Source organism: Candidatus Paceibacterota bacterium, from assembly GCA_035530615.1.
GTDB lineage: Bacteria > Actinomycetota > Actinomycetes > Nanopelagicales > Nanopelagicaceae > QYPT01.
In genome coordinates this window covers 403,701-461,371 of the sequence record DATKUL010000002.1, presented here as the reverse complement: position 1 = coordinate 461,371, position 57,671 = coordinate 403,701, and the positions used below count along the sequence as shown (strand labels likewise).

The following is a 57,671-nucleotide window of genomic DNA, read 5'->3' as shown; positions in this document are numbered from 1 at the left end:
TCATCGTGAAGAGGGGCTTATGGGAAATTGAACGGCGGCGCTGCAATTCATGGAGAAAGCCCACGACTGTCGGTGCCAGAGAGAAGGGTGCTGATATTAAGATTCGGGATCTTTCATTCTCTCGTGCGTGTGGGCCCGAGAGCTCAGTCTGCGAAGGAATTCGTTCTTCGCGACGGGCCGTTTCAAGACCCGCCAAGAGCGAAGTGGCCTCCCGGGAATTTGTTTCGAGGCTTATGTATCGGTAGTAGGGAGGGAATTTCAATTCCTCGCGATCTTGTAACTCTTTGCGAACCATGGCGGTTGCATCCCAACGGGTCAGAGAGGCAACCATCGGATGTCCTTGATCAAGGGCGAGAAAGATGATTCCAGACTCTGAAACTAGACTCGCGGTTTCAAAAAAATGCTCCCGTGCAGTTTCTGCGGATCGAAGATCCGTATGACCGAGAAATCTTGTGCCCTCCAACAGGGCCACCGCTGAATAGCCTGCCGGTGTGGAAGGTTGCGACCCGGGTGTCGCAACGACAAGCGCGGGTTGATGAGGGATGTGATCCACAATGTGATCACCAGAGGAATTGATAATCTGATTATTCGGGAAAGCGGTCCCGATCTCTTCGGCGAATCTATCTATCCCGCGGGAGGCGATATATATCAAAGTGTCCTGGCACCATGCACAGTGCCAGGATGGGAACTGTTTCTGACAGAGAACACATTGAGGATCCCGTCCGGCGGCCTTCTGTTCAAGTCGTCCGCCACACTCGCAGAGTGAGATATTGCGGCACTTATTACACAGAACCGCATTCCCATAACCTTTTCGCGGAACCAGAAAAAGTACTGGTCCCGATATAAGTGCGTTTCGAACTATCGGGAAAACTTTGCTGGGAAGAAGTTCACCATGCGTTTGGGATGCTGCGGTTACCGCGCGGCGCCGCTTTGAAGAGATATGCGTGATCCATCCAGTTTCAATGAGCCTTGCCAGTTCGAGCGACGGCGAAAAGCCCAGAAAAATCAGGCTCTCCTTGCTCTCGTTTGCCCGCATGAGTGCTACATCGCGCACGTTCCAACCAGGAGTTCGTGGTTCATAGAGGAGTTCCGACGTCTCCCCTAAGACAATAATTGTCGAGCCCGGTTGTAAAGGTGCGAATATCGAGCCGCGCAGTCCGAGTGCGACTCTCGAACTTCCGCTCACTACTTTCAAATAGTTGCGGTAGCGATCAGCTCGTGAAAGGTGACCATCAAGGCGGACCACCGACTCTCTTGGCAAAAGAAGAAGTAGGTCGACTTCAATTCGGATGAGCTGGCGCTCATCCGGGGCAACGACAAGTACTTGTCCGTGCGCAACTCGGTTGACTATCAGCCGTGAAAGCAATTGGGAAACATTGAGAGAAGGGGGAAGCGACCAGAAGGCCCTTACCTCTTTCGCGAAGAGTTCAAGCGGGATATCGCCTCGCTCGACCGCTGGCAATGCAAATTCTTGCGGTAAAGAAATCGGTTCTTTATCTACGGAGGCGACTCTGGGCGGAATAGCACTTCGTACTACGTCATATGGCATACCAGCCCAGCGACGAGCGACTAGTGAGATCAGCGATAGGGAATCCGACGTAGCGACCGGGTGCGGAGAAAGAACTTTCAATAATGCTTTTAGATTGCCCGCGCTTGGCGAACTCTCGATTCTCTCCACAATGATTGCTTCATGGATTGAGTTTCCAAATTCGACCTGGACTCGAACTCCCGGCAGAGCAACGCTCGAAAGAGTCTCGGGTACCCAGTAATCGAAGGGCGAATCCAAATGGAAGACGCCACTATCAACCCAGACCCGAGCGACCGGAAGTTTAATCGCGACCGTGGGTTTACCTGAGGTACCCACTTGGGATTTCAGACGGAGTGGTCGAGGTGCAACCACGATGATCAGCTACTGTGCGGCAGCGCGTAATGCCGCTACGCGATCAGTCGCTTCCCATGTGAATTCCGGCAACTCGCGGCCAAAATGACCGTATGCGCTCGTTAAAGAGTAAATCGGACGCAATAACTGCAGGTCTCTGATAATCGCTGCGGGGCGTAAATCAAAAGTAGCGAGAACGGCATCTTGAATTTTTGAGACCGAAACATTTTCGGTTCCGAAGGTTTCGATGAAAAATCCTACGGGCTGTGCCTTCCCGATTGCATATGCCACCTGCACTTCACAGCGCCGGGCCAGACCGGCTGCCACGACATTCTTTGCCACCCAACGCATGGCATAAGCCGCTGAACGATCAACTTTTGAAGGGTCTTTTCCGCTGAAGGCGCCTCCCCCATGTCGGGCCATGCCTCCATACGTGTCAACGATAATTTTGCGTCCAGTAAGCCCGGCATCGCCCATGGGGCCACCGATAACGAATCGTCCCGTGGGATTGATAAGAATGCGCAGGTCCTTACGCGAAAGCTCTACACCCGCGAGAATTGGGTCGATGACACTCTTGATGACATCAGGAGTCATGGTCTTGAGAAGGTCAACATCAGGTGAATGCTGACTGGAAATTACGATGGTGTTTAGCGCTACTGCTTTATTACCTTCGTACTCAATTGTTACTTGAGTTTTTCCGTCCGGGCGCAAGTAGCTAAGTTCGCCGCTCTTTCGCACACGTGATAATTGTTGAGCCAATCTGTGCGCTAGGGAGATCGGAAGAGGCATAAATTCAGGGGTGTCATCACATGCATAGCCGAACATCAGACCTTGATCCCCTGCTCCTTGTAGATCTAAAGGATCTACGGAAGAGGAGACGCGATTCTCGTATGCGTCATCCACGCCTTGGGCAATGTCTTGTGACTGTTGACCAATAGAGATGGAAACACCGCAAGTATTTCCATCGAACCCCTTGTCGGAAGAGTCATACCCAATCCCAAGTACGGTATCGCGGACGATGCCCATCACATCGGCGTATCCATCTGTGGTGACTTCTCCCGCAACGTGGACTTGTCCAGTCGTGATGAGTGTTTCCACGGCAACCCGACTCTTTTTGTCCTGCCCGAGTAGTGAATCTAAAATGGCATCAGAAATTTGATCGGCAATCTTGTCGGGGTGGCCTTCGGTTACGGATTCGGAGGTAAATAAGCGCTTAGACATTGGGCAAACTTAGCCGATTTTGCACCTGGTCGAGTAATACGTGGGCCAGTGTCTCCTTACGCCCTTCAGATACTGTTATGACGGTCCCATCCTTTGATATGACCGTGCCTCTTGTGTGGTCGCTTCCGAAAATAGCGCCGCCTGAGACGTCATTCACGTACAGTAAATCGACACCCTTTTCCCGCAATTTTTTCGCAGCACTTGCCAAGTGGTCCTGCGTCTCGGCTGCAAACCCGACAATTACTTGACCAGGTCTGCGTTTACTCGTTGCCTTGGCGAGAAGGTCCGGGGTGGTTTCTAATTCAATTGAGGTAAGCGCTCCTTTCTTGATCTTCTCATTGTCTCGATGCACGGGTCTCGCATCTGCCACCGCGGCGCACATGACGAGAACATCGCACCAATCGAAATGTTCATCAATAGCGGCTTCAAGTTCGGATGCAGTCTCAACTCGGGTGATTGCAACTCCTGCAATATCTGGAAGATCACAGTTAGCGGCAATCAAATGAACTTTTGCTCCACGTGCCGCCGCGGCCTGTGCAATTGCATAACCTTGCTTTCCAGAAGAACGGTTGCCGATATATCGGACTGGGTCGATCGGTTCGCGGGTGCCACCGGCAGTGACCAAAACTTTGCGGCCCAGGAAATCCGCGTTCTCTCCGACCATTTGATGGAATTCGTCGAGGATTCGCCCTGTTTCGGGAAAACGACCTGGTCCGATCTCTGAACCCGTAAGGCGTCCAACGTCTGGATCAATGACGATATAACCCCGTGAGCGAAGTATCGAAACATTCTCCACGGTCGAGGCATTGAGCCACATATCGGGATGCATGGCGGGAACAATCATCTTTGGCGCACTCGATGCGAGAAGAACATTGGTGAGGAGATCATCTGCTCGACCCTGTGCAACGCGAGCAATTAAATCTGCGGTTGCTGGGGCAATCAGAATGAAATCTGCATTATGGGCCAACGCAATATGGGCGACTCCCGGCACGTCTTCCCACACTTGCGTTTGCACAGGTCTGCCGGAAAGAGCTTCCCATGTCGCAGTCCCGACGAAATTTAAGGAGGCGGGGGTGGGCACTACCGTAACGAGAAAGCCATGGTCTTGTAGCCGTCGCACAAGATCACACGCCTTATACGCAGCAATGCCACCGCCAACTCCGAGAATAACCTCTCGGCCAGACGATGACATGTGCGTTCTATCAAAGACTAAGCGGTTGGTTCGAGATTCTCGATCGTCAAAAGACCTTCGTTGATCTCGCGCAGAGCAATGGAGAGAGGCTTTTCATGAACGTGTGTCTCAACCAGCGGACCAACATATTCAAGCAGGCCTTCGCCCAACTGAGAGTAATAAGCGTTGATCTGGCGGGCGCGTTTTGCTGCATAGAGCACCAGGCTGTACTTCGAGCCACTCTTATCCAGAAGTTCGTCAATCGGTGGATTTGTAATGCCGTCCATGCAAGCCCCTTTTACGCTAGACCTTCGACAACCCGTGCGGGCACTCCAAAGGTAGTAAACCTAAATGTGAATCGTGGTTAGGAGGCTAAGGCTACCAGTGCCTCGACTACTTTCTCGACCTGGTCATTTACGATCACAACGTCGAATTCCTTAGATAGGGCCAGTTCGTACTGCGCCAGTTCGAGGCGATGAGCCCGTCTCTCAGGTGAATCAGAGCCGCGTCCCACTAGTCTGGCCACCAGGTGCTCCCAGCTCGGAGGTTCGAGGAAGACCAGAATTGCCTCCTTGCTATGAGCCCGCACTTGGCGCGCACCCTCAATTTCAATCTCGAGCAGGACATTGCGTCCCTGTGCAAGGGCCCTTTCGACACCCTCCCGAGGGGTCCCATATCGTGCGCCCGCAAACTCTGCCCACTCGAGAAATTTATCGTTGGAGACCTCTCGATCGAATTCTTCCTCGGTGAGAAAGAAATAATCCACACCGTTCTCTTCGGAGATTCTGGAGGCGCGAGTTGTTGCAGAGACGCTTACCCAGAAATCTGATACTTCTCGGAGCCGCATGGCGACAGTACTTTTCCCGACCCCTCCAGGACCCGAGAGAACGATTAACCGACCTCTCTGGCTGGCAAGCCCTGGTTCTGACGGATGAAATTCATCCAACAGGTCCTGTCTCTGATGTTTGCCTAATCCTTGTATTCGCCTGGTTGGAGAAATGGTCAGTCGTTCCATAATCAACTTGGCGCGGATCTTCCCCACCCCGGGTAGAGATTCCAACAACTCACTTACACGCATTTTCCCTACAGCTTGATCGTCTTTTGCAAAATTTAAGACGTCTCCAACACTCAACTCACCGTTCTTTACCTTTAACTTTATGGCAGCTCGGGAACGGCGGGCGGCAGTTGCCTTTAATAAGGCAGTGGCTCGCTGCTCCGGCGTCAAAATTGGTGGAACCGGCATGCTGGAAATCTACCTTGTCCGTATGAATTCACTGAGTTCGTTCGCTAAAGCCGCGGTTCGCTCGCGCATGGCCTGAAAACCCTGAGACCAGTATTGAGTGATGGGTCGCCCGATAACCAAATAACTAGCTCCGGCCACTATGGCGCTCTTAGGATCCATGGTTCGCTGTTGGTCGTCGCGAGTCTCAGTAGCTAGACGTACCCCTGGCGTAATAATCGTCATATGTGGACCGATTGCCGCACGTATCGCGGAAATCTCCTGCGGAGAGCAGACGATTGCCGTGGCTCCTGCTTCCTTTGCAAGTTTCGCAAGTCGGACCGCACTCACGACTGGATCTTCCTTGAAGCCGATTTCCTTCAAATCCTCACTCCCTAAGGAGGTGAGGATTGTGACTGCCGTTATCTCGATATTTGGCGCGGCTGCAACTGCCGCCGCGATCATCGCTCGACCACCCGATGCATGGATTGTAAGAAAACGCGGATTGAGATCCACGATCTGCTTCGTCGCCGAAGCAACTGTATTGGGAATGTCATGAAATTTTAAGTCGAGAAAAAGTTCGGCATCGGTCGCATCCTGCAATGTGCGGACACCTTCTTTGCCGAATTTCGTGAAGAACTCAAGCCCCAATTTGTAACCTGAGACATAGCCATGTGAAACTTCGATCCATGACTTGGCAATATCCAAATCGGGGGTGTCAATTGCAAGGATGATTGGTGCTTGCGTAGTCATCTCTTCTTCTCCCTTGTCCAAGTCCGCTTTGAGTTGCCCATTGCGTTTCTATTCTCGCTGTGCATAACCAATTGCCTCACGTAATGAGGCAAAGCCTTTGTTCATGAGTAAGCCACGCAATTCATTCTGTACATTGATGACGGCCCTTGGATTAGAGAATGTGGCGGTGCCAACGCTGACCCCACTGGCTCCCGCCAATATGAACTCGAGTGCATCTCGTCCTGATCGCACTCCTCCCATTCCAAGAATTGGAATTTTGGGAAGTGCTTGATGAACTTGATAGATTGCACGAACTGCGACAGGACGAATAGCTGGCCCGGATAATCCCCCGGTCTTTCCGGCTAGGTGCGGGCGCATAGTTTCTGTATTGATGACCATGCCCAACAATGTGTTGATAAGTGAGAGTGCATCTGCACCTGCGCTCACCACCCCTCGAGCTATCTCGGTAATGTCTGTAACGTCGGGCGAAAGTTTCACGATGATGGGCAATTCTCCGCCAAGGGTACGTCGTACTCCATCGACGACTGCTCGCGAAGCTTCTGGATCACAAGCAAAAACCAGCCCACGATTTTCCACGTTCGGACAAGAAATATTTACTTCAACGGCTGCTATTCCGGGAACAGAGCGAAGTCGGCGAGCCAGGATTGAATACTCTTCAACGTTCTCTCCGGCAATCGAAATGATGATTCGTGCATTCTGCGAGATAAGCCAAGGCACATCGTTTTCGAGAAATGCGTCAATGCCAGGACCCTGCAATCCGATCGAGTTAAGCATTCCGCTGGGGGTTTCGGCCATTCGCGGTGTGGGTCGTCCGGGGCGCGCCTTGAGCATGATCGACTTGGTGACGACTGCTCCAATCTCACGCAATGGAAAGAATTGCGCCAATTCGCGCCCAGAACTTGCGCATCCGCTGGCAGTAAAGAGCGGCGTGGGAAACCATGCAGGACCAAGTGTGGTTGAAAAATCAAATTCAGTAGACATTTAGTTGGTCACCTTCCCGACTAAATCCCAACGAACCGCTGCGCCATCCATGACCGGACCATCAATACATGATCTGAGCATCGAAATACTCTCATCACTATTTTCGATGGGAAGCACGCAGGTCATGCACACTCCGATTCCGCAGGCCATGGACTCCTCGACGGCGCACTGATGAACGACATCTGAGTTTGCGGCAATCCCTGAAATAGCCGAGAGCATTCCCATTGGACCGCAAGAATATATAACGTCGACTACACCTTCATTAATCAAATTCTCAAGTGGGTCGGTTACTTTGCCGAGAATCCCGGCACTTCCATCTTCTGTATATATCTTGAGTGAATTTACCGAACGTTTTCCCTCGGTGGGCGCATAAATCTTGGCCGCCGAACTCGCACCTAAAATCATATCAACGCGGCAGCCACGAGATTTCAGTACTTCGGCCAATCCGAAAAGGGGGGCTGATCCGTAGCCTCCCCCAATGAGTAAGGCTTGAACCGGCTCGGTTGGGATACCAAATGCGCTTCCCAACGGCGCGATAATTTCCAATTCGACACCTTCGGTCTGTTCGCAGAGCCAACGACTTCCCGCGCCACGAGGGGCAATGATTAATTCCATTGTTCCGCCGTAGTCTCCCCTATGAGATATTCGGGATATTGCAAATGCTCTGCGCAGAATCAGTCCTGAGTTTTCTCCGCCCACTGCGATGGCGACAAAATTGCCGGGTCGGCAGTGTGTGACTAACTCCCCGACATTGAGCAGGATTTGGTGGTACTGCCCAATCCGTTTATTGCCCATAACAGTGGCATTAACTGCCTTTGCATGCCTATTTATGCGACTCATAGCTAAGCCAACCACTCTTGCAGGGAGCGGATGCTGAACTCGCCTTGTTGAAGGGATTGTATGCCCGCTACTGCTGCACTAAATCCTGCTGTTGTTGTTATGCAGGGAATCGAGTTCTGAACCGCTGCGGTCCTGATGAGCCATCCATCTTGCCTGGTCCCTCGTCCCACCGGAGTGTTGATGACTAGATCAATCGTTCCGGAGGCAATGAGATCAACCGCCGTTCTTTCGCCAAATAGTCCAGGACCTTCAGAATTCTTCCGGACAGTTGAGGTGGTGATGCCATTATCGGCGAAGAATTTTGCGGTGCCGTCCGTAGCAATGAGAGCAAATCCCATCTCCGATAGTGCTCGGGCTGGCATCAATCCTTCCGGTTTGTCTTTATCAGCGAGGGAAATGAATACCTTGCCCGATTTTGGAAGTGGTCCAAAAGAACTTATCTGGCTCTTTGAATAGCTTTCACCAAATGAATCAGAAATTCCCATTACTTCGCCCGTTGAACGCATCTCGGGACCCAGGACGGCGTCTACACCTCGCCCGTCGCTCCTTCTAAAGCGGTTCCAAGGCAGGACGGCTTCTTTGACAGAGATGCCGCGTGCCTCTCCATCACCTTGAGTAGGCAGTAGTCCTTCGTCCCGAAGTGTTTGAATCGAAGCGCCAAGTGCGATGCGAGCTGCTGCTTTCGCTAGAGGTACTCGTGTCGCTTTGCTCACGAAAGGAACTGTGCGAGATGCACGTGGATTTGCTTCCAGGACATAAAGGACCTCGCTAGCCAACGCGAATTGAATATTGATTAGACCAAGCACACCTACACCGCGGGCGATTTTTTCGGTCGCAATGCGGATCTCGTCATGTTGAGCCGCCGTCACAGTCATCGCGGGGATTACGCATGCGCTATCACCTGAGTGAATGCCGGCCTCTTCGATATGTTCCATCACTCCGCCGAGAAAGAGTTCGTCTCCATCAAAGAGCGCATCAACATCAATCTCTATCGCCGAATCCAAGAAGCGGTCGACTAGCACTGGATGGTCGGGAGTAATGTCAGTTGCCCGCGAGATGAATCCACCCAGAGAAATATCGTCATAGACGATCTCCATTCCGCGCCCTCCCAGGACAAAAGAAGGACGAACCAGCACGGGATATTCGATCCGGTGTGCAATTTCCAGCGCCTCTTGGTGAGAGGAGGCCATGCCAAATTGTGGGGCCGTCAGACCTTGCTCATGGAGCAGGGCACCAAATGCCCCACGCTCTTCAGCCAGATTAATGGCTTCCGGGCTTGTGCCAAGAATTTGAACTCCGGCATTTTTGAGAGCGGCAGCCAACCCAAGCGGCGTCTGCCCACCTAATTGGGTAATGACGCCCAGAACAGGTCCAGCTTGTGTCTCAGCATAAACAATCTCCAAAACATCTTCCAGGGTGAGCGGCTCGAAGTAGAGTCGATCACTCGTGTCGTAATCTGTCGAGACCGTCTCCGGATTGCAGTTGATCATAATCGTCTCGTAATCCTGTTTACCCAGTTCGAATGAGGCATGAACACAGGAGTAATCGAATTCGATTCCTTGACCAATCCGGTTTGGCCCGCTGCCGAGAATAATCACCGCCGGCCTGGTTCGTGAGCGAACCTCGGTCTCTTCCTCATAGCTGGAATAATGGTAGGGAGTAAATGCCTCGAACTCGGCGGCACAAGTATCAACTGTCTTGTACACCGGTCTTATATTGAGGTGTTGTCTCTGACGGCGGATATCTTCTTCCGGAGCGCCGCGCAACTGTGCAATTTGTAAATCAGAGAAGCCCATTTGCTTGGCCGTGCGCAAAAGATCTGAGGTGAGCTCACCTGGAGCAGCGATCTCAGAAGCCTGCCAATTAATGAGTTCAATTTCAGTCAGATACCACCTGTCGATCTTGGTGGCTGCGTACACCTCGTCAATAGTTGCCCCAAACCAGAGTGCCTGTTGGACTTCCTTGAGTCGGTATTCAGTGGGCACTTGCATCGAGGATAAAAGAGCTGATTTCGCACTCTCAGGTCGCTCAACCGGCCACGCAAAAGGCGCCTCTTTTCGCTCTAAGGAACGCAGGGCCTTTTGCAGTGCTTCTGGGAAGGATCGACCAATCGCCATGGCCTCCCCGACGCTCTTCATGGTTGTGGTGAGACGTGGGTCTGCATCCGGAAATTTCTCAAACGCGAAGCGCGGAACTTTGACTACAACATAATCCAGGGTTGGTTCGAAAGATGCCGGGGTAACTTTTGTGATGTCATTTTCGATCTCATCGAGGGTGTAACCGATAGCCAACTTAGTCGCGATTTTCGCGATTGGAAACCCCGTTGCTTTCGATGCCAAGGCACTCGAGCGAGAGACTCGAGGATTCATTTCGATCACGATAATTCGCCCGGTATCCGGATTGACAGCAAATTGAATGTTGCACCCTCCAGTGTCCACTCCCACTTCACGAATAATTCTTAAAGATAGGTCACGGAGCTTCTGGAATTCGACATCGGTTAATGTCATAGGCGGTGCTACGGTTATCGAATCTCCTGTATGTACACCCATAGGATCGAGATTTTCAATACTGCAGACGATCACCACGTTGTCGTTGCGATCACGCATAACCTCAAGTTCGTACTCTTTCCATCCGAGAATTGATTCCTCGAGCAAAACTTCTGTTGTCGGACTGTGTCGCAAACCTGCGCCCACGATGCGTTCTAACTCCGTTGCATCGAAGGCAATTCCTGAACCTAAACCGCCCATGGTAAAGGACGGTCGGACGACTACGGGATAGTTAAGCAAATCAGCTGCCGTGAAAGCATCTTCTAACGTGTGACAGATTATCGATTGCGAAGACTCTCCACCAACCTTCTCAACGATATCTCGGAAAAGTTCGCGATTTTCTCCACGTTGAATTGCATCAACGTCCGCGCCAATTAGTCTGACACCAAACTTCGCGAGAGTCCCCCGCTCGTGAAGCGCCATCGCTGCATTGAGGGCCGTCTGTCCCCCTAAGGTCGCAAGAAGAGCGTCAGGTGCTTCCTTCTCGATTATTCGTTCGAGGTACTCCGGAGTGATTGGCTCAATATACGTCGCATCGGCAAATTCCGGGTCAGTCATGATGGTTGCCGGATTGGAGTTCACGAGAATGACTCGTATTCCCTCAGCTTGCAATACTCGACACGCTTGAGTTCCGGAATAATCAAACTCGCACGCCTGGCCGATGACTATGGGACCACTGCCGATCACTAGAACACTTTTGATGGATATATCTAATGGCATCAGGCACCGGCTCGTTTCGTAGACATCATTTCAATAAAGCGATCGAAGAGATAAGCCGCATCATGTGGCCCTGCTGCCGCCTCGGGGTGGTACTGAACACTAAATGCCGGCGATTCCAACATGCGAATACCCTCAACAACTCCATCATTCAAACTTATGTGACTCACTTCGCCCGGTCCGTATACGGTCGTAAAAATGTCATCTGTTGGCGCCTGTAGAGCGAAGCCGTGATTATGGGCAGTGATTTCAACTTTACTTGTCGTCTTGTCCATGACTGGTTGGTTGATACCACGATGCCCAAATTGAAGTTTGTAGGTACTAAAACCCAAGGCACGTCCGAGGATTTGGTGACCGAAACAGATTCCAAAAAGGGGAATCTCTGCATTCAAGATCAAACGGACAGTTTCGACGACATCGTTCATGGTTGCAGGATCGCCCGGTCCATTCGAAAGAAAGACGCCATCGGGAGCCATTAATTGAATCTGCGCGAATGTTGTGTCGTGTGGCAATACATGAACTTCAACACCGCGCTCCGCGAGAAGTCGAGGGGTAGATGACTTAATTCCAAGATCGATTGCGGCAACGGTAAACCGCTTTTCACCTTGAGCCGGTATTACATATGGTTTCTTGGTCGAAACATCACCGGTGAGATGTGCACCCATCATGGAGGCACTTTTACGAACTTCAATAACCATTTCTTCGCGACTCAAATTCAGGTCTGAGAAGATTCCAACCCGCATTGCTCCACGATCGCGCAGGTGTCGAGTAATAGCCCGCGTATCAATCCCTTGAATGCAGACGACACCTTGTGTGACTAATTCATCTTCTAAATTTCCATGACTGCGCCAGTTACTTCGTATGGTTGAAGGGTTTCGAACTGCGAACCCAGCGACCCAAATCTTTTGAGATTCATTGTCCTCGGTATTGACACCTGTGTTACCGATGTGGGGCGCAGTCATGACAACTATCTGCTTGTGGTAGGAAGGATCGGTCAATGTTTCCTGATACCCAGTCATACCCGTGGCGAAAACCGCCTCACCAAAAGTTTTTCCGGTAGAGCCCCAGGACTTTCCTTCAAAAATACGCCCATCATCGAGGACAAGAAATGCCTTAGACGTCATTCTTGGCCTTACTTGTTACGAGTTGGGAATTGAGCACAGTTGGTTGGCCCCGAAAAAAAGTGGCCACAACTGATCCGGGAAACTCCATTCCATGAAAGGGAGTGTTGCGACTACGGGAGACCACGAGATCTCGATCCACTTTCCATGACAGCGTCGGGTTGATAACCGCTAGGTGCGCATTTGAACCGGCAAGCAACTCTTGGCCGTGCCCGGCGTAACCTGCGATTCGAGCTGGCGCGTAAGACATTCGATCGGCCAGGTCGTTCCAACTCATAAGAGAAGTCTCCACCATCGTGGCTTGCACAATGGACAGCGCGCTTTCCAGACCGATCATGCCAAATGAGGCGACTTGCCACTCGCACTCCTTGCTCTCCGCCGGATGAGGAGCGTGATCGGTTGCAACAACATCTATCGTCCCGTCAGCGAGTCCTTCCCGCAGGGCCATAACATCGCTCTTGGTTCTTAGCGGTGGATTGACTTTAAAGATTGGGTCGTATGAAGTGGCGTAGTCATCTGTTAGAAGCAAGTGATGCGGAGTTACTTCTGCCGTGACCTGGATACCGCGCGCCTTGGCCCATCGGATGATTTCCACACCGCCCGCAGTTGTGACGTGACAGACATGTAGGCGCGATTTCACATGATCGGCCAAAAGAATGTCGCGGGCAATAATCGCCTCTTCTGCGACAGCCGGCCATCCTTTGAGTCCTAACCGCGAGGAAACCACGCCTTCATTCATCTGAGAATCTTTGGTCATCTGCGGATCTTGTGCATGTTGCGCAATTATTCCGTTAAATTTCTTAACATATTCAAGTGCTCTCCGCATAACAATCGGATCAAAAACACAGTTGCCATCATCGCTAAATACACGAACGCGCGCTTCCGAGTCCGCCATCGCACCGAGTTCGGCGAGAGCTTTGCCGGCTAATCCTTGCGTAACAGCACCGATAGGAAAGACATCGCAGTAGCCACTCTCCTGCCCCAGTCGATAAACCTGCTCTACTACTCCTGCAGTATCTGCAACCGGAAATGTGTTTGCCATGGCCGAAACTGCGGTGAAGCCGCCCTTGGACGCTGCTCTGGTACCCGATGCAACAGTCTCAGACTCTTCTCGACCGGGCTCACGCAAGTGGGTATGGAGATCAACAAGTCCCGGAAGCACGATGCACCCGGCGACATTTATTTGCTTCGCCGACGCTGCGCCCGAGTCGGTAATTGACGCCGCAACTTGGACGATCACTCCATCCGCAATATAGATATCCGATCTCTCTCCATTTGGAAGCGTGCCACCTTCCAGGATATAACTTGTCATTAAATCACAACCCCATCTTCGTCGGGAGAACCAGCGAGAAGCAAATAGAGAACCGCCATGCGAACGCTCACGCCATTAGCAACTTGTTCCACAATGACGGAGCGTGCGCTATCTGCGGATTCCGCAGTAATTTCTAAACCACGGTTCATTGGACCTGGGTGCATGATGATCGAAGAACTCTTCATGAGTTTAAGGCGATTGTTGTTGAGTCCGTAGTAATGGGAATATTCTCGAGCAGTGGGGAAAAATAAATCATCCATCCGTTCTCGCTGAATTCGAAGCATCATAACCGCGTCGACAAGTGGCAAGGTCGCGTCAAGATCGTATGAAACTTGCGCTGGCCATGTTTCGACACCGAGCGGAAGCAGCGTGGGAGGGGCTACGAGAATGACGTGTGCGCCGAGAGTTGAAAGCAAAATAACATTGGAGCGAGCTACCCGAGAATGAAGAATATCTCCCACAATTGCAATTGTGAGACCCCGCAGATCTCCAACTCCTGCTCTTAAATGCTTGCGGATTGTGAATGCGTCAAGAAGTCCTTGTGTTGGATGTTCATGTGTTCCATCCCCGGCATTGATCACGCTTCCACTCGTCCATTGGGATTCGGCCAATCGATGAGCGGCGCCAGAGGCTGGGTGCCTAAGGACGACGGCATCCGCCCCCATTGCTTGGAGCGTCAAGGCTGTATCTTTCAGCGACTCACCTTTGCTAATACTTGAACCCTTGGCAGAGAAATTGATGACATCTGCTGACAATCTCTTGGCCGCGGCTTCGAAGGAAATTCTGGTTCGAGTTGAATCTTCATAAAAAAGGTTAACGATGGTTCTGCCACGCAACGTGGGAAGTTTCTTGACCGGTCCTTCGGAAACCCGCGCCATTTCCTGCGCTGTGTCGAGAATGGAGAGAGTTTGGATGTAAGAGAGGTCGGAGGCAGAAAGAAGATGGCGCATTAGTTTGTCTCCATATTCTCAAGCAGAACTTCGTCGATCCCGTCGATTTCACTCAAGTGCACTTTTACTGCTTGCTGGCGTGAAGTCGGTAGATTTTTGCCGACAAAATCCGCCCTGATCGGAAGTTCACGATGACCGCGATCCACAAGTACCGCCAATTGCACAGTATGCGGGCGACCGATTTCACCGAGGGCATCCAGGGCCGCCCTGATCGTGCGACCAGAAAAGAGAACGTCGTCGACTAAAATCACGTCTTTTCCCTCGACCCCACCCATGGGAGTCATGGTCGGCACTAACGCTCTGAGAGGACGCATCCTCAAATCATCGCGATGCAGGGTGATATCAACGGTTCCAACGGAGGCATCCTTGCCTTCTATGGCAGAAATCATTTTCGCCAGACGTTGGGCTAGAAATGCGCCACGTGTCGGGATTCCCATCAGCACGATGGACTCTGAACCGTTGTTTCGTTCGAGAATCTCGTGAGAAATACGAGTAAGAACGCGGGTTATATCCACCGCGGGCATAGCAACGCTCATAGACGCTCCTTCCCCGCCTCGCAGGACGGGTCGTTAAAGGATCTGCGGGGCTGAGCCTACCACGGCAATAAACAGAGTACCTGTGGGAAGTTGTGGAGAGGGGTCGTGGGCGTTTCTCCAGATTTTCTACACTCTCTCATGACTATACGACCCACGCAGGAGAGCATCGCAGTTCGAATCCGAAAGATCCGCAAAGACCGCGGGTGGAGTCTTGCCGATGTTGAAAAACGTTCGAAGGGCAAATTTAAAGCCGTAGTCCTCGGTTCCTACGAACGCGGGGATAGAACCATGAGTATCAAGCGTGCCATTGACTTGGCCAATCTCTATGGAGTTCCCCTTCATTACCTAGTGCAAGAAGAACAAATCCCCATCATGGTCCGAAGAAATCCGCTCATTCTTGATCTGCGTCGCCTGAACTCAAGGGTAGGCAGCAACGAGAAAACTCGCCTACTTTCAACTTTCGTTGCCTGGATTTCACAGCAGAGAAACGATTGGAACGGAGAGGTGATGAGTCTGCGCGAGGGTGATCTCTCACTTCTCGGGCTACTTCTTTTCTCGAGCCAAGTCGAAGTGGAAGATTGGTTAAAAGCAGAGAATTTTCTCTTTACAGGGCCAAGTCAGTCTTGATACTTGAAATTCTGCCCAAGACTCCATGAATATATCCGGCAGACTCGTCGGTAGATAAAAGTTTAGCCAACGTGAGTGCTTCATCAATGGCTACGGCATCGGGAATATCTTCGCGCCAAAGAAGTTCGTAGATCGCAATTCGAAGTACGTTGCGATCCACTGCGGGTAGGCGATCCATATCCCAACCTTGCGCGTACGTTGAAATCAACTCATCAATCTTCCTTTGATGCTCAACGACGCCGTTCACCAACTCCTGGGCGTACTCTCGCACGGGGCGCGCGTCAGGACCTGCGAGATCGGCCAGCCTTGTCGAAAGGAGTTCGACGGGTGAAGAGTTGCGTATGTCGCTTTCGAAGAGAATGTCTAATGCCTGTTTTCGAGCCTTACCACGGGCGGTCACTAGTTTGCGCGCCCCAAATATGATCCGTCACGAGTATCCACGAGGACTTTCTCATCTTGCTTTATAAATAGGGGAACTTGAATCTCAATTCCGGTCTCGAGGGTCGCAGGCTTCGTCCCACCGGATGAGCGATCGCCTTGTAGACCTGGTTCTGTGTATGTAATCATCAAAGGCACAGAGGCAGCCAGTTCAATATAAAGCGGGTTGCCCTCATGTACGGCGACAATGGCATCGGTATTTTCCAGCATGTAGTTCGCTGCATCCCCCACGGTCTTGGCCGGTATTGAGGTTTGATCGTAAGTCTTTGTGTCCATAAATACGAAGTCATCGCCGTCGCGGTACAAGTACTGCATTTCGCGCTTCTCCAAGATCGCAATTTCAATCTTTACGCCAGCATTAAAGGTTCTGTCTATGACCTTGCCACTCATGACGGATTTCAATTTGGTCCGCACGAACGCTGGACCCTTACCCGGCTTAACATGCTGAAATTCGACGACATTCCAGAGTTGTCCGTCGATATCGAGCGTCATACCGTTTTTTAGGTCGTTAGTTGATGCCACAATCCATCCCATCCCTGAACGCGTATTTCACGTCAAAGGAGAAGGATACCCGCTAACAAGAGGTTACTTTTGCACCAGATTCGCCATGGCCTCAAGCGCAAGTCGGTACGAATTCGGACCAAAACCCGCAATTGTTCCCTGTGCAATCCCTGATATCACCGAAGTGTGGCGAAATTCCTCCCGTGAAAGTGGATTCGAGAGGTGCACTTCGATGAGAGGAGCTTTGAGCATTTCTGCTGCGTCTCGAATTGCATATGAGTAATGGGTAAAGGCAGCAGGATTGAGAATGACTGGCATTTTCAAATCGGCCGCTTCGTGAAGCCACTCAATGATTTGGGACTCCTCATTGCTCTGACGAACGTCAGCTTCAAAACCAAGTTTTTGTGCGCCCTCTTCAATGAAGGAAACCAACTTTGCGTAGGTTATGTCTCCGTAAATGGAAGAATCTCGAATATCTAAGCGTGCCAGATTCGGACCGTTCAAGACCATAATTTTCATGAACTTAGCCTCTCATACGCCATCTCTAAATCCTCTCTATCGACATCCTCCAGTCGCAGGGACTTGCCGACTTCCGATATCGCTACAAATCGCAGGGACTTGCCGCGCGACTTCTTGTCGAGGGCCAGCAGCACAAAAAGTTCAGACCATGCATTCTTTGGATAGGATGTTGGTAGACCTAAGTCCGAGAGCAATTTTCTGTGCAGCTCCAACAATTTCGCAGGCATGATGCCTCGTAGAACCGAGAGTTCAGCAATAAAAATCATCCCAATGGCCACGGCTTCGCCGTGGCGTAATTCATATTTACTGTGCAATTCAACCGCGTGGCCCATGGTGTGCCCGTAATTGAGTATTTCCCGAGCAAAACTCTCTTTGAAGTCTTCGCCAACAACCTTCGCTTTCACTTGAAGCGAACGGGCTATCAATTCTTCGGTGAGTTCGACCGAATCCCTGACTTGCGCAACAGTCTTGCCCGCGAGTTTTTCGAGAATTTCCTCATCAGCAATAAAGCCAGTTTTAACGACTTCCGCTAAACCCGCCGCAAAATCTCGATCAGTAAGAGTTGACAGCCAACTTAAGTCCACCAAGACCGCAGTAGGTGAGTGGAAAGCACCGATGAGATTCTTTCCAAATTCACTGTTCATGCCAGTCTTGCCACCTACAGAGGCGTCGACCATTCCTGCCAGGGTGGTGGGAATTGCGATCCAATCAATTCCCCGCAGCCACGTAGCCGCGGCGAATCCTGCAATATCTGTTGTCGCTCCCCCGCCGATGGCAATTATGAGGTCACTCCGAGTAAATCCGGCCCTGCCCAATCTCTCCCAGAGGGATTCAAGAGTTTGAGCGCTCTTTCCGTTTTCACCATCAGCGATCTCGAAGACCTGTATAGAAACTCCCGGAAGCGCAATTGCTCCGAAATGAATAAGCATTTCTGATGAAATCACAATGGCGACGCGTGAGCGTTCCTCGAGAAATGGAAGCAGAGCTGCACGCCAATCACACCCGATGGTGACCTCGTAAGCTCGATCGGCGCTGACCTTGATCGTTTTCACGCCGACACCTTTGGGAGAAGTTCCTTAACTATTTGATTGACCGTTTGATCTCCAACATCAAAAATCAACGTTGCCAGGCCCTCATAGACTGGACGTCGAGCATCCATAAGAATCTGCCATTGTTGTCGAGGGTTGTTGAGAAGTAAGGGTCGATCTCGGTTAAAGCCAATTCGAGGCGCCGCGACTTTGAGTGAAACATCCAGGAAAATTACCTCAGCGCCACAATTTTGTATCGCGTCATGCACGCTCTTTGTGAGTACGGCCCCACCGCCTAAAGATAGAACACCGCTTTCATTAAGTAGGGCATCCAGGCAGATCCGCTCCTCGATCTGACGAAATGCCGGCTCTCCATCATCGATAAACATTTGCGAAATAGGTTTGCTTTGATCCGCTTCAATGAGACTATCGGTGTCGGCAAAGGCGATGTGGAGTGATCGGGCGAGGGAGCGACCAATGCTGGTTTTCCCGGCTCCGGGAGGCCCGATAAGGATTATTCGCGGTGTCATCTGATTACTTGTAGCGCAAATTGGACATGTATGAATCAAAGTTACGTCGAGTCTCCGCGACGCTATCGCCACCAAATTTCTCCAGAACAGCCTCGGCTAGGACAAGTGCGACCATCGCTTCGGCGACTATTCCCGCCGCTGGAACCGCGCAAACATCAGATCGTTGATTTATCGCCCTGGCGCTTTCGCCAGTTGAAACATCCACGGTATCTAAAGCCTTAGGCACCGTAGAGATTGGTTTCATCGCCGCTCGCACTCGCAATATTTCCCCGTTGGACATTCCACCTTCAGTCCCGCCCGCTCGATCTGTGCGCCGTCGTAAAAGACCGTTTACATCTTTTTCAATTTCATCGTGCGCGACCGAACCTCTACGTCTTGCGGAGGTGAAACCATCGCCAATTTCGACGCCTTTTATGGCTTGAATCCCCATCACGGCAGCCGCAAGACGAGCATCCAAGCGACGGTCCCAGTGGACATAAGAACCCAAACCAGGTGGAAGGTTGAACGCTAGAACTTCAACAACCCCGCCGAGAGTGTCTGCCTCAACTCTTGCCGCCTCGATTTCTGCAATCATTGCCGCACTCGTCTCCGGATCAGCGCATCGAACCAGGTCAGCATCAATCCGTGACAGATCTGCGTACGTGGGCAACGGTCGCGAATCGGGAACTTCAACTGTGCCAATCGAAAGAACGTGACTAATCAGCGTCACGCCGACGCTCTGTTCCAAGAATCTTCGTGCGACCGCACCTAGGGCGACGCGTGCTGCAGTTTCGCGTGCGCTTGCTCGTTCAAGAACCGGTCGTGCGTCATCAAAATCGTACTTCTGCATACCAGCTAAATCTGCATGTCCTGGCCGAGGTCTGGTGAGCGGTGCATTTCGACCCAATCCCTCAATTTCGCCAGAGTCCAATGGATCAGCCGACATGACCTTCTCCCACTTGGGCCATTCGGAATTGCCTACTTGAATGGCGATGGGACCACCTTGTGTCAATCCCAATCTCACACCGCCCAGAATTGTGACTTTATCTGTTTCAAAATTCTGTCGTGCTCCTCGCCCAAAACCCAACCGGCGTCGACTCAATTGAAGATCAATCTCATCAGTCGTGATCTCAACTCCCGCAGGAATACCTTCAACAATTGCAGAGAGTGCTTGACCGTGTGATTCTCCAGCAGTTAACCAACGCATAGACGTATTGTGGCAGAGAATTCATTTCCCGCGGAATTCATTTAGTTGCACGGCGCGCAACAATTATCGCAGAAGTGCCTTCAGCCCCGTGTCTCGAAGTATGGGCGCTAACACCATTGGATCCACTGCTTTTTGGGTCATGAGCGCTACCTGTTCAATAGCTTGATAAACCAGTAGATCCAACCCGTCTATTGCCTCTCCTTCCACGCTTCGCCAATGAGCCAATAATTTGGTGGGCCAAGGGTTGTATAGGGCTTCAAAATACACTCCCGATGGCCTCGATTTGATCTGAGAAACGAAATGGTCGGCTACTCCCGAAGGGGTGGTATTGATCATGAGATCTACGGCAGGAAGAGGAGTTTCCCAGGAGAGAAATTCGATAGAAGAATTAGGTGCAGCCTTTGACATCGCTGATTGACGCAGAGGGCTGCGGTGCAGAACTTTAATCACCCGATCTTTCTCATCACAGGCTGATGCAGCCGCTCTCGCTGTAGCACCTGAACCGATAATCAAGACGGTGTGAAAATCACTCACCTCATGCGCATGGAGAGCATCCTGAAAGCCTTGCACATCCGTCGTCAATGCTCGCCAACCGCTCTTTGCCCTGACTAAAGTGTTTGCAGATTGGATTCGTCGGGCTAAGTCATCCACCTCGTCGGCAAGTGAGAGTACTTCTTCCTTTAACGGCATAGTTAGAGAGAACCCTGTCCAAGAGTTGTCACACGAAAAGAGAAATTTCTGGAGTTCATCCGCTTTCACTTCCACCGCCGTGTACTCCCCCTCAATTCCAAGGAATTCGTATGCGGCACCATGGAGCGCAGGAGAAAGCGAATGGGAAATCGGCGAGCCAAGTACGGCGGCGCGGATCACTGCTTTTTACCAAACGCGCCGTCTTTCAAGTTCTTTTCATATTCTGATTTCCAGGTAAGGAATTCGTTATGTGATTTAGTGAAACGAGTATCCCCTGGCGCCACGGTGATGAAGAAGAGCCAATCTCCCGCCACCGGATGAAGTGCGGCATCCATTGCTGCCCGACCCGGGTTGCCAATTGGACCCGGCGGCAGTCCGTAATGCAAATAGGTGTTGTATGGAGAGACAGTTTTCGTTTCGTCCGTACTAAGGAATACCTGACCGCGCGTATGAGTAATGTAATGGACTGTAGTGTCAAACTGAAGTGGCATCCCAATGCTAAGTCGATTCCGAACCACTTGGGATATTTTCCCAAAGTCCTGCAAATCTCCCTCGGCTTGGATCAACGAAGCGATCGTTAGTAATTGCATAGGATTAAAACCTGAAGTGCCAGCCAGCAGGCCCGATGCCGCCGCTTCGGAGGTGAATCGGTCAACCATGGCTTGCAATGCGCCTACTGCGGTTACATCTGAACCAAAACTATATTGAGCTGGGAAAAGAATCCCTTCGTTGCCAGTGATTCCTGCTGGTCGAATCAAATTCTTAAATGCATCTTTTAGTTCCGTTCTTTTAAATCCTCTCTCGATAAGTTGAATAATTACTTCATCGGTCCAGGCACCCTCTGCCACCTTGATGAGGTTCGGTATGCGGGCTGGATCGAGTAATTCGTCGAGAGCCTGACTTGCCGGGATGTGGGTATGAAGGCGATGCATTCCCGGTGCAATTGAAGATGACCGCATATCCCCAACGGCAATGCCGAAGAACGCGCCAAATGACTCCACAACCTTCTTGGCCACCAGAATTTTTGCGATTTCCGACCCACTAGCGCCAACGGGAACATCAATAAGTACTTCGATCGAGGCTGTTCCTTTTGGGAAGTCTGGGTTCGTTGGCACCCCGGGTCGGAGTAGGTAAAGACCCGAACCGACGAGAATCAAGAAGGCGGATACGCCAACCAAGAAATAGAGAGACTTCCTACTCATTATTTTTGCGTTTCTCTCGCCCTTTAGCGGTCTCCAGGGCTAACTCCAAAATTCCAACCGCGGCGGCTTGATCAATGGCGCTCTTTGTTTCGCGCGTTGATAGACCTGCATCTTTCAATTGCCGTTGAGCTGAAACGGTCGAGAGTCTTTCGTCAACGAGGGAAACATCTAAACCAAAACGCTCATGAATTTCTTTGGCGAATAATTCTGATTTTGCGGTTGAATCACTCTCGTGGCCCGCGAGGTGAATCGGTCTTCCGACAAAGACTTCGACTGGCTCATAATCAGAAAATAATTGAAATATTTGATCCCACAGATCTTGGGACTTGGTTTCAAGTGTGGCCACCGGTGTCGCCAGAATGGAGTCGGGATCGCTCACGGCCACGCCAATTCGGGCATCCCCAAAATCAAAAGCGATTCTTCTACCTCTCTCCACCGTTATTCACCCGCAAGAGCGTGCACAATGGCAACGAGTGCCTCATCTACCTTCAATCCGTCCACTCCTCCGCCTTGGGCGAAATCGTCCTTTCCACCGCCACCGCCACCGAGAATCTTGGATCCGATCTTTACCAACGCGCCTGCTTTTATGCCAGAAGCACGGGCCTGGTCGCTCACGGCGACTACGAGAACTGGTTTTCCATCAACGATACTGATGAGGGCAATCACAGAGTTTGAAGTCCGGTTTTTAAGGTCAAGGGCGATCTTGCGCAGGTCATCTCCGGAAATACCATCCGAGAGTTTCGAGGCAATCACGGAACAGCCATTGACGTCCTTCGCACTTGCAGCAATTGCCAATACCTGACTTAGCGCTTGAGCGGATCGCAAGCTGGCAAGTTCTTTCTCCACATCTCGCAATTTGTTGAGAAGATCAGAAACACGCTCGGGCAATTCCTCCGGGCGGGCGCCCTTAATAATGTCCGTCAGGGAATCAATGAGTAGGTGTTCGCGTGCTAAGAAGCGATACGCATCCGCACCGACAAGTGCTTCAACTCGCCTAACTCCAGCACCTATCGAAGATTCACTAAGAAGTTTGACAACTCCAAGTTCGCCTGCGCGACTGACGTGCGTACCGCCACAGAGCTCGCGCGCCCAGTCTCCAACACTGACAACTCGGACGACATCGCCGTACTTTTCGCCAAAAAGGGCCATTGCGCCAGTTTTTTTCGCCTCCTCTTGAGACATTGTTTGCGCAGTTACTTCCCAATTCTCCAGCAGCAACGAATTTACTCGGGCTTCGACATCATTTAGAACACTCTTAGGCACTGCTCCGGTGGAAGGGAAATCAAAACGGAATCTTCCGGGTGAGTTTTCCGATCCCGCCTGAGTAGCTGTCTCGCCAAGAATCTCTCGAAATGCTTTGTGAACCATGTGAGTCGCCGTGTGCGCACGCGAGATCGCATCTCTACGCTCCATATCAATTTGAGCTAATGCGTTCACGCCCACTTCTATCGAACCCACGATAACCCTGCCGCGGTGGACCGAAAGTCCCGGGACAGGCGTTTGGACATCATCAATCTCTACGCGCGTGCCGTTCTCGAGAACGATGAAACCGCCATCGGCGAGTTGACCACCGCCTTCCGCGTAGAAGGGGGTGCGTGTCAGGACAATCTCTACATCGTCATCAACGTTCGCCGAACTCACCGCTATTCCATCTATCAAAATCGCGGCGATTTTCGATTCTGATTCAACGTGGGTGTATCCAACAAAATCCGTACGTCCAGTCGAATCCGCGATCTTCCGATATTCGGTCAGGTCGGTATGCCCACTCTTCTTGATCCGCGCATCGGTCTTTGCTCGTTCTCGTTGTTCTTTCATCAAGCGGCGGAAGCCTTCTTCATCGACTTTGAGACCCTGTTCTTGCGCCATCTCCAAGGTGAGATCAAAAGGGAAGCCGTAAGTGTCATGCAATTTAAAGACTGCGTCTCCTGAAAGAACTGTTCCTTTTGACTTCCTCAATGCGGCACTCGACACATCGAAAATTTGCGTGCCACTCTTGAGTGTTTGCAAGAAGGTCTCTTCTTCGGAGACGCAGACACTGAGGATTCGCTTACCTTCAACACTCAATTCTGGATACTGCGGACTCATTGCCACGATGGATGCCGTAATGAGCTCGGACATCACTGGATCATGGGAGCCAAGGAGTCGCATATTACGAATCGCGCGTCGCATCATTCGGCGCAGGACATATCCTCTTCCTTCGTTGCCGGGCGTGACTCCGTCTCCGATCAGCATCGCAGATGTTCTTGCATGGTCAGCGATAACACGGAGCAAAACATCAGATCTAGTATCTTTCCCATAGGAAACACCAGTCAGACGTGAGGCCACATCGAGAATCTGCTTAGTCGTGTCAATCTCGTAAATATTCTCAACACCTTGCAGAAGTGCCGCCATGCGCTCAAGACCTAAACCGGTATCAATGCTTTTGGCGGGTAGCTCGCCCACGATCGGGAAGTCGTCTTTCCCGCCACCCGCGCCACGCTCGTTCTGCATAAAGACGAGGTTCCAGACTTCCATATACCGCTCTTCATCGGCGATCGGACCGCCTTCTTTCCCGTAGGCGGGACCTCGGTCGTAATAAATCTCCGAGCACGGACCGCAAGGTCCAGGAACGCCCATAGACCAGAAATTATCAGCCATGCCGCGTCGCTGAATTCGTTCTTTGGGAATTCCAATTTTATTATGCCAAATATCTGCGGCTTCATCGTCATTGAGATAAACGGTGACCCAAAGGCGCTCCTCCGCAAACCCATAGCCACCATCACTTATCGGCTTGGTGAGAAGTTCCCAAGCCAGAGCAATCGCACCCTCCTTGAAGTAATCGCCGAAGGAAAAATTTCCACACATCTGGAAAAAAGAAGCATGCCGCGTGGTCTTGCCGACTTCGTCGATATCCAATGTACGCACACATTTTTGAACGGATGTCGCTCGCTTGAAGGGCGGTGTGACTTCTCCAAGAAAGTATGGTTTGAAGGGAACCATGCCGGCATTGACTAAGAGCAAATTTGGATCATCGGCAATGAGAGAGGCTGAAGGTACGACGGTATGAGTTAAGCCTTGTCGGTTCTCCGACTCAAAAAAACGCAACCATCGAGAACGTATTTCCGCAGATTCCACAGTCCGAGATCACTCAGCCTTTTTTCTTGTAGCTACGTGACTTCTTCATTTGTGCTGCGCTTACGAGCAACCCAAGTGCCTTCACAGCCGGGCCGCCCTTCACCAAGAAAGACGAGGCAGTCTCGGTCAGCTTGCTACTTACCTCTTCGACATTCTTAGTGATCCGATTGACACTCTCAAGGGGGCCATTCACCAGCTGGACCGTGGTTGTCACTTCCTCAATCAGTGGCTTGGTTTCATCCGTGATGGTCTTCAACGAGATTTTCGCTTCATCAATCAGACGACCAATACGAACTACTGCGTAACTAATTGCCACGGCAATAACCAAGAGCGAGCAAGCGGCGATGATTGTTGCAATACCTCCAGGGCCCATCTCAATATCCTCCCAATCATTCGCTCAGTTACGCGATAAGGAAACTCTACCCGAATTGCGCACTGATGTAGGAGGGATTAAGGCTTACCAGTAGTGACGGCGCCCGCCAATTGGCCGGCCTACGCCACCGAGTAGGGCAAGAACCACGCCGATCACGATTAATAGAACCCCAAGACTTTGGAGTGCTCCAATATGGGCAAAAATACTAAGGACGATCAGTACTATTCCGAGGGTAATCATCAAAACTCCTTATTTTTTAGAGGGAACTAAATCAATGCGCCAGGTGATGGAATTTCTATTACTTGGCTCTTGGCGCGTTCGCTTGCAAGTTCTCCGCTCAGTCGCTCGAAATCTGCCCGAACCGATGCGGTTTCGGCTTGAGACTTCTTCAATTCACGTTGCAGTTCCCGCGAGGCAACTCTCCTAGAGAAGGCTCCCCGCAAAATGGACAACCCCAGTGCGATAACCAAACCGACTATCACGCCGAAGAGGAAGAGTCGACCGGTGGTCAATCCCGTCAGATGCTGACCAAAAAGCGCGAAATCTCCCTCAAACGGGTGATTGGTGTTGACGATAAACCCCATTGCCGCGAGTAATGCCGATATAGAAAGAATAACTAGACCGATAATAACGATCATGTGGAACCTCCTGAGGTCTCTGCCAGTGAAGACCTATGCAAGGGGGAAGTCAATCCGCAAGAACTAAATAGGGCTCAAAAAGGAGAAAAGAACGATTAATTAACTCTTTTCACAGAGTCCGCGTCGATTCCGCTCTCTTTTCGCTGCGCAGGAGTAATTGGCGTAGGTGCTCCGGTAAGTGGGTCACCACCGCTTGCGGTTTTCGGAAAAGCGATTACCTCACGGATTGAGTCCGAATTCGTCAGCAAGGCGCAGACGCGATCCAGACCCAGAGCAATTCCACCATGCGGTGGCGGGCCATAGTTGAATGCCTCAAGAAGGAATCCAAATTTGCTGTTGGCCTCTTCATCGCTGAGTCCGATTACTTGAAAGACCTTCTTCTGCATCTCGCGGTCGTGAATACGAATGGATCCGCCGCCCAGTTCTGTTCCATTCAGAACAATGTCATAGGCATAGGCCAACGCCTGGCCCGGATTTTCCAGAAAAGATTGGGCAAATTCCGGCTTCGGTCCGGTAAAAGGATGGTGCACCGCTGTCCAACCACCATTATCGGTCCGCTCAAACATAGGCGCATCCAAGACCCAGAGAAACTCCCACTTTCCCTCAGGTATCAGGTCGCAACGTTTTCCGATTTCCAAACGGACCGCACCTAGTAAATTCTGCGAGGATGATTTTTCCCCTGCTGCGAAAAATATTGCATCTCCAGGGTTTGCACCGGCAGATTGCGCAACGCCGGCCAACTCTTCTTCAGATAAATTCTTTGCGACTGGTCCCCCCAGAGTTCCATCTTCATTTACCAATATGTAAGCAAGACCCTTTGCACCACGAGTCTTTGCCCACTCTTGCCAAGCATCCAGCTCTCGACGCGGCGAACTCGCTCCCCCAGGCATGACAACCGCACCCACATACGGCGCTTGAAAGACGCGGAATTGCGTTGCAGCAAAGAAGGATGTGAGTTCGCGAATCTGCTGCCCAAAGCGAAGATCTGGCTTGTCCGAACCATAGTCTTTCATCGCATCTGCATAAGTCATTCGGCGAATTGGAAGTGGAATCTCGAAATCAATTACCTCTTTCCAGACTTTGACAAGCAACTTCTCCGCGACTTCGAGAATGTCCTCTTGGTCGATGAAGGACATCTCAATATCAAGCTGCGTGAATTCTGGCTGGCGGTCTGCTCGGAAATCTTCGTCACGGAAACAGCGCGCGATCTGATAATACTTCTCCATTCCCGCAACCATGAGCAACTGCTTAAACAATTGCGGCGATTGAGGCAACGCATACCAATTGCCTGGTTGGAGTCGAACCGGTACTAAAAAGTCACGTGCGCCCTCGGGAGTTGAGCGGGTGAGGTAGGGAGTCTCGATATCCAGGAACCCCTGATCGTCCATCACTCTACGAATAGAAGATGTGACCTTGGATCGAAGGCGAATGTTTCGAGCGGGATTCTCGCGTCGCAAATCCAGATAGCGATATCGCAGACGTACCTCTTCATTAATTTCCGATTCGTCCCCACTGTCAATGGGGAAAGGGAGAGGTGCTGATTCGCTCAAAATCGTAACGCTATCCCCCATGACTTCAATCTCACCGGTAGGGATCCCCGAATTTTCATTTCCCATGGGACGTTCAAGGACTTCGCCCACAATCTTTAGACACCATTCTGCACGAAGGGCACCGGCGATCGCCTCATCACGGATGACGACTTGGACAGTGCCAGTGGCATCTCTTAAATCAATGAAGGCCACTCCCCCGTGATCACGACGGCGCGCAACCCAACCCGCCAAATGGACGGTCTTACCTACATCGTCCTTACGGAGAGTCCCTGCGCCATGACTTCTGATCATTTATTGCTCCACATATCCTGGGAAATTCCCATCTGTTTTACCAAGTCAATATCTCGGTCGTAATAGTCGTAACCAAGGAAGAAAGGCTAACTGATGTCGTTGCACCCGTGCGCATCTCTTTTAGTTCGACCATGCCGGAGGCAAGTTCAGAATCACCCAAAATAAGCACATAGCCCGCGCCGTTTTTATCAGCATTCTTCATGGCAGATTTGAGCGACCGATCTCCAAAGGAGATTTCTACGGTGAGGTCGTACGTACGAAGTTCATCGGAGAGAGAAAGCGCAACTGACTTCGCAGGGGTTCCGAGAGGAATGATGAAGAGATCGGTGACAAATGCTGCTTTCTCTACGACCCCTTCTGCTTCAGCGGCAAGTAATGCTCGATCTATACCAAGTCCAAATCCGATTCCAGAAACAGGTTGTCCACCGAGTTGCTCCATAAGTCCGTCGTACCGGCCTCCCCCTCCTATTCCAGATTGAGCGCCGAGGAGATCGTGAACGAATTCGAAGGTTGTACCGGTGTAGTAATCGAGCCCACGTACCATTCGTGGATTGACGGTGAACTCAATGCCCATGTCGCGCAGAAAGCCCTTGACTTGCTCGAAATGAGATCGCGACTCGTCCGAGAGGTAGTCGAGAAGCAGCGGCGCCGTCGCCATGAGGTCGCGAACATCCTCGCGTTTATCGTCAAAGAGGCGAAGTGGATTCAATTCTGCGCGAGCCTTGGTCGGTGCGTCCAACTCAAGGCCATCTATGAAAGCCAGCAGATCCACCCGATGTAAAGCCCGAGTCGTGCTATCGCCCAGAGAGGTGATCTCAAGTCGAAATTGCGTCAGGCCGAGTGCCCGGTATCCCGCGTGTGCGATGGCAATTACTTCCGCATCAAGGGCAGGATCTTCAGTACCAACCGCTTCAATTCCTACTTGATAAAACTGTCGGTATCGACCAGCTTGGGGCCTTTCCGCACGGAAGAACGGGCCACTATAGAAAATTTTGGCAGGCAAAGTCCCTCTATCAAGCCCATGCTCGATAATCGAGCGGAGTGCCCCAACTGTTCCTTCTGGTCGTAAGGTGATTGATCTTCCACCGCGGTCTTCAAAGGTGTACATCTCCTTGCTTACAACATCGGTCGATGCGCCCACTCCACGAGTGAAGAGTTCGGTATCTTCAAAAACGGGTAACTCAAGAAGTTGGTATCCGGCGCGTTTAATCGGCGTCAGAAGTGTCTCCCTTACCCACGCAAAGGAACGCGATCTCGGCGGATAATATTCACTGACTCCTTTGGGAGCTTGGTATTTCATCATCCACGTCCTAAATTCTTGAGGTATGGATTGGTTCGTCTCTCGAACCCAATAGTCGTTTCAGGCCCATGCCCAGGTAAGACCCGAATCGCGTCATCAAGCGGAAGAATCTTCTTCCGCAGCGTGTTCTCCATATCGGTAGAGGATCCGGTTGGTTGGTCGGTCCGCCCAATGGAGCCCGCAAAGAGCACGTCGCCTGAGACGAGAATTTCATCATTAAATGAGTAAAGCAAGGATCCGCGTGTGTGACCTGGGGCGTGGATGGCCTTAATCTTCATATCTAGAAACTCCATCTCTTCACCATTTCGCAATTCTCTTACATCCGATGGCTCGTGAAAGACGCTTGCCTCCAGAGTCGTAGCGAATTCTCGGCTCAAGGCACGTTCTGGATGCTCCAGCAGAATTCGGTCTTCGCTGTGAATGTACGCCGGAATGTTGTACCCCGCGCAAACGGGCACTACTGAAAATGTGTGATCCAGATGCCCATGAGTGACAAATAAGGCCACAGGTTTCAATTGGTACTGATCACAGATTTGAGCCACCTCGTGGGAGACATCTGGCATCCCGGGATCAATGATGATGCACTCGTGGCCCGGCCCTGGCGCGATGATCCAGCAATTGGTCGCAAACATCGGGGCAACAAAGGAGGCCACGAGCACAGAGAGACCCCATTTCCGCCAAGTAGAGATACAGGGTACCTTTTACCCCGTACCAGACCCCAATCCTTCACGGCCCAGCCCCCTGCTCGGCCAACGCACTCTGATAGCGACGGTCGCACCACCAAGGCCTACCGCGCTGAAAGGAAGATGACATGTCCGAGAGCAGTACACCGCTAGTACCCACAGCAGCACCAGCATCGCCCGCATCCGCACTTATAGGAGATCCAGCGCAGTTCGGTCGAGTTGGCGAAGATGGCACGGTATATGTCAAAACCCCAGAAGGCGAAAAAGCAGTCGGATCTTATCCAGGCAAGACTCCCGAAGAGGCACTTGCTTACTTCGTGCGAAAATTTGAGGCACTTGCATCAGAAGTTGCCCTGCTTGCCGCCCGGGTTGTCAGCGGTGCGATGGTTCCATCAGATGCCGTCTCGGCCGTCAATCGGCTACGCACTCAAGTTAATGAGCTAAACGGAGTGGGCGATCTCGTTGCCCTCTCCCTCTCCCTTGAGCAAATACCGCTGCTTATCGAGGGAAGCCGCGAAGCATACGAAGCCAAAAAAACATCTGAGGCGCAAGCAAAGGCCGCGCATCGCGCGCAAGTGATGGCGGCAAAAGAGATCCTCGTCATTGAGGCTGAATCACTTGCCCTTTCTGAAAGTTGGAAGGCAACTGGCGATCGCTTGAAGACCCTCTTGGATGAATGGAAAGCTGCTCCCCGCCTAGACAAGAAGACCGATGCAGAACTGTGGAAACGATTTTCGGCTTCACGCAATAAATTTGATAAGCGGCGCCGTACCCACTTTGCCGCCCTTGATGCCGAACAGGCGAAGGTCGCCAATGCAAAGATCGAGCTTGTCAACGAGGCTGAGCAACTCGCCACTTCAACCCAGTGGGTACCAACCGCGCGGCGATTCAAAGCATTAATGGATCTCTGGAAGGCCACCGGCCGAGGCAAGAAAGGAGAGGACGCCAAACTTTGGAGTCGGTTTAAAGCTGCACAAGATCAATTCTTTGCTGCTAAAAATGCCGACCTTGAAAAACGCGATCTTCTCATGACTTCCAATTTGGCAAAGCGCGAAGCACTCATAGGAGAAATAGAAGCGCTCCTTCCTATCTCGAACCCGGAAACTGCAATGAGATCTTTCCGTGAACTTTCTCGTCAATGGGAGCGCATCGGCATGACCCAACGCGATAAGAAGGCCGCTTTTGAGGCACGTTTTGCCGCAGTGGAGGTCGAGATTAAAACCGCCGAAGATGTTCGCTGGCGCAAAGTGGATCCTGTCGCAAAAGCACGTGCTACCGAAGTCGTTAAGCAACTTTCGGACGCCGTTGAAAACTACGAAAAGCAATCAGAAAAAGCGCTAGCAGCCGGTAATACCAAGAAAGCTACTGAAGCCAAGGAAGCTGCGGCTGCCCGTCGTCTCTGGCTTGCCGAAGCTGAAAAAAGTCTAGCTGAGTTCAACTAGTTATTAGTGGTTCGGTAGACATCGTAAACGCCTTCTATTTGGCGAACCGCCGATAACACTGCGTCCAAATGCGTTGCATCTGCCATTTCAAACGTAAAGCGTGAAATGGCGGTACGGTCCTTGCTGGTACTCACCGCCGCGCTCAGAATATTTACGTGTTGATCCGCCAGAGTCCGAGTCACATCCGAAAGTAAGCGGGAGCGATCTAGCGCCTCAACCTGAATATTGACCAAGAAAATACTGCCGGCACCCGAGAGCCAAGAAACCTCCACCATTCTGTCTCCCTGGTGAAGCTTCAAATCCGCGGCGTTAGTGCAGTCGGTTCGATGGACAGAAACGCCACTGCCTCGCGTAATGAAGCCGGTGATTTCGTCACCTGGAACAGGAGTACAGCAACGCGCCAACTTCACTAAGACATCGTCAATTCCGGAAACTTCGATCGCATTGCTGGTTCGCCGCGAAATGTTTGTTCCAACCGTTGTCGTATCCACGGATGCTTCGGGGTGTGAGTCCTCCACTCCTAAAGTGGTAACCAATTTCTCAACAACCGAAGCCGCTGATACGTGACCGTCCCCCACTGCCGCATACAACGCCGATATATCTGGATACTTCAATTCATGGGCCAGTTCAAGAAGAGAATGCCCGGCAAATATCTTCTGCAGAGGGAGGCCCGCCTTCCTCATCTGTCGTGCGATTGATTCGCGTCCGGCATCGATTGCTTCCTCGCGGCGCTCTTTGCTAAACCATGATTTTATCTTCGATCGAGCGCGTGGACTCTTGACGAAATTAAGCCAATCACGGCTTGGACTCGCGTTATCGCTCTTATTCGTGAGGACATCAACAACATCTCCATTTAATAATGGAGACTCCAATGGAACAAGTCGTCCATTTACCTTCGCCCCTACGCATCGATTACCGACTTCTGTATGGACTGCATAAGCAAAGTCGACGGGTGTCGAACCTCCAGGAAGTGCAATTACATTTCCTTTCGGGGTAAATACAAAGACTTCCGGCGTTCCCAGATCAAAACGGAGAGCCTCTAGGAATTCGCTAGGGTCTTCTGTCTCTTTCTGCCAATCATGGAGTTGGCGCAACCAGAGCATTTCGGGTGATTTCTGCCCTTCGACCCCGTCCTTGTACTTCCAGTGCGCAGCAATACCGAATTCAGCTCTGGCATGCATGTCATATGTTCGAATCTGTATTTCGATCGCCTTTCCCGAAGGGCCGATCACAGTAGTATGAAGTGATTGGTAAAGATTGAACTTTGGCATTGCGATGTAATCTTTAAATCGACCAGGAATCGGACTCCACCTAGCGTGAATTGCCCCCAAAACTGCATAGCAATCGCGAACGTCTTCTACAAGCACTCGAATTCCAACTAGGTCGTAAATATCATTGAAATCGCGTCCTCGCACCACCATCTTTTGATAGACACTATAAAAGTGTTTCTGTCGACCCGTGACGGTTGCATCTATGCCATCGCGCTTCAAATCAGCCTGAACGAGGTGGATGACATCAGTGCTTAATGCCTCCCTTGAGGGAGAACGTTCCGCCACTAATCGAGCAATCTCCTCAAACTTTTTGGGCTCTAAAACCTCGAAGGAGAGATCCTCCAGTTCCCACTTGATGGCGTTCATGCCAAGGCGATGAGCTAAAGGGGCATAAATATCCAGCGTCTCACGTGCCTTTCTCTCCGCACTTTCGGCTGAAACATATTTCCACGTTCGGGCGTTATGTAGTCGATCGGCTAACTTAATGACAAGCACCCGGATATCTCGCGACATTGCCACAACCATTTTGCGAACAGTCTCCGCTTGTGCGGTTGGCCCATAGATCAGTTTGTCGAGTTTGGTAACGCCATCAACTAAATCGGCGATCTCATCGCCAAAATCAGATTTGAGTTCCTTCAAGGAGTACTTGGTATCTTCGATCGTATCGTGCAAAAGTGCGGCGATAATCGTTTCAGAATTAAGTCCAAGGTCAGCCAGGATTTGAGCCACGGCCACCGGATGAGTGATGTATTTATCGCCACTCATCCGCATCTGCCCCGCATGTGCAATTTCGGCTACAGAAAAAGCCCGCTCTACCTCATCCGTTGTACCTTTTGGATGATGTTCGCGCAGCGATTCAATGACCGGTGCAATGAGTGTGTCCACCTCGCACAGCCTACTTGAGACTTACGGGTGCAGCATTTGAAGTATTAGCGACGGCCCTTTTTCTTGGGTTGATTCCTCGGTCCACGCTTCTGGTTCTTTCCGGCCGCTCTAACCGCAAGTACGGAATCTGCATTCTGGAGCGTCGCCACTGGAGCCGCATTTCGTGCCGCAACGCGTTTGGCAAGCGCCTGCATCGCAGGTTCTTGTTCGCGAAGTACTGCCAGAATCGGGGTCGCAATGAAGATCGAAGAATAGGTACCGGTCGCAAGACCGATGAAGAGTGCCAACGAGAGATCCTTCAATGTCCCGGCACCAAGTAGTCCTGCTCCTACAAAGAGAATTGATGCCACGGGCAGTAACGCGATGACTGACGTATTTATCGACCGAACGAGTGTCTGGTTGACCGCCAAGTTTGCCGCCTGAGAGTAAGTCATGCGGGAGGTACTCGTGATTGTTCGAGTGTTCTCTCTTACCTTGTCGAAAACGACCACAGTGTCATATAGGGAATATCCAAGGATGGTAAGGAATCCGATGACAGTCGCGGGTGTTACATCAAAGCCCACCAGTGCATAAATACCCACCGTGATAAACAGATCGTGAATAACCGCAATGATTGCGGCAATCGCCATTTTTGGCTCAAATGCCATTGCCAGGTAGAGAAGCACGACCACTAAGAATCCAATCAGACCGTACAAGGCCTTCTTGCTGATTTCTTTACCCCAAGACGGTCCAACTGTTTGCGTATCAATCGAATCCACCGAGACGCCAAATTTGGCCGCCAACGCGTCCTGAACACTATTCGACATCTCGTTGCTCAATGCATTGGTTTGGATGCGAACTTTGTTGGTTCCGATCTTCTGGACGATTATTTCTCCAGGAATCTTGACTGCCTCTAGTGCGCTTCGTGCATCGACAACTGAAATGTCAGATTTTGTCACTGTGAAAGCCGAGCCGCCCTTAAATTCAATCCCCAAATGCAAACCTTGCAGGGAGAGAGCCAATGCGGAAGCAATGATCAATACGCCCGAAAAGGCATACCAACGGCGACGTTTACCAATGAAATCTATCGAGGTGTCACCTCTGTATAGACGGCCACCCAAGCCAGCGAACTTTGTCACGCTTATGCCTCCTTGGAAGTTGATGTGAGAACGCCCAAGCTCTGCGGCGAGAACCCCGAAAGGGGGTGACCTGAACTATAGAAATGCAGTCGAGCGAGAATGGTTACCAGCGGTTTGGTAAAGATGAAGACAACGAATAGGTCGATCAACGTTGTCAGTCCAAGTGTGAAGGCGAAACCACGCACACCGCCAACCGCAAAGATATATAGAAGCGCTGCCGCAATAATGGAAACAAAATCAGCGACAATGATGGTGCGCCGCGCCCGGTGCCAGCCAGTCTCAACAGCCGAACGAAGACTTCGACCCTCTCGAACTTCGTCACGTATACGTTCGAAATAGACGATAAAAGAGTCGGCGGTAATACCAATGGCCACAATCACTCCGGCAATACCAGCCAGAGTCAGAGTGAATCCGATCCACTCACCCAAGAGCAAAATGAGAAGATAGGCAATTACTCCTGCCACGAAGAGCGAGCCGACGGAAACAACGCCGAGCCCTCGGTAATAAAGGAGGGAGTACAAGAGAACAAGAAAGAGCCCGATAAACCCGGCAAGAAGTCCCCCATGCAATTGATCTGCACCAAGAGTTGGAGAAACCTGTTGGACTTCACCACGGTCAAATGCCAATGGCAGCGCGCCATATTTCAATACGTTGGCCAAATCTGTGGCCTCAGCCTGGGTAAAGCTTCCCGTAATTTCCGCGCTACCTGCAGTAATTGCCTCGTTGATTCGAGGCGCGGATACAACAAGTCCATCAAGGACGATCGCGACTTCATTCTGCGGCGGCGCCAAAGTTGTGACACGCGTAGTAAGGGCTGCAAATTTCTTGGTGCCATCGTTGGTGAAGTTAAGGATTACATACCAGCCGCTACCAGTGCTCTGATTGAGCGCGGCAGATGCCTTAGAAATATCTAAGCCCAGCACTTCGGCGGGGGCAAGAATGTATTTGCCAGTGCCTTTCTGGTCGCAAGCGATAATCGCGTCCTTCGGATTATCCGTACCGGATCCCTGCAGATTCGAGGCCTGGGTGCAATCAAGAGCCGCAAACTTTGCATTCAATTCTGTGCTCACACCAGTCGGAGGTGTCGCCGTGCTCCCTGTCGTTGGCGTTGCCCCAGGCGCACCTGAAACAAGCACCTGACGGAATCTAAGTTCGGCGGTTTGGCCGACGAGTTCAACGACGCGTCGCCCCGCAGCACCTGGCACAGAAATAACAATCTGACGATTTGCGCCACTGCCCTGCGCGGTGACTTCGCTCTCGGCAACGCCCAGTGAGTTCACGCGTTGGCGAATAATTGCGACCGCTTGATCAATCGCCGCACTGGTGACTTGCCCGGTGGAGCCAGGAGCGATGCGCGGCTGGAGCGTTACGCTCGTACCACCCCGCAGGTCGAGACCGAGTTTGACGGAGGTTGCACCCTGAATAAATACCGCGGCCAATAAGGCGACTAAGACGAGGAGCAGAATCGCAAGGGAGCGACCTGGTTTGGTGACGGTCTTAGCTGTTCGAGATTGCGAAGAAGTGGACATGGGTAGAGAGTCTAGGCATCAGAGGCTGGCGTGTCGAAAATAGAGGGCGAGGAGATGGGTGGTTCGTAGCCCACATGCCTCCAACCCAGGGCGGTCGCGACCCGACCCCGCGGCGTGCGTGCCATAAAACCGTTCCGGACAAGGAATGGTTCGGCCACCGATTCGACAGTTTCGGTCTCCTCGCCGACCGCAATGGCTAGCGTGGAAAGGCCGACAGGTCCCCCATTAAATCTTTCGACCAGGGCAAGAAGTACCGCACGATCGAGCCGATCCAATCCGAGTTCGTCCACTTCATACATTTCCAGGGCTGCTCGAGCGTCTTCCTGACCCAACTGGTTGGCTCCTCGAACTTGCGCATAATCGCGCACGCGCCGTAAGAGACGATTGGCGATACGTGGTGTGCCTCTGGATCGTCTGGCAATTTCATCAACGGCTAGCGGGTGAATGGAGAGCGAGAGGAGGGCGGCGCTACGGAGAAGAACTTGAGCTATTTCACTTTCCTCGTAAAAGTCTAGGTGGGCGGTGAACCCAAAACGATCTCGCAGCGGGCTGGGTAAGAGACCTGCGCGAGTTGTCGCTCCGACTAGAGTGAAATGTGGGAGTTGGAGAGGAATAGCGGTGGCCCCTGGTCCTTTACCCACCACAACATCGACCCGAAAATCCTCCATCGCAAGATAGAGAAGTTCTTCAGCCGGACGCGGTAGCCGATGGATCTCATCGAGAAAGAGGATTTCCCCTTCCATGAGAGAGGAGAGAATCGAGGCCAAGTCCCCTGCGTGAGTGATGGCGGGCCCGCTCGTGATGCGAATGGGTGTCTCCATTTCGCTAGCCAGAATCAGCGCGAGTGTCGTCTTGCCCAACCCCGGCGGCCCGGAGAGAAGAATGTGATCCGAAGGTGATTTTCGATGGCGGGCGGCGGTCAGCAGTACATCTATTTGCTGACGCACCCGTTCTTGTCCAATAAATTCAGAGAGCGATTTGGGTCTTAGGGCATTTTCCGCGGCAGACTCCTCGCGCCGAATCCCAGGGGCGACTATACGTTCACTCTCTAATTCTTCGCCCATGGTTTACGCACCTCTTTGAAGTGCGCGCTTGAGTAGTTCGCCGATATCGATCGAACTTGGGTCTTCATTCGCCGATTGGATAGTCACTAAAAGATGCGCAACGGCAGTATCGGACTCTTTGGCAGAGAAACCCAGCGAGGTGAGCGCACTCGTAAGTTGCTCACGCCAGGCCGGGACATGCCCGATAATCGGTCCGACTATGCGATGGGAAATTTTCCCCTTCAATTCCAGAATCAATCTCTGTGCGCCCTTATGACCAATGCCCGGTACTTGCTCAATTGCTTTCACATCTTCTCGCGCAATTGCCGAACCTAAATCCTCAGGTGTCATAACTCCAAGGATAGCTAGCGCAACCTTTGGGCCGATGCCAGAGACTGTTTGCACTAAATCAAAGAGCGCGCGCGAGGAGTCATCCAAGAATCCGTAGAGAGTCAGAGAGTCTTCACGTACCACCAAAGAAGTAAAGAATTGTGCGTCATTGCCGACACTTAAACGTGCGCTGGTCGCCACGGTAATGTTGACTAAAAGGCCAACGCCGCCTACTTCCACGATTGCTCGATCGGTCTGCAGAGACCGTATTCTTCCAAAAAGCGTGGAGATCATGGCGTTCTAAGCGCTTTCAATCTCATTTGTTCTTCCGCCAGTGCCTGTGCGATTCGATCATTGCCACGCCCGCGCCACAAATGACAAATAGCTAGAGCTAGAGCATCAGTACTATCTACTGGTTTAGGAATAGCGTCCAATCGCAACAATCGCTTGACCATCTCAGCCACTTGACCCTTAGTGGCGCGTCCAGTTCCAGTGACCGCGGCCTTCACTTCTGTGGGTGTGTGCAATGCCACGCGAATATTTGATTTCGCCGCAACAAGCAGGGCAATACCGGATGCTTGCCCGGTTCCCATCACCGTTCGAACATTGAGTTGCGAGAAAACCCGTTCGACCGCGATTACATCAGGACGAAACTCATTGACCCAATGCTGAAGTTGCTCTTCTAACTGCATCAACCTCTGTTCAAGCGGAAGTTCCGACGAAGTCTGAATCAAACCGACCTTGACCAATGAGATCGGAGCACCGACCTCACCATCGATCACACCTACGCCGCAGCGCGTCAGACCCGGGTCAACGCCTAGAACGCGCACTAGATCTCTCCCCGTAATCTCACAAAGCTAGCCTAGATTGCGGCGCTGCCTTATTAATCCAGGCTCGCCATTACTTCGTCGGAGATATCGAAATTGCCATACACATTCTGAACGTCATCGAGTTCTTCAATGGCATCAATGAGTTTAAAGACCTTACCCGCTTGCTCGGCATCCAAAGGAATAGACATGGAGGGCAAGAAAGAAGTCTCAGCCGACTCGTAATCCATCCCCGCGTGCTGGATGGCAGTACGGACAGCAACCAAGTCTGTAGGTTCGCTGACAATCTCAAATGACTCACCTAAGTCATTCACTTCTTGTGCCCCCGCATCTAAGACGGCTTCCAAAATCTTATCCTCGGATACTCCAGTAACTTTATTGACGATCACTACGCCCTTGCGACTAAAAAGATATGAGACAGACCCAGGATCTCCCATCGTTCCACCGTTACGTGTCACACCGACTCGAACTTCGGAGGCAGCGCGGTTGCGATTGTCAGTGAGACACTCGATTAAAATTGCCACACCCCCAGGACCGTACCCCTCATACATGATCGTCTGCCAGTCTGCCGCCCCGGCTTCGAGCCCAGCCCCGCGCTTGATGGCGCGATCAATATTGTCAGCCGGCATGGAATTCTTCTTTGCCTTCTGGACCGCGTCATAGAGCGTCGGGTTGCCCGCCATATCGGCACCGCCAGCTCGCGCCGCGACTTCAATGGCCTTGATGAATTTGGTGAACGATTTCGCACGGCGAGAATCAATAATGGCCTTCTTATGCTTGGTCGTCGCCCATTTGGAATGGCCGGACATATAACACCCCATAAACGCTTAGGAAATTAGAAAATTGATTGGGCAGACTTTATCGGATTCTGCTACTCGCTCCACACACCTCTTCCAGGAAATAGCGATGAATGCGGTAGTCGTTGGTCAATTCAGGATGAAATGACGTTGCCAGTACTGCGCCTTGCCGGACCGCCACCGGGTGCTCAGTTCCATGAACATTCACCGATGCCAGCACTTCCACATTAGGCCCAACCTGCTCTACCCAAGGAGCCCGGATAAAGATTGCCCTGAGTTCCCCATCAATGCCCCGGAAATTCAGGTCCGATTCAAAGGAATCTACTTGCCGACCGAACGCGTTGCGACGAAGGGTGATATCGAGCCCGCCGAATGTCTTTTGATTCTCCGTTGCATCCAGCACTCGATCTGCTAGAAGAATCATGCCAGCGCACGATCCATAAACCGGAAGGCCCTCCGCTATGCGCTTCTGAATCGGTTCGAAGAGATGAAAGGTTTGCGCGAGCAACGCAATAGTCGTCGATTCGCCCCCCGGAATGACCAAGGCGTCGATTGATTCAAGCTCAGAAAGCCGCCGCACTGTAATCGGATTGGCGCCGACTTCCTGCAGGGAAACAAAGTGTTCTCGAACATCACCTTGCAGCGCGAGTACTCCAACTTTCATAATTGCATCTGAATGTCGAATTACCATCCACGATCTGCGAGGCGATGAGGGACGGGAATATCGGCGACATTTATTCCGACCATTGCATCTCCCAGGCCGCGAGATGCATCTGCAACTACTTTTGCATCCTCAAAGAAAGTCGTGGCCTTAACGCAAGCAACCGCGCGATTAGCAGGATCGCCGGATTTGAAAATTCCCGAACCAATAAAGACCCCGTCCGCACCCAATTGCATCATCAAAGCGGCGTCAGCCGGGGTAGCGATGCCACCTGCAGAGAACATAACAACCGGAAGTTTTCCAGACTGGGCTACTTCCTTCACTAACTCAAAAGGTGCTTGCAATTCTTTGGCTGCTACATAAAGTTCGTCTTCGCGCATAGTTGAAAGTCGTCGGATTTCTGCCCATATCTTGCGCATGTGAGTGACCGCATTTGAAACATCACCCGTTCCAGCTTCGCCCTTGGAGCGGATCATGGCTGCACCTTCATTGATACGACGAAGGGCTTCGCCCAAATTTGTTGCGCCACAAACGAAAGGAACAGTGAAGTCCCACTTGTTAATGTGATTTTCGTAATCTGCTGGGGTGAGAACTTCAGACTCGTCAATGTAATCAACGCCGAGACTCTGCAGAATTTGTGCTTCAGCAAAGTGACCAATTCGCGCCTTCGCCATAACCGGAATGGATACCGCCGCTTTGATTTTCTCGATCATGTCTGGATCGGACATGCGAGCAACTCCACCCTGCGCGCGAATGTCTGCAGGTACGCGCTCCAACGCCATAACAGCGACTGCGCCCGCATCCTCAGCGATCTTCGCCTGGGTTGCATCCACCACGTCCATGATGACGCCGCCCTTGAGCATTTCCGCCATCCCGCGCTTGACTCGTCCCGTACCCACTGCCTCAGACATGAACACTCCCTAAGATCTTTGAAGACCTAATCCTACTTTGTTGGAGTGGGACTTGCAGACGTTGCCGAAGTGCCCGCAGGCGTAGGCAAGGCGAAAACGGGCACAGTATTAGTGAGAGCTACCCAGATCTGTCCGGGGGCAAAAGGTAATGGCGAGCCGTCTATTTGGGTCCACGTGGTCCCCGACGTCGCACTTGGCCTGCTCCATTTGGCTGGATAAGAAGTCCCATCACGCAAGATGAAACCATCTCCTTGACCAACCGTGGCCGAGAATGGAGTGACTCCACCGAATTTATCGTGATAGATGGAAGGCGTTATGGAAACCATCTGGATTGCAAGGGTTGTGGGACCCAACTGTTTTCCATCGGCAGCGAGATCTGGCTTTCCGTTTTGATAAAAAAGCCAACGCGATTGTGTCGCAGACCAGGTAGCGGTGTATGAATTTGCCGGCCATGTCAACTTCACGGAAATAATCGGATTGCCACCCAGTGGCGCAGCCAGGGAAAAATTCCAGCCCATATTCTTCGAAACATCGATTGGAACAGATTCCGCTTTGAGTCTGGCCATGAGTAGATCCGCTTGGAGAATCAAATTGACCGGTGCATACCGAGTCTCATCTCGGACGTAAATTGTTGGCGATTCGCGTTGCGCACCCAAATCTTGCAAATTTGCCGCGTGAATCACAGGGAGCAATTTTGATTGTGCTCCGCTGTAAGCAAAGGCAACATGCCCGTACTGAGCGAGTATGTCGATATCGGAAATTCGCGCACTTCGTACCGGGCCAATTTGATTAGGAATTATGGATGAAAAAACCGCAGCGAGTCGAGTGAGTCCGCCTTCAACCTGTTCGATGTAAACCACGTCGGCTTCATCTAACCCAATTTGGGGATGCGCTTGGGCAGTGTCGTCAATCTTCACAACCAATACTGGACCATCGGTGCCAACTCTTCCGCTGAGCGAGTTATACGTGATAACGGTTTTCGTAGGGGTCGGAACATCTGCTGCATCCGATGACTTCCTAACAGATTGACAACCAGAAAGCAGAACGAGGGCGGTAAGGGTCACGACACCAAGTACCGAAAGTTTCTTATATTGCATCATCTTCAAATTCATACGTGACAGGAAACGGAGCTCGTCCCGCTAGGCGAAATATTTTAAATATCAATTTCTGACGAACCACCCTCGTGCTATTTACTGAATCGACGTGTAGTGCAATGGCCACCCGTATTTTGGCAGATAAATCTGAAAGTTCGCTTAGAAGCGACTTTTCGGCTGGCCCCGCGTCGGACTCTAGATCCATTTGAAGCAGGCGCAGTGCACCGGACAATCCACTTTCAGCCTGTGAACGCAGGGCAACGGAAGCATCTCTAGCTTGATAGGCGGCAGCGGTCAGTAGGAGGGAAGAGGCGGGGTCAGCGAACTTGCTTCTGGCTAATTCGAGGGCGATTGCGGCACGCCTTTGCAGCAATCCGTCCAAATTGGCCCAACTTGTCTCAACGCGATGGTGGAGACGGTCAAGTCGAGTAGCCGAGAAGCTGAGGTACCAAAGAAAGACGAAAACGACGAGAAGGATTACCAATATATTTTTCATTGAACTCCTTCGTCGCGGTTGAGCAATCTACTCCAACTGCGCGTTTCAGAAGCCAAATGAACCCCATCACGTCCCACCATCGCCATCTCATAGACTGAGAAAATCTGTTTAGCAACAGTGTCCCAATCAAACCGCTTGGCATTCTGCTGGCCCGCAGCAGCGAGTTGTTCCCGTTTTTCATCATCGTGCAGCAACTCGACAATGGCATTCGCCAAGGCACTCGAATCTTCGGATGGAAAAATCGATCCGAATTTGCCTTCACCTAACATGGAATTAAAGGCCGGTATGTCGCTAGCTACCACGCAAGTACCTGCAGCCATTGCTTCGGCCAAAATAATTCCGAAAGACTCTCCCCCGGTATTTGGTGCTACATAAATCGACACTGAACTCAGAAAATCTATTTTATCTTCCTCGCTCAGCCGCCCGAGAAATGTAATTCGATTTCTCAATTGCGGAGCGACTTTCTTGATGAATTCGTCGCTATCGCCTGGACCTGCGACTAGAACCCTGACATCTGGGATAAATCGTGTAATGATCGGGAGAGCATCCAAGAGCACTGAAAGGCCCTTGCGTGGCTCTTCGAACCGCCCGATAAAGCCCAGTGTATTGCCTGACCACTTTGCTTGCGAAGCGCCGGCTGCGAAGCGGTCACCATAAATTCCATTGGGAATGACGATCGCATCGGTTTCAAGATGAGCAGTCAGGGTCAGCCGGGCGACTTCACTTACCGCAATGCGCGCAGAGAGTTTTTCGATCACCGGTTCGAGAATTGGGCCAATTGCGAAAATCGCCTTCTGTTTCTTTGAGGCCGCGTGGAATGTCCCGACCATCGGACCTTCCGCCGCCCAACAGGCAAGAAGTGAGAGCGAAGGGATGGCAGGCTCATGAAGATGCAAGAGGTCAAAATTTCCTTGCGAGATCCATTGTCGTACTCTGGCGAAGGCAATAGGTCCAAAAAGGACTCGGGCAACCGCGCCGTTATAAGGAATTGCGATTGGTTTACCGGCGCTCACCACATAGGGAGGCAATGCATCTTCCGTGGCAGCAGGTGTGAGGACCGAAACCGTATGCCCATGAGAAATGAGATATTCGGCTAAATCTCGGATATGCGCCTGCACACCACCGGGTGCGTCCCATCCGTAGGGACAGACGATGCCGATCCGGAGTGGTTTGAGATTAGACATCTTCCCGTTCCTTAAAATCGCCATCAACCCAGATTCGTTGCAGCATATGCCAGTCCTGCGGAGATTCGCCTATCCCATCAGCAAAATTGTCTGCGCAGCGCTGGACAATTTCCTGGACTCGTTCCTGCTTCGTACCGGGGAAATCCGTAAGGATTGAGCGAAAATCAATATGAATTCCCTGTGGAGTGTATGAAACATAGGCGGTAACCAATGGTGCTTTCGTATTTATCGCGAGCACGGCGGGCCCTGCCGGCATACGAGCCTTTCCGCCAAAGAAATCTACGGTGACTCCCGTTTTCGAAAGATCCCGATCTGCAACAAGTGCGACTAGACCACCCTCACGAAGACGCTGCGCCAAAGTTGCAATAGAGCGCGAATCTAACGACAACACTTCCATTCCTATTGCTTCTCTATAAGCCAAGAACTTTCGAAAGAGTATTTCAGGTTTCAAACGTTCGGCGACAGTTACTATTTTTACACCCTTACTGCAGAAGTAAGCTCCGGCATGATCCCAATTTCCTGCATGTGGGAGCGCGACTATCACTCCCGTCCCGGCAGCGATGGCTTGCGTAAGTAGTTCTTCGTTCTCAACTTCAACGGTGCTCATCACGCGCTCGTTACTCCAATCAGGGAAACGGAAGGTGTCGCACCAATAACGCAAATAAGAGTTCATCGAATCAGCTAACAGCGACTCCAACTGTGACTCGGAATACTCAGGCTTCACATGAGCCAGGTTTGAACGAAGTCGCCGAACACTCTTTCCATCTCGTTTAATCAATACTTTTCCAAGAGAATAAAAACAGCCGTAAGCCCATTTTTCTGGAAGCCATCTCACAATCCTCCAGGCCAGCAAGTACAACGCTGCAACCAAGGCGTCGAGCAACTTCTTCATTCGGATCTCACGGCGTTGCGGACAATCAGGATTCTTTGAACAACCGTGACCGCCCCAAGAATTGCAAGCAGCCACATGCCAACGGCAAGCACATACTGAACGTTTAGCCCGTGAAATCCAATGGAGAGAATTGCAATGGCCAATCGCTCGGTCCGCTCCGCGAGTCCCCCACTGCATTTAATATCCATTGATTCGGCTTTTGCACGTATATATGGAACCAATATTCCGGTGACTAAAGCAACGAGAACGACAGGTATCAAAGGATCTTGGCTTTTATTCAATCCCAGCAGAAGGGCGACAATAATTGACGAGTCTGTTATTCGGTCGATTGTCGAATCTAAGAAACCACCCCACCGGCTGGAACCTTGCTTGGAAATACGAGCCATCGTCCCGTCAAAGAGATCACTCAGCACAAAGACCGAGACGAACAGAGAACCGATGGCGAAGCGGGAATCAGCGTAGAAATAGAAGGCCGAAACGACCACCCCGATCGCACCCACAACCGTGACCCCGTTGGGCGTGAAACCGATCCGGAGCAGGCCTTTGGCCAAAGGAGTGATAACCCGAGTCACGGCCGGCTTCAATATGTCGCTAATCATCGGCCCCATCGTAGGCTGACCTCGTGCCTACACCTAGCTTGACCCCGAACCCCACGCAGCCTGGGGCCTTGTCCATCCACGTATTTGGCCACCCAAGTGCCCATCCTGAGGCGATAGCCGATCTCTTTGGAGGGACCGTACATCAAGACGCCGACGAGAACTGCGACGTGGCGATCTTCGTTATTGACCCTGCCCTGGGAATCGATGGCACGACAATCCAGAATTGGGAAGCCCTCAATGACTCAATGCCCCCACGAATGGTCATAGTCACGGGGATCGAAAATCAAGAAGCCGACTTTGATGATGCGGTTCTCCTCGCCAACAGAGTTTTCGATCTGACCGTGACCCCCTACCTCGTCCTTCATGATGACCAAGGCCTGCCTTGTGCATTGATCTCTCTGTCAGATTTGAAGATACATGACTATTCGACCACCCCTCCCTCAATTACAGAGAGCGATCCCGAGCACAAGACTTTGGTTTCAGAATTTCAAAGTGAGTACCTCGCAGCTATCGATGTCATGGGCGAGGACGGATTTGCTGCAGGATTATTGTTCCCCGCTATCCCTATCTGGTTGGATCGTGGTATCGGTGTCGATATCGTAAAAAGTTATCTCGACCGATTGTAATCGACCTCATCGCTCACCATCATGTAATCCGCGCTATCGAGCCAGTGACAAAATGGTTTGTTGTCGCCCAACGATAGACGTTGCTGCTTAATCGGATTCGAAACATCACGGGAAGGTGATCTCCTCCAAGCGGCAACTTCCCCAGTCGCACTCATCTCCGACCCGTCGACAAATTTGAGTGCCGGTTTGAGATCGGTATCAGCACTAAACAAAATCCCAATGTCATACTCATTACGTACTGCCATTGTGACAAAGTCAATGGCAAGCGAAACATCAATGCCCTTTTCTGTTGGTTTCTCGCCTTCCCTATGAGAGTTTGGCCAACCGTTGGGATAACGCAGAGGATGAACGACAACGCTCACGCGGGAGTCCTCTTGCCAATGGGCAATTTGTTTTCGGGCAGCAGCATAACCAAGCTTGTCCCGTGAATTACTCGGCAAGCCTCTATAGACACGAACGCCTAAAAGTTCTCGATCAAAAGGACTTCTTTCAACGAGAAGTAAACCAAGTTTGATTGGACTTATTTGTCCGCGCCAATGTGGGTCAACTCCGTGCGAAAAAAAGGCGTCGCGCGCCCGTCTGTATATATTCTGATAATCCAGAAAGAGAACGACCTTGTCGCCCACTCATACCCCTGAAAAGAATAAACCCCACCAGTGCAGGTAACCCTGGACGGTGGGGAGGAGTGCATTGAATATGCCATATCGCACTCGCGAATTCAAGTCCATCCTCTTCGTTCCTTTTTCCTTCTGACCGCTTGTGGTGCATAAAGTCACAAACCTCTCAAAATTTTATGGAAAACCTATGACACGACGTTCTAATCTGAATACCCGCACTCAAAGTGACCGAAATGTCGATCCTAGGAACTCTGAGTTAACTACCAGGCCGCGGCGAGGTCCGCTCTTGTTTGAGAGAGCAGTTGTGGCAAAACTTTGACGCCAGCGATGATTGGCATGAAATTGGCATCGCCACCCCAACGCGGCACGACGTGTTGGTGAATATGCGCTGCAACACCGGCACCAGAGACTTCACCCTGATTCATTCCAATATTGAAACCAGCCGCATTGGAAACTTTCCGCAGCGTGCTCATCGAATGAGCGGTGAGCGAGGAAATCTCATTTCGCTCCTCCTCCGTCAAATCCGTCAAGTCCGAAACGTGCCTATATGCACAAACAAGAAGATGACCGGCGTTGTACGGATATAAATTCATTACGACATAAGCGGTCTTGCCACGAGCGACTACCAGTCCTTCTTCGTCGCTCAACGTCGGAATTCGGCAGAAAGGGCAAGGGACATCGTTTGTATCCAGAGGACGGTTCTCTCCACGCAAATACTCCAAGCGGTGCGGCGCCCATAAGCGCTGCCACGCATCTGGCATTCCCGCCCCACCGAAACTTTCCTCCACGTCAGACCTGTCGACGCTCTCGAATCGCAGATTCGATTTCCGCGATTGCCTCTGCAATAGGAATTCCGTTTCGCTGTTCTCCGTCTCGATACCGGAATGAAACTGCGCCCGCTTGCTGATCCTCTTCGCCAGCGATGATCATGTAAGGAATCTTCTGAAGTTGCGCATTACGCACTTTCTTCTGCATCCGATCATCAGAGGCATCGATTTCGGCCCGGATCCCGCGCTTCTTCAATTGCGCGACTAAATCTCTTAGATACGGCTCATATGCGACGGCTACGGGAATGGCAACAGCCTGCACCGGTGCAAGCCATGGTGGGAACGCACCTGCGTAGTGCTCGGTAAGTACCCCAAAGAAGCGCTCGATCGAGCCAAAGAGTGCACGGTGGATCATGACCGGACGCTGACGAGAACCATCGGTTGCTACATATTCGAGATCAAAGCGTTGTGGCAATTGGAAATCTACTTGAATGGTAGATAGCTGCCAGGTACGCCCAATAGCATCTTTTGCTTGCACTGAAATTTTTGGGCCATAAAAGGCTGCACCACCCTCATCAAGAACTAATTCAAGATTTTGACGTTGCCCCGCTGCGCGCAGCGCTTCGGTTGCAGCTGCCCATTCAGAATCCTCTCCCAGGGATTTTTCGCTGCTACGGGTGGAAAGTTCTAGGTAAAAGTCCGACAACCCGTAATCACGCAATAAATTGAGCACGAAAGTCAGCAAACTATCGAGTTCGCCCAACATCTGTTCGGGAGTGCAATAAATATGCGCGTCGTCTTGCGTAAATCCCCGCGCTCTCGTGATGCCTTGCAGGACTCCGGACTTCTCATACCGATAAACGGTGCCGAATTCGAAAAGGCGCAATGGAAGTTCGCGGTATGAACGCTGACGAGAGGCGAAGATCAAATTGTGGAATGGGCAGTTCATGGGCTTCATGTAGTACTGCTGCCCCGCACGCTTGACAGTGCCGTCTGCATGCAATTCTTCGTCCATAATTATTGGCGGGTACATGCCATCAGCGAACCACTGCAAGTGCCCGGATTTTTCAAAAAGCGCTGCCTTGGTTATATGCGGCGAATAAACAAATTCATAATCTTCTTCTTCATGACGTCGACGTGAGTAATCCTCCATCGCGCGACGGACAATGCCACCTTTGGGATGAAAGACTGCTAGGCCCGATCCAATCTCTTCCGGAAATGAGAAGAGATCTAACTCTGCGCCAAGGCGGCGATGATCGCGCTTCTCTGCCTCGATCAAAAACTCCAAATAAGTATTCAAGTCCTCTTGAGTTGCCCACGCGGTGCCATAAATTCTTTGCAGCATCGGATTCTTCTCCGAGCCACGCCAATATGCACCCGAACTTCTCATCAATTTGAATGCAGGAATCAATTTCGTGGACGGTAGATGAGGTCCTCGGCAGAGATCACTCCATACAGGAGATCCATCGCGCCCCAAATTGTCGTAAATCGTGAGTTCGGCGCCGCCGACCTCAACGCTTGACTCGTCTTTAGCATCAGATTTCAATCCGACGAGCTCACACTTAAATGGCTCATTGGCAAGTTCGAGGAGAGCTTCCTTCTCGGTTGTGACTCTGCGCCGAAACCTCTGACCTTCTTTGATGATCTTCCGCATAGCCGATTCAAGTTGTTGAAGATCCTCTGGAGTAAATGGATTCTCCGGATCAAAGTCGTAATAGAAGCCATCAGTGATTGGCGGACCGATACCCAAACAAGTGCCAGGGAAGACTTGCTGCACTGCTTGCGCGAGCACGTGTGCAGTCGAATGACGCAGAACCTTAAGCCCCTCAGAAGAGGAAATCGAGACACTCTCAACAATGTCACCAGGTTGGAGGTCAGTCCAAAGATCACTGAGTTCGCCGTTGATGCGGCAGACGACCACATCCTTCTGTTCAGCAAAAATGTGGGTGGGTCGCTGATCATCTGAAATAGATGTGCTCTGACCGTTTACGATGATTTCAATCTGCGACATGGGGTGAGTCTACCTAAAGGTGGGCTATGCAGGTGTCGAACCTGCTACCTCTCGCGTGTGAAGCGAGCGCTCTACCGATGAGCTAATAACCCCGTCATGGATCAATATCTTGCGCCATTCGATTTACCAATTCTTGCCTCAACTTCGTATCGATCTCAAGGGCTCGCCCTTCAAGAAGTGAAACGGGTTGCGCCACTTTCAAACTGGAGATCAAGTAGATCGATTCAGCATTCGCTAGATCCGCTTGTGTCACAACTCTGTCTTTGATGTCAAACCATTGAAGTGCCAGTTCCCTAGTAATTCCGGGCAAACATCCCGAAGCCAGACTCGGGGTCACCCAGCGATCATCGATTTTGAGAAGAAGATTCGAAGTGGCGCTCTCGGAGACCACCCCGCTGAGATTGAATCGAACCCCCTCGTCAAAGCCTTCATCGTGAGCCAGTTTCAAACATTCGATGTTTTCCGTGAAAGGCAGGGTCTTTAAACCTGCGGTTGGAGAATTCTCGTTGATGGGGCGATCCAGAATAGTTAGTCTGGCTGGACGAGTCCACGGATGGTACGTCTCGTGTACCAAATCAAATTCTCCGGACTTATGAAACCTAATTCGAAGTCTTCCAAATTCCAACGATTGGGGAGTTTTGGAAAGTACCACGGCAACCGCTTGGCGAATCTCAGTATCAGGTTGAATTCTCATCCCCAAGATTGCAGCGCTTCGCGTTGCCCGGGCAAGGTGGCGAGTCAAAGCAAAGGGGACTCCACCCATAGTCTTGAGACTTTCAAAAATTCCCTCGCCGCCTGGAAATTGCGCCGTCACAGGATTTCACCGTTCGCGATCGCGATGAGTCGCCTGGCTTTCAACTCGGTTTCCTCCCATTCGGCATCCGGGTCACTCCCCCAGGTAATACCGGCGCCAGTCCCAAATCTCAATATTCCATCGTTCTCGTTCCAGAAGATTCGAATAGCAAGAGAGAACAACGCTTGCTGCCCTTCCACCCACCCAAGAGCTCCGCAATACGGGCCACGGCTCAACCCCTCGAGCTTCTTGATTGTGGAGACCGCAGATGATTTCGGAGCACCACTAACGGAGCCTGGGGGCAGCAACCCTGCAGAGATTTCTTGCCAGGTGATCTCATCACGTAAAGATCCCTCAACATATGACACCAAATGACTTAGCCCTGGATGGGGCTGGGTTTCGAGAAGTCTAGGAACGTTTATAGATCCTGTCCTACAAATTCGGCCAAGATCGTTGCGTATCAAATCAACGATCATGATGTTTTCTGCAGTGTCTTTACTCCCAAATGGAATCTCATCGGACCCGGGCAGTTTGGTGCCTTTTATGGGCGCGGATGTGACTAACCGACCATCCCTTTTCAAAAAGAGTTCAGGCGAAGCCGAAGCAATTTCAATATTTGATAGCCGAAGAAAGCTAGCAAATGGCGCCGGATTCTTTCTTAAAATTTCATGCATTAATGGAAGCAATGATTGATCCGACATCGAGGCGCTCACCTGTCGACAAGCATTGACTTGGTACACCCACCCCTGTGCGATCTGGTTTTGAATCTCTTTCACATAATCCACATAATCTTTTTCGGAGAGGGAACTCGTCCAAGAACTGGTAGTCGGTTGCCATTGCCGATCTACCGCCGGAAGAGGAGCATCCTCAGCGTGCGCGAATCGCGCACACGTCCACTCGCCTTCAAAAGTCGAAAAGGCTGCCCAGAAGCCAGGTGTATCCAGGCAAGCCGGGTCGTGACTGATCTCCTCCAACCCGCGAGCCAAACGACCACCCATCCAGAAAAAGGGCTCGTCCTTCGTTAATCCTTCGAATTCCACTCCGTAACCGTACGGCGATAATGCCAAGTTTGCCTCGCTTTGGCGCATAGCGCTGCCCTGCGATAGATTTCGCCCAGCACAAACGAGCGATCGTGCGTGTGTGCGGACGTAGCGCAGTTGGTAGCGCACCACCTTGCCAAGGTGGATGTCGCGGGTTCGAGTCCCGTCGTCCGCTCTAATAGTCGGCGTTCATTATTTTTAAATATTGACGCCGATTTTTTTACGGTGGAGTGGCCGAGAGGCGAGGCTCAGGACTGCAAATCCTGCTACACGGGTTCAAATCCCGTCTCCACCTCCACAATGAACGCCCCGCAGAATTAGATGGAAGGGTTAAGTGGACGCAATGACGCAAGATGAATCAGTACGACCGTGGGGCCATTATGAAGTCCTGCAAGACACTCCCACCTACAAGGTGAAGTGCATCTGGGTCTCCCCTGGGAAAAGGCTTTCCTACCAACGCCACGAGAAACGTGCCGAACATTGGTACATCGTGCAGGGCGAAACTGAAGTTACTCTCAACGGGGAAATCTCTCACCACGTTGCTGGAGACTCCGTCTTCGTGAAGATCGGCGACCTCCACCGCATCAGCAATGTCTCCGATCGAGACGTGATTTTTATTGAAATTCAGACTGGAACTTATTTTGGCGAGGATGACATTGAACGTATCGAGGATGACTTCGGGCGCTAATCACCCTCGTTAGCAGTGAGGTATGCTTTCGCAAGTCTCACGGACCGTTGGCTCAGCGGTAGAGCGCTTCGTTGACATCGAAGAGGTCACTGGTTCGATCCCAGTACGGTCCACCACAAGAAACGCCCCTGACCTGCGATTATGCGGTCAGGGGTTTCTTCTTTTAAGCGCTTCGTGCCCCATACGTGCCCCAAGAGAATGGCTGAACAATCCCATCCTCCTGCAGCAATGGAATCGTAAAAGAGTGATTGCGATGATTCTTGAGTATTTGCTGTGGGTAGAGGACGATCGCGGCATGGAGAAATCATGAGCGAGGGATCGGTCACTCCGCCTCCCACACCAAAAAACTCAACTGGCAAGAATATCCTCATCGGCATTGCGACGGCCTTTGTCGTACTTGCCATCATCGGAGCACTTTTTCAAAAGAGTGATCCGGCAACTTCGATCGCAGAATTGCTTCAAACGACATCCGAAGGACGAGAGATCACCAACAATACCGATCCGATGACTGATAAATCTTTCCATCTGGTATCGGTCAATTTCACCAACAATTCAGGATTCGGTGGCGCGGATGCACGGATTACGAATATCTCAGATCGAGTAAAATCGGCGATATTCGGACTGACAATTTTTGCCCCAGACGGAATAAGTGTCGCTCAGAGTCTGATGGGGTCCGCAGAAGAAGTTCAACCAGGACAGACGGTCACGGTCCAATTTGTGGGTACAGGTGAGGTTCCGGCTAGTCAGTTCAGCTACGCCTTTCAAGTCTCGACCGAATTCTAGGCATAGGAGCAAGTCAATATGTCAGAAGTTGAACCAGTAATACCGGACTACCTTCAAACGTTGATAACTACCGTGCGCAACAATCATGAGTCCATGGGTGGTGAACAACGGGGGGCACTGGCAGAGATCCGAGTGCGTTCAATTCTCGCAACTGAACGGGCAAGTGACACCTACCTCTTGGCATCAGAGAAAATTAGCGAGGTCTATCGTGTGGCTGGTGAAGATCTCAAGAACGCGACACTCGGTCTAAAAAGGGCGACCTGGGTTCTTGCGGCCGCCACATTGATTTTGGGGTTGATCACCGCCTTTGTGAAATGATAGAAAACGCCCCAATGGTTTCCCTTCTTAAAAGATCGGCCTGGATCGAGTCTGACTATCGAGAAGATTTGGATCCAAGAGATCCCGACATATTTTTCTATACTAAAAAGACGACCTAAAGCTAGACTGTCGGCTCAATCCCAGCAGCAGCGATATCGTCGTTGCTGACATTGGCATTCAAATCAAATCAGGCTTCAAGTTCGCCAGCAAAAGAAGCAAAACCTTGATCTTGACGAGATTAGGATTGCGATTGAGAGACTTCTCCGGAATTAAGTGACCTTGCGTCTTTCGCGTTTCAACCCCTGAAACCAACGGCGCCTGCAGAGTATGAATCTGTTTCGTGGCACAGGCGAACATATCGCTGGAGTGACCGAATTAGGCCTGGAACTTTGGCCCCCTGCAACTTACAATCCACGGATGACTATCTCTACCGTTCGATTGCTTCAGCACATGGCATGGGCCAATCAGAAAGTCTATCAATCGGTTCAAAGTCTTCCAGACGAATCCCTTGAATCATTCATCGTGAACCCAGAATGGACTGCAAAGCAAATCCTTAGACACATCACATCAGGTGCTGATTGGTATCTCTATTGCCTGGAGGGCGGATCGCTACAGGAAATCCGACGACCATCAAATATGTCGGATGTGGCCAATCTCGCGAAAATACTTGCCGCGTCGGATTCTGAAATAATCAAGTCGGGCAATTCAGGCGATGAGATGTTGACGATAAGTCACAAAGACAAGTCTAGAAAAAATCTGCGCTCAACGATCATTTCACAGACAATTCATCACGCGACCGAACATCGGGCGCAATTGATTGGCGCCCTTGAGTTCAAAGGCTACAAACCTATAAACCTGGATGATATTGATCTCTGGGCATTCGAGAGTGTCTATCCGAATGTAACGTAACTTTATTTCCACCGTGAATATCCGGGACAAGTCAAAATGAAGGCATTTGGATGAAGAGAATGTCAAGAATCTCTCCGAAATGAGTTTTGGTATTGTAATTCGCTACAGATTTCGTTTACGGTGCATCCGTGACGATCAATCGGAAGCTTCTCAAAAAACGTCTCCTTAATCTCAGAATGTTTAGGCGATACTTGCTTCGCAAATTGTTGAGGCGAGGAGTTACCAACAAATCCACCGTCATATTCATTGTGACTTTCCCACGTTCGGGTTCCACCGCTCTTGGAAGTCTTTTTGATTCGATAGGTGCGCCTTTCCACTACTACGGAGAGATCTTTGGATTCAATCAATGGCCAAAATCCATCGAGCGCATAACATTGAATTATCCATTCTTTTCGAGTAGATACCTGAAGCAGTTTTTGCTGAAGAAGAAGACAGGGACGATTCCTTATATATTTGAAACGTCAGGTTTGAAACCCGAAAAGGTACTTCGCTCGATTCAAAAGTCGCCGGGAATCCATGTCTTTAAGATCATGAGTTTCCACTTCCACCCAGAAAAACTCGAGGCTTTAATTGAAGAATTTCACCCCAAGGTCTTTTTCCTACGTCGCAATCATTTAGATAGGTTCATTTCCACCAAGAAAGCTCAAGCCACTGGCAAATGGCACGGTTTCAACACTGATGATGATGTGATTGAGATTGACGAAAAGAGCCTTGCCCACTCTATTGGAGATAGCATCGACTTCTACAACTCCGTTCGGCAATGTTGTTGCTCAAACAATGTCGACTGGCTAGACCTCGACTACTCTGAAGTTTTCTCCCAATCCAAGTTGCGTGAGATCATGGATTTTGCCGGAGTACAGATTTCGCAGAATGATCTCATTTCTCTCATAACCACCAAGAGACAGGATAGTAAGCACCTTTCACGGGAGACCTTCCTCCAAAATTCTCACTCCTCAGGTACCCCTAAGTCACTCGCTGATTACAATTTCGTCAAGGCGGATGATTAGAAACTTAGTTCGCAATGTGGCCACAAAATGCAAAGACTCTTCATAAGCGTCCCATTCGCACTTACGAATCTATATTGATTTCTATTATCTTTCGTAAGTAATTACATTTGTGGGTGCTAGAAATCCTGGCAATCAAATCAATCTCTATTCCAAGGAGACCAAATGTCAGTTCTTGAAGAAGTCTTAAAAGCTAACGCGGAATACGTAGAAAACTTTGGCGAGAAGGGAAAATTTGGCTCACGATTCCAGATAGAAACAGAGCAGTACTAGACGACGTCACTCGGATCCGCAGGCACGCCCTTGTTCCGAGGAATATTCCAATCTATGGGTACGTCTATGACGTAACGACCGGTGCGTTAATTGAAGTGCCCGCGGCTAATGAAGCCGGCGCCGCCTAATAGAGCTCCATTCAGGTCCTCATAGTGTGCTCTTCAAAGATATTACGATTTCGCGGATAGCTCCTGAACGAAGATCAGCGAATTTTCAAAAATGAGGTCGCAGTCGTAGTCAACAGTCGCCACGTGATAACTATTGAGCAATTCGACTCGCTGCTTGCGTGGCGCGCCGATCTCCGCCATAACGATCTCGGTATTTGATACTGGTAGCAAGTGGTCTTCAGCGCTATGAAAAAGAAGCAGAGGAATTTTGATCTGGCCCAAGGTGGAGCGAGAACTCTTTAGAAGTTTATTGAGTTGCACTATTCCCTTGGTCGGGAGAGCGTCGTATGCCCATTCCGAGACCCCAGGACGCTTAATGTCATTGCCAACAGAGGGCAAGTGCGAGCGGAAGAGCGAAAGAATCGGGGCAAATTTAACTGAAGCGCCCGGGATATGAATCATCGGATTCACAAGGACTATGCCAGTAAGGCGATCATTGTGGTGCGCGGCAACATATAAGGAAGTGCCCCCGCCCATGGAAAGCCCGAAAATGAAAACTTTCTCGCAGGTTTTGCCCAACTCGTCCAATTCTTCGACGACTTTTGCGGGCCACTCTTGCCAATGGATCTTGTTCAAGTCTTGCCATTCGGTTCCATGGCCCGGCAATCGCGGCACGCGGACGGTATAACCACGTGCTGCAAAAAATTCAGCCCAAGACCGCATTGAGGCTGGCGAACCTGTAAAGCCGTGGACAAGTAGAATTCCGATCTTGCCTTCAGGTCCACTGCCTCGCACGGCGAAATCTTCCAGGAGTCCTGCGGGTGCATCTGTTATAGCCATGGATGCGAGCGTAGACCTCGTTACATGTCACATCAATCACTTAAAGTTGCGACCATGAAAGTTTCGCCGAGCAACGAGCCGTGGCAGGCAACTTTTGACGAGATTGGACAGCCCCTTTCTCAGACAACTTTCGTCGTAGTAGATCTTGAGACGACGGGGGCCTCTCCCAGTGTTGGAGCGGGAATCACGGAAATCGGGGCAGTCAAAGTTCGCGGCGGGGAGATCATTGGAGAATTTCAAACACTCATAAACCCCGGCGGATCCATCCCAGCCTTCATTACCGTACTTACGGGAATAACAGATGCCATGGTTCTAGAAGCCCCATCCATAGAAGAGGCTTTCCCCACTTTTCTTGAATTCATGGGCTCTGCGACCGAAACGATTCTGGTCGCTCACAACGCGCCATTTGACGTTGGATTTCTTAAAGCATCCGCCACCAATCAAAATTACATATGGCCGCACTATCGCGTAGTTGATACGGCGCGGCTGGCGAGGCAAGTGCTTCATCGCGATGAAGTCCCCAACTGCAAACTCGGGACATTGGCGCTCTTCTTCAATACGCAAACTTCACCGAATCACCGTGCACTCGATGACGCTCGCGCAACAGTGGACGTACTCCACGGGTTGCTTGAAAGGCTTGGATCCTTCGGAGTCACGACTCTGGATGAACTCACTGGTTTCAGCACTCGTATAACAAAGGCACAGCGGGACAAAAAACATCTGATCGCTTCGATTCCCGCAGCCCCTGGAGTTTACATTTTCAAAGGACCAAAGGACGAACCACTTTACGTGGGAACGTCGCGAAATCTCAGGTCACGTCTTCGTACATACTTCACTGCCAACGAGACACGTAAACGGATTCTCGAAATGCTCGCAATGGCGACGCGGATTGACACGGTTGTCTGTGCGACCATCCTCGAGGCACAGGTGCGAGAGTTGCGAATGATCGCCGAGAACCGTCCGCCGTACAACAGCCGCTCAAAAGGACAAGAGAAAGCGACCTGGCTCAAGGTGAGCAAACGACCCTTCCCACGATTTGCTGCGGTGCGTGGGAGCGCTTCGCTTAACGATTCGATAAAGTGGATGGGTCCGTTCTCCGGTGCCGGAGAAGCGCAACTTGCAAGTCAGGCTGTGAGTCGTGCACTTTCTTCTCCTGAAATCTACGACCATGCGGATGTCCGTCTAATCGTAGATTTTCTAAATGAGAAGATGGCAGCGCATGCGATCGAAGAAGAATTTGAATTAGCAGTTGCCATACGGGATCAATTGGAAGCTTTCTTGCGTGGTTCATCTCGCGGCGTTCGGATAAGAACTCTCACTCGGATACCCGAATTGATCGCAGCGCAGCGAATAGAGAGTCCCGCATCTTCACTCTGGGAATTCGTGTGCATTCGTTACGGTCGCCTTGCTGGAAGTGCAGTTTCAAAGCCTGGAGTGGAGATTTGTCATACGATCGAATCGCTAGTAGCGACATCCGAAGTGGTTGTTTCGAATGATTCGATTCTTCCCGCGTCAACCCACGAGGAAGTCGAGAAATTATTGAACTACTTAGATAGTGATGGAATTCGCCTGGTCTCGCTTACGGGCGAATGGGCTTCGCCCATCAACGGGGCACTCGGCGCAAAATTCGCTTTAGAGAAAGTCCGCTCCAGAGATCAAGTCGTTGCTAATTTTTGGGAGAGTTCGATCCAGCGCGTCAATAATTGAGACGCAGCCCCGCTATCAATTGCCTCGATTGCCGCACCCACGCCTTCGTTTAATCTTTCGACAGGAGAACGGTCTAGTTCTCCGCGAAAAGCGGCAATTGCCGCCGCCGAATTGATGACTACTGCATCCCGAGGAGTTCCGTGCTCTCCAGCAAAAATGGCTGAAGTAATCCGGCCGTTCTCGGTTGCGTCTC

Annotated in this window: 59 protein-coding genes, 4 tRNA genes and 1 pseudogene (2 of these 64 cut by a window edge); 13 read left to right on the top strand and 51 right to left on the bottom strand. The window is 51.2% G+C overall.

The window, feature by feature from the left end; all coding sequences use genetic code 11:
• The 13 genes from VMW30_05310 to pyrR all read right to left on the bottom strand — a co-directional run.
• A protein-coding gene (locus VMW30_05310) for a hypothetical protein (GenBank protein HUW87777.1) crosses the window boundary here: on the bottom strand, positions 1-1,900 show its 5' portion. It extends 29 nt beyond the left edge of the window; 1,900 of the gene's 1,929 nt are visible here — the first part of the coding sequence; its start codon is at positions 1,898-1,900; its stop codon lies off the left edge, out of view.
• Positions 1,901-1,909: 9 nt separating this feature from the next.
• Positions 1,910-3,100, bottom strand: a complete 1,191-nt coding sequence (metK, locus tag VMW30_05305) for a methionine adenosyltransferase (GenBank protein HUW87776.1) — start codon at positions 3,098-3,100, stop codon at positions 1,910-1,912.
• Entirely contained in the window at positions 3,093-4,292 is a 1,200-nt protein-coding gene (coaBC, locus tag VMW30_05300) for a bifunctional phosphopantothenoylcysteine decarboxylase/phosphopantothenate--cysteine ligase CoaBC (GenBank protein HUW87775.1), read from the bottom strand. The genes metK and coaBC overlap by 8 nt, the downstream gene beginning before the upstream one ends.
• A 17-nt stretch (positions 4,293-4,309) precedes the next feature.
• On the bottom strand, positions 4,310-4,558 hold the full coding sequence (rpoZ, locus tag VMW30_05295) for a DNA-directed RNA polymerase subunit omega (GenBank protein ID HUW87774.1): 249 nt from the start codon (positions 4,556-4,558) through the stop codon (positions 4,310-4,312).
• 77 nt (positions 4,559-4,635) lie between these two features.
• A complete protein-coding gene (gene gmk / locus VMW30_05290; GenBank protein ID HUW87773.1) occupies positions 4,636-5,514 on the bottom strand; it encodes a guanylate kinase in 879 nt (292 codons plus the stop codon).
• Positions 5,515-5,523: 9 nt separating this feature from the next.
• A complete protein-coding gene (pyrF, locus tag VMW30_05285) occupies positions 5,524-6,243 on the bottom strand; it encodes an orotidine-5'-phosphate decarboxylase (protein ID HUW87772.1) in 720 nt (239 codons plus the stop codon).
• A 48-nt stretch (positions 6,244-6,291) separates the two neighbouring features.
• Entirely contained in the window at positions 6,292-7,224 is a 933-nt protein-coding gene (locus VMW30_05280; protein HUW87771.1) for a dihydroorotate dehydrogenase, read from the bottom strand.
• Positions 7,225-8,064 carry a dihydroorotate dehydrogenase electron transfer subunit gene (locus VMW30_05275; protein ID HUW87770.1) on the bottom strand — a complete coding sequence of 280 codons (840 nt, stop codon included), beginning with the start codon at positions 8,062-8,064 and terminating at the stop codon, positions 7,225-7,227.
• Between the two features lie 2 nt (positions 8,065-8,066).
• Entirely contained in the window at positions 8,067-11,330 is a 3,264-nt protein-coding gene (gene carB / locus VMW30_05270) for a carbamoyl-phosphate synthase large subunit (GenBank protein HUW87769.1), read from the bottom strand.
• On the bottom strand, positions 11,330-12,451 hold the full coding sequence (carA, locus tag VMW30_05265) for a glutamine-hydrolyzing carbamoyl-phosphate synthase small subunit (protein ID HUW87768.1): 1,122 nt from the start codon (positions 12,449-12,451) through the stop codon (positions 11,330-11,332). Before carA ends, carB begins: the two co-directional genes overlap by 1 nt.
• Entirely contained in the window at positions 12,441-13,760 is a 1,320-nt protein-coding gene (locus VMW30_05260) for a dihydroorotase (protein ID HUW87767.1), read from the bottom strand. The genes carA and VMW30_05260 overlap by 11 nt, the downstream gene beginning before the upstream one ends.
• The gene (locus tag VMW30_05255; protein ID HUW87766.1) at positions 13,760-14,710 is read right to left on the bottom strand and encodes an aspartate carbamoyltransferase catalytic subunit; all 951 of its coding nucleotides are present in this window, start codon (positions 14,708-14,710) and stop codon (positions 13,760-13,762) included. Before VMW30_05255 ends, VMW30_05260 begins: the two co-directional genes overlap by 1 nt.
• The gene (pyrR, locus tag VMW30_05250) at positions 14,710-15,246 is read right to left on the bottom strand and encodes a bifunctional pyr operon transcriptional regulator/uracil phosphoribosyltransferase PyrR (protein ID HUW87765.1); all 537 of its coding nucleotides are present in this window, start codon (positions 15,244-15,246) and stop codon (positions 14,710-14,712) included. Before pyrR ends, VMW30_05255 begins: the two co-directional genes overlap by 1 nt.
• Before the next feature lie 138 nt (positions 15,247-15,384).
• On the opposite strand from pyrR, the gene VMW30_05245 reads away from it, so the two are divergent.
• Entirely contained in the window at positions 15,385-15,873 is a 489-nt protein-coding gene (locus VMW30_05245; GenBank protein HUW87764.1) for a helix-turn-helix transcriptional regulator, read from the top strand.
• Here the strand turns inward: VMW30_05245 and nusB are convergent.
• The 16 genes from nusB to VMW30_05165 form a co-directional block, all read right to left on the bottom strand.
• Positions 15,851-16,273: a transcription antitermination factor NusB gene (gene nusB, locus VMW30_05240; GenBank protein HUW87763.1), complete on the bottom strand. Its 423-nt coding sequence runs from the start codon at positions 16,271-16,273 to the stop codon at positions 15,851-15,853. The two genes, VMW30_05245 and nusB, sit on opposite strands and share 23 nt — an antisense overlap.
• Positions 16,273-16,833: an elongation factor P gene (gene efp, locus VMW30_05235; protein ID HUW87762.1), complete on the bottom strand. Its 561-nt coding sequence runs from the start codon at positions 16,831-16,833 to the stop codon at positions 16,273-16,275. Before efp ends, nusB begins: the two co-directional genes overlap by 1 nt.
• A 63-nt stretch (positions 16,834-16,896) precedes the next feature.
• A complete protein-coding gene (gene aroQ, locus VMW30_05230) occupies positions 16,897-17,331 on the bottom strand; it encodes a type II 3-dehydroquinate dehydratase (protein ID HUW87761.1) in 435 nt (144 codons plus the stop codon).
• A complete protein-coding gene (aroB, locus tag VMW30_05225; GenBank protein ID HUW87760.1) occupies positions 17,328-18,383 on the bottom strand; it encodes a 3-dehydroquinate synthase in 1,056 nt (351 codons plus the stop codon). The genes aroQ and aroB overlap by 4 nt, the downstream gene beginning before the upstream one ends.
• Positions 18,380-18,889, bottom strand: a complete 510-nt coding sequence (locus VMW30_05220; protein HUW87759.1) for a shikimate kinase — start codon at positions 18,887-18,889, stop codon at positions 18,380-18,382. The genes aroB and VMW30_05220 overlap by 4 nt, the downstream gene beginning before the upstream one ends.
• Before the next feature lie 4 nt (positions 18,890-18,893).
• On the bottom strand, positions 18,894-20,075 hold the full coding sequence (gene aroC, locus VMW30_05215; protein HUW87758.1) for a chorismate synthase: 1,182 nt from the start codon (positions 20,073-20,075) through the stop codon (positions 18,894-18,896).
• A 63-nt stretch (positions 20,076-20,138) separates the two neighbouring features.
• Positions 20,139-20,945, bottom strand: a complete 807-nt coding sequence (locus tag VMW30_05210; GenBank protein ID HUW87757.1) for a shikimate dehydrogenase — start codon at positions 20,943-20,945, stop codon at positions 20,139-20,141.
• Positions 20,942-21,967 carry an endolytic transglycosylase MltG gene (mltG, locus tag VMW30_05205; GenBank protein ID HUW87756.1) on the bottom strand — a complete coding sequence of 342 codons (1,026 nt, stop codon included), beginning with the start codon at positions 21,965-21,967 and terminating at the stop codon, positions 20,942-20,944. The genes VMW30_05210 and mltG overlap by 4 nt, the downstream gene beginning before the upstream one ends.
• The gene (ruvX, locus tag VMW30_05200; GenBank protein ID HUW87755.1) at positions 21,960-22,403 is read right to left on the bottom strand and encodes a Holliday junction resolvase RuvX; all 444 of its coding nucleotides are present in this window, start codon (positions 22,401-22,403) and stop codon (positions 21,960-21,962) included. The genes mltG and ruvX overlap by 8 nt, the downstream gene beginning before the upstream one ends.
• A gap of 2 nt (positions 22,404-22,405) precedes the next feature.
• Positions 22,406-25,081 carry an alanine--tRNA ligase gene (gene alaS, locus VMW30_05195; protein HUW87754.1) on the bottom strand — a complete coding sequence of 892 codons (2,676 nt, stop codon included), beginning with the start codon at positions 25,079-25,081 and terminating at the stop codon, positions 22,406-22,408.
• A gap of 13 nt (positions 25,082-25,094) precedes the next feature.
• Entirely contained in the window at positions 25,095-25,454 is a 360-nt protein-coding gene (locus VMW30_05190) for a DUF948 domain-containing protein (protein HUW87753.1), read from the bottom strand.
• 84 nt (positions 25,455-25,538) lie between these two features.
• Complete coding sequence (locus tag VMW30_05185) at positions 25,539-25,694, bottom strand: DUF6131 family protein (protein ID HUW87752.1); 156 nt, start codon at positions 25,692-25,694, stop codon at positions 25,539-25,541.
• A gap of 26 nt (positions 25,695-25,720) precedes the next feature.
• Positions 25,721-26,092, bottom strand: a complete 372-nt coding sequence (locus VMW30_05180) for a hypothetical protein (protein ID HUW87751.1) — start codon at positions 26,090-26,092, stop codon at positions 25,721-25,723.
• Between the two features lie 95 nt (positions 26,093-26,187).
• Positions 26,188-27,933 carry an aspartate--tRNA ligase gene (gene aspS, locus VMW30_05175; protein HUW87750.1) on the bottom strand — a complete coding sequence of 582 codons (1,746 nt, stop codon included), beginning with the start codon at positions 27,931-27,933 and terminating at the stop codon, positions 26,188-26,190.
• Positions 27,934-27,970: 37 nt separating this feature from the next.
• The gene (gene hisS, locus VMW30_05170) at positions 27,971-29,236 is read right to left on the bottom strand and encodes a histidine--tRNA ligase (GenBank protein ID HUW87749.1); all 1,266 of its coding nucleotides are present in this window, start codon (positions 29,234-29,236) and stop codon (positions 27,971-27,973) included.
• A complete protein-coding gene (locus VMW30_05165; GenBank protein HUW87748.1) occupies positions 29,233-29,892 on the bottom strand; it encodes an MBL fold metallo-hydrolase in 660 nt (219 codons plus the stop codon). Before VMW30_05165 ends, hisS begins: the two co-directional genes overlap by 4 nt.
• Before the next feature lie 152 nt (positions 29,893-30,044).
• Between VMW30_05165 and VMW30_05160 the strand changes: the two genes are divergently transcribed.
• Positions 30,045-31,358: a DUF349 domain-containing protein gene (locus VMW30_05160; GenBank protein HUW87747.1), complete on the top strand. Its 1,314-nt coding sequence runs from the start codon at positions 30,045-30,047 to the stop codon at positions 31,356-31,358.
• On the opposite strand, the gene VMW30_05155 is transcribed toward VMW30_05160, so the two are convergent.
• From VMW30_05155 to VMW30_05090, 14 genes are read right to left on the bottom strand one after another with little or no spacing between them, the layout of a single operon-like run.
• Positions 31,355-33,514: a bifunctional (p)ppGpp synthetase/guanosine-3',5'-bis(diphosphate) 3'-pyrophosphohydrolase gene (locus tag VMW30_05155; protein ID HUW87746.1), complete on the bottom strand. Its 2,160-nt coding sequence runs from the start codon at positions 33,512-33,514 to the stop codon at positions 31,355-31,357. The genes VMW30_05160 and VMW30_05155 overlap by 4 nt on opposite strands.
• A 44-nt stretch (positions 33,515-33,558) precedes the next feature.
• The gene (secF, locus tag VMW30_05150) at positions 33,559-34,632 is read right to left on the bottom strand and encodes a protein translocase subunit SecF (GenBank protein ID HUW87745.1); all 1,074 of its coding nucleotides are present in this window, start codon (positions 34,630-34,632) and stop codon (positions 33,559-33,561) included.
• Positions 34,633-34,634: 2 nt separating this feature from the next.
• Entirely contained in the window at positions 34,635-36,161 is a 1,527-nt protein-coding gene (gene secD / locus VMW30_05145; protein ID HUW87744.1) for a protein translocase subunit SecD, read from the bottom strand.
• Positions 36,162-36,172: 11 nt separating this feature from the next.
• Positions 36,173-37,225, bottom strand: coding sequence for a Holliday junction branch migration DNA helicase RuvB (gene ruvB / locus VMW30_05140; protein ID HUW87743.1), 1,053 nt, complete (start codon positions 37,223-37,225; stop codon positions 36,173-36,175).
• A 3-nt stretch (positions 37,226-37,228) separates the two neighbouring features.
• Positions 37,229-37,828, bottom strand: coding sequence for a Holliday junction branch migration protein RuvA (gene ruvA, locus VMW30_05135; protein ID HUW87742.1), 600 nt, complete (start codon positions 37,826-37,828; stop codon positions 37,229-37,231).
• Positions 37,825-38,364 carry a crossover junction endodeoxyribonuclease RuvC gene (gene ruvC, locus VMW30_05130; protein HUW87741.1) on the bottom strand — a complete coding sequence of 180 codons (540 nt, stop codon included), beginning with the start codon at positions 38,362-38,364 and terminating at the stop codon, positions 37,825-37,827. Before ruvC ends, ruvA begins: the two co-directional genes overlap by 4 nt.
• 53 nt (positions 38,365-38,417) lie before the next feature.
• A complete protein-coding gene (locus VMW30_05125) occupies positions 38,418-39,170 on the bottom strand; it encodes a YebC/PmpR family DNA-binding transcriptional regulator (protein HUW87740.1) in 753 nt (250 codons plus the stop codon).
• A gap of 49 nt (positions 39,171-39,219) precedes the next feature.
• Positions 39,220-39,822, bottom strand: coding sequence for a pyridoxal 5'-phosphate synthase glutaminase subunit PdxT (pdxT, locus tag VMW30_05120; GenBank protein ID HUW87739.1), 603 nt, complete (start codon positions 39,820-39,822; stop codon positions 39,220-39,222).
• A gap of 20 nt (positions 39,823-39,842) precedes the next feature.
• A complete protein-coding gene (gene pdxS / locus VMW30_05115; GenBank protein ID HUW87738.1) occupies positions 39,843-40,730 on the bottom strand; it encodes a pyridoxal 5'-phosphate synthase lyase subunit PdxS in 888 nt (295 codons plus the stop codon).
• Positions 40,731-40,762: 32 nt separating this feature from the next.
• Positions 40,763-41,842, bottom strand: coding sequence for a DUF3048 domain-containing protein (locus VMW30_05110; protein ID HUW87737.1), 1,080 nt, complete (start codon positions 41,840-41,842; stop codon positions 40,763-40,765).
• Positions 41,817-42,320, bottom strand: a complete 504-nt coding sequence (locus VMW30_05105; GenBank protein ID HUW87736.1) for a hypothetical protein — start codon at positions 42,318-42,320, stop codon at positions 41,817-41,819. Before VMW30_05105 ends, VMW30_05110 begins: the two co-directional genes overlap by 26 nt.
• Positions 42,317-43,504, bottom strand: a complete 1,188-nt coding sequence (locus VMW30_05100; protein HUW87735.1) for a glycosyltransferase family 4 protein — start codon at positions 43,502-43,504, stop codon at positions 42,317-42,319. The genes VMW30_05105 and VMW30_05100 overlap by 4 nt, the downstream gene beginning before the upstream one ends.
• A complete protein-coding gene (locus VMW30_05095; GenBank protein ID HUW87734.1) occupies positions 43,497-44,396 on the bottom strand; it encodes a phosphatidylinositol mannoside acyltransferase in 900 nt (299 codons plus the stop codon). The genes VMW30_05100 and VMW30_05095 overlap by 8 nt, the downstream gene beginning before the upstream one ends.
• A complete protein-coding gene (locus VMW30_05090) occupies positions 44,393-44,995 on the bottom strand; it encodes a CDP-alcohol phosphatidyltransferase family protein (protein ID HUW87733.1) in 603 nt (200 codons plus the stop codon). The genes VMW30_05095 and VMW30_05090 overlap by 4 nt, the downstream gene beginning before the upstream one ends.
• Positions 44,996-45,018: 23 nt before the next feature.
• On the opposite strand from VMW30_05090, the gene VMW30_05085 reads away from it, so the two are divergent.
• The gene (locus VMW30_05085; GenBank protein ID HUW87732.1) at positions 45,019-45,621 is read left to right on the top strand and encodes a hypothetical protein; all 603 of its coding nucleotides are present in this window, start codon (positions 45,019-45,021) and stop codon (positions 45,619-45,621) included.
• Here VMW30_05085 and VMW30_05080 read toward each other — a convergent pair.
• From VMW30_05080 to VMW30_05055, 6 genes are all read right to left on the bottom strand, one after another.
• Entirely contained in the window at positions 45,603-46,247 is a 645-nt protein-coding gene (locus tag VMW30_05080) for an NYN domain-containing protein (protein HUW87731.1), read from the bottom strand. The genes VMW30_05085 and VMW30_05080 overlap by 19 nt on opposite strands.
• A gap of 251 nt (positions 46,248-46,498) precedes the next feature.
• Positions 46,499-46,999, bottom strand: coding sequence for an HIT domain-containing protein (locus VMW30_05075; protein HUW87730.1), 501 nt, complete (start codon positions 46,997-46,999; stop codon positions 46,499-46,501).
• A 28-nt stretch (positions 47,000-47,027) separates the two neighbouring features.
• Positions 47,028-49,016, bottom strand: coding sequence for a threonine--tRNA ligase (gene thrS / locus VMW30_05070; protein HUW87729.1), 1,989 nt, complete (start codon positions 49,014-49,016; stop codon positions 47,028-47,030).
• Between the two features lie 20 nt (positions 49,017-49,036).
• Positions 49,037-49,108 (bottom strand) — tRNA-Val (locus VMW30_05065).
• 2 nt (positions 49,109-49,110) lie between these two features.
• Positions 49,111-49,830, bottom strand: a complete 720-nt coding sequence (locus VMW30_05060) for an aminotransferase class IV (GenBank protein HUW87728.1) — start codon at positions 49,828-49,830, stop codon at positions 49,111-49,113.
• The gene (locus VMW30_05055; GenBank protein ID HUW87727.1) at positions 49,827-50,897 is read right to left on the bottom strand and encodes a chorismate-binding protein; all 1,071 of its coding nucleotides are present in this window, start codon (positions 50,895-50,897) and stop codon (positions 49,827-49,829) included. The genes VMW30_05060 and VMW30_05055 overlap by 4 nt, the downstream gene beginning before the upstream one ends.
• 54 nt (positions 50,898-50,951) lie before the next feature.
• Between VMW30_05055 and VMW30_05050 the strand changes: the two genes are divergently transcribed.
• From VMW30_05050 to VMW30_05010, 9 genes and pseudogenes are all read left to right on the top strand, one after another.
• Positions 50,952-51,024: transfer RNA gene (locus VMW30_05050), tRNA-Gly, on the top strand.
• 49 nt (positions 51,025-51,073) lie between these two features.
• Positions 51,074-51,147, top strand: a tRNA-Cys gene (locus VMW30_05045).
• A gap of 45 nt (positions 51,148-51,192) precedes the next feature.
• A complete protein-coding gene (locus VMW30_05040; GenBank protein HUW87726.1) occupies positions 51,193-51,537 on the top strand; it encodes a phosphomannose isomerase type II C-terminal cupin domain in 345 nt (114 codons plus the stop codon).
• Positions 51,538-51,578: 41 nt separating this feature from the next.
• A tRNA-Val gene (locus tag VMW30_05035) sits at positions 51,579-51,653 on the top strand.
• Positions 51,654-51,843: 190 nt separating this feature from the next.
• Positions 51,844-52,320, top strand: a complete 477-nt coding sequence (locus VMW30_05030; protein ID HUW87725.1) for a hypothetical protein — start codon at positions 51,844-51,846, stop codon at positions 52,318-52,320.
• An 18-nt stretch (positions 52,321-52,338) separates the two neighbouring features.
• Positions 52,339-52,638 carry a hypothetical protein gene (locus tag VMW30_05025; GenBank protein HUW87724.1) on the top strand — a complete coding sequence of 100 codons (300 nt, stop codon included), beginning with the start codon at positions 52,339-52,341 and terminating at the stop codon, positions 52,636-52,638.
• Positions 52,639-53,055: 417 nt separating this feature from the next.
• On the top strand, positions 53,056-53,547 hold the full coding sequence (locus VMW30_05020) for a DinB family protein (protein HUW87723.1): 492 nt from the start codon (positions 53,056-53,058) through the stop codon (positions 53,545-53,547).
• A gap of 128 nt (positions 53,548-53,675) precedes the next feature.
• Entirely contained in the window at positions 53,676-54,554 is an 879-nt protein-coding gene (locus VMW30_05015; protein HUW87722.1) for a sulfotransferase domain-containing protein, read from the top strand.
• Positions 54,555-54,775: 221 nt separating this feature from the next.
• Positions 54,776-54,952 (top strand): annotated as a pseudogene (locus VMW30_05010) (carbonic anhydrase).
• Between the two features lie 42 nt (positions 54,953-54,994).
• On the opposite strand, the gene VMW30_05005 reads toward VMW30_05010, so the two are convergent.
• A complete protein-coding gene (locus tag VMW30_05005) occupies positions 54,995-55,771 on the bottom strand; it encodes an alpha/beta fold hydrolase (GenBank protein ID HUW87721.1) in 777 nt (258 codons plus the stop codon).
• A 54-nt stretch (positions 55,772-55,825) separates the two neighbouring features.
• On the opposite strand from VMW30_05005, the gene VMW30_05000 reads away from it, so the two are divergent.
• Complete coding sequence (locus VMW30_05000) at positions 55,826-57,478, top strand: DEDD exonuclease domain-containing protein (GenBank protein ID HUW87720.1); 1,653 nt, start codon at positions 55,826-55,828, stop codon at positions 57,476-57,478.
• On the opposite strand, the gene trpD is transcribed toward VMW30_05000, so the two are convergent.
• Positions 57,427-57,671, bottom strand: the end of a protein-coding gene (gene trpD / locus VMW30_04995; protein ID HUW87719.1) for an anthranilate phosphoribosyltransferase. 808 nt of this gene lie beyond the right edge of the window; the window shows 245 of its 1,053 coding nt (coding positions 809-1,053); its start codon lies off the right edge, out of view — the gene reads right to left on this strand; the stop codon is at positions 57,427-57,429. The two genes, VMW30_05000 and trpD, sit on opposite strands and share 52 nt — an antisense overlap.

Excerpts from the sequence above, each read along its gene's own strand:
- metK (HUW87776.1), bottom strand. The coding sequence starts at position 3,100 with ATGTCTAAGCGCTTATTTACCTCCGAATCCGTAACCGAAGGCCACCCC.
- coaBC (HUW87775.1), bottom strand. The coding sequence starts at position 4,292 with ATGTCATCGTCTGGCCGAGAGGTTATTCTCGGAGTTGGCGGTGGCATT.
- rpoZ (HUW87774.1), bottom strand. The coding sequence starts at position 4,558 with ATGGACGGCATTACAAATCCACCGATTGACGAACTTCTGGATAAGAGT.
- gmk (HUW87773.1), bottom strand. The coding sequence starts at position 5,514 with ATGCCGGTTCCACCAATTTTGACGCCGGAGCAGCGAGCCACTGCCTTA.
- pyrF (HUW87772.1), bottom strand. The coding sequence starts at position 6,243 with ATGACTACGCAAGCACCAATCATCCTTGCAATTGACACCCCCGATTTG.
- VMW30_05280 (HUW87771.1), bottom strand. The coding sequence starts at position 7,224 with ATGTCTACTGAATTTGATTTTTCAACCACACTTGGTCCTGCATGGTTT.
- VMW30_05275 (HUW87770.1), bottom strand. The coding sequence starts at position 8,064 with ATGAGTCGCATAAATAGGCATGCAAAGGCAGTTAATGCCACTGTTATG.
- carB (HUW87769.1), bottom strand. The coding sequence starts at position 11,330 with ATGCCATTAGATATATCCATCAAAAGTGTTCTAGTGATCGGCAGTGGT.
- carA (HUW87768.1), bottom strand. The coding sequence starts at position 12,451 with ATGACGTCTAAGGCATTTCTTGTCCTCGATGATGGGCGTATTTTTGAA.
- VMW30_05260 (HUW87767.1), bottom strand. The coding sequence starts at position 13,760 with ATGACAAGTTATATCCTGGAAGGTGGCACGCTTCCAAATGGAGAGAGA.
- VMW30_05255 (HUW87766.1), bottom strand. The coding sequence starts at position 14,710 with ATGCGCCATCTTCTTTCTGCCTCCGACCTCTCTTACATCCAAACTCTC.
- pyrR (HUW87765.1), bottom strand. The coding sequence starts at position 15,246 with ATGAGCGTTGCTATGCCCGCGGTGGATATAACCCGCGTTCTTACTCGT.
- VMW30_05245 (HUW87764.1), top strand. The coding sequence starts at position 15,385 with ATGACTATACGACCCACGCAGGAGAGCATCGCAGTTCGAATCCGAAAG.
- aroQ (HUW87761.1), bottom strand. The coding sequence starts at position 17,331 with ATGAAAATTATGGTCTTGAACGGTCCGAATCTGGCACGCTTAGATATT.
- VMW30_05220 (HUW87759.1), bottom strand. The coding sequence starts at position 18,889 with ATGACACCGCGAATAATCCTTATCGGGCCTCCCGGAGCCGGGAAAACC.
- aroC (HUW87758.1), bottom strand. The coding sequence starts at position 20,075 with ATGCGTTGGTTAACTGCTGGAGAATCACACGGTCAAGCACTCTCTGCA.
- mltG (HUW87756.1), bottom strand. The coding sequence starts at position 21,967 with ATGAGTAGGAAGTCTCTCTATTTCTTGGTTGGCGTATCCGCCTTCTTG.
- VMW30_05190 (HUW87753.1), bottom strand. The coding sequence starts at position 25,454 with ATGGGCCCTGGAGGTATTGCAACAATCATCGCCGCTTGCTCGCTCTTG.
- VMW30_05185 (HUW87752.1), bottom strand. The coding sequence starts at position 25,694 with ATGATTACCCTCGGAATAGTACTGATCGTCCTTAGTATTTTTGCCCAT.
- VMW30_05180 (HUW87751.1), bottom strand. The coding sequence starts at position 26,092 with ATGATCGTTATTATCGGTCTAGTTATTCTTTCTATATCGGCATTACTC.
- aspS (HUW87750.1), bottom strand. The coding sequence starts at position 27,933 with ATGATCAGAAGTCATGGCGCAGGGACTCTCCGTAAGGACGATGTAGGT.
- hisS (HUW87749.1), bottom strand. The coding sequence starts at position 29,236 with ATGATGAAATACCAAGCTCCCAAAGGAGTCAGTGAATATTATCCGCCG.
- VMW30_05160 (HUW87747.1), top strand. The coding sequence starts at position 30,045 with ATGTCCGAGAGCAGTACACCGCTAGTACCCACAGCAGCACCAGCATCG.
- secD (HUW87744.1), bottom strand. The coding sequence starts at position 36,161 with ATGTCCACTTCTTCGCAATCTCGAACAGCTAAGACCGTCACCAAACCA.
- ruvB (HUW87743.1), bottom strand. The coding sequence starts at position 37,225 with ATGGGCGAAGAATTAGAGAGTGAACGTATAGTCGCCCCTGGGATTCGG.
- ruvA (HUW87742.1), bottom strand. The coding sequence starts at position 37,828 with ATGATCTCCACGCTTTTTGGAAGAATACGGTCTCTGCAGACCGATCGA.
- VMW30_05125 (HUW87740.1), bottom strand. The coding sequence starts at position 39,170 with ATGTCCGGCCATTCCAAATGGGCGACGACCAAGCATAAGAAGGCCATT.
- pdxT (HUW87739.1), bottom strand. The coding sequence starts at position 39,822 with ATGAAAGTTGGAGTACTCGCGCTGCAAGGTGATGTTCGAGAACACTTT.
- pdxS (HUW87738.1), bottom strand. The coding sequence starts at position 40,730 with ATGTCTGAGGCAGTGGGTACGGGACGAGTCAAGCGCGGGATGGCGGAA.
- VMW30_05110 (HUW87737.1), bottom strand. The coding sequence starts at position 41,842 with ATGAATTTGAAGATGATGCAATATAAGAAACTTTCGGTACTTGGTGTC.
- VMW30_05105 (HUW87736.1), bottom strand. The coding sequence starts at position 42,320 with ATGAAAAATATATTGGTAATCCTTCTCGTCGTTTTCGTCTTTCTTTGG.
- VMW30_05100 (HUW87735.1), bottom strand. The coding sequence starts at position 43,504 with ATGTCTAATCTCAAACCACTCCGGATCGGCATCGTCTGTCCCTACGGA.
- VMW30_05095 (HUW87734.1), bottom strand. The coding sequence starts at position 44,396 with ATGAAGAAGTTGCTCGACGCCTTGGTTGCAGCGTTGTACTTGCTGGCC.
- VMW30_05090 (HUW87733.1), bottom strand. The coding sequence starts at position 44,995 with ATGATTAGCGACATATTGAAGCCGGCCGTGACTCGGGTTATCACTCCT.
- VMW30_05075 (HUW87730.1), bottom strand. The coding sequence starts at position 46,999 with ATGCCAGATGCGTGGCAGCGCTTATGGGCGCCGCACCGCTTGGAGTAT.
- thrS (HUW87729.1), bottom strand. The coding sequence starts at position 49,016 with ATGTCGCAGATTGAAATCATCGTAAACGGTCAGAGCACATCTATTTCA.
- VMW30_05055 (HUW87727.1), bottom strand. The coding sequence starts at position 50,897 with ATGCGCCAAAGCGAGGCAAACTTGGCATTATCGCCGTACGGTTACGGA.
- VMW30_05040 (HUW87726.1), top strand. The coding sequence starts at position 51,193 with ATGACGCAAGATGAATCAGTACGACCGTGGGGCCATTATGAAGTCCTG.
- VMW30_05030 (HUW87725.1), top strand. The coding sequence starts at position 51,844 with ATGAGCGAGGGATCGGTCACTCCGCCTCCCACACCAAAAAACTCAACT.
- VMW30_05025 (HUW87724.1), top strand. The coding sequence starts at position 52,339 with ATGTCAGAAGTTGAACCAGTAATACCGGACTACCTTCAAACGTTGATA.
- VMW30_05020 (HUW87723.1), top strand. The coding sequence starts at position 53,056 with ATGACTATCTCTACCGTTCGATTGCTTCAGCACATGGCATGGGCCAAT.
- VMW30_05005 (HUW87721.1), bottom strand. The coding sequence starts at position 55,771 with ATGGCTATAACAGATGCACCCGCAGGACTCCTGGAAGATTTCGCCGTG.
- VMW30_05000 (HUW87720.1), top strand. The coding sequence starts at position 55,826 with ATGAAAGTTTCGCCGAGCAACGAGCCGTGGCAGGCAACTTTTGACGAG.